The sequence below is a fragment of the Marinobacter sp. S6332 genome (genome assembly GCF_023016045.1).
Lineage (GTDB): Bacteria > Pseudomonadota > Gammaproteobacteria > Pseudomonadales > Oleiphilaceae > Marinobacter.
Genome location: NZ_JALKAP010000004.1, coordinates 115343 through 173013, shown reverse-complemented (window position 1 = coordinate 173013; position 57671 = coordinate 115343). Strand labels below are relative to the sequence as shown.

Here is a 57671-nt window from a genome sequence, read left to right as displayed (position 1 = left end):
GCTGCTGTCGATCTCGATCCAGTCAGACTCCACGCCCAAGAACTCAACCTTGACCTTGGTCTTGAACATGTTGTAGGCAGTGTTGCCATCACCTACCAGGCTGTTAGCCCACTGGTCAGGGTTAACACCGGATACCGCCGGGTCACCGTTGAGCAGGAACTTGGCGAAGTCGCCGGAATTATCCGTGCGAATCCAGTCGTTACCAGAGCCGGTGGTAATATCAGCCACACCATAACCCTGTGTGACGACAGTATCTGCGCCACCGCCAGTGCTCACGTTGACGTTACCCAGGTTCAGGTGATCGTTGAACTGAGACGCGGTGCCGTTTGACCCGATCCCGAGCTGGCCAGCCGTGTCGATGTGGATGGTGTCGTTACCACCTGCTGTGGTGACGTTCAGGGAGAAGTTGGCGTCAGACGCCAGGTTGCCCTGAGACGTGCCGATGGTGAGATCAGGATCAATTTCACCTTCGATGTCGATGTACATAGTCGCATTGGTATCACTGGTGTTGTAGTAGTGATCTTCTGCGTCCAGCAGGTCGACACCGTCTGACGCCGGAGTACCCAGTACCAGATTGGCACCTTCAAATCCGGTGGCATTGAACGTCTGAACGTCTTCCAAGTTGTTGATGCGCAGGCTGCCATCGGCACCGGTGGAGGTCAGCTCGATTTCCTGCAGATCACGAGTACCCTGGGCTTCCGCCAGGCCACCAACGTTCAGGGAGTTGATGGCAGAGGAGCGGTCAACCACCAGGTTGATTTTCTCAACGCCTTCGTTGGAGTTGGACGCACCACCGATGCTTACGTCACCAATGGTAGAACCGCGACCGGCATTGTCCAGAATCAGGTTGGACTCGATCAGGTTGCCAACGATCTCCGGCTCTTCTTCGGAGAAGCGGCCGTACAGGGTAAATTCGGTGGTGTTACCTTCCTGTACAAACTGGGTGCCTTCCAGAGTGCGACCGTTTTCGTCGCGGATCACGATGCTGTCACCGATTTGCGCGGTGGAGCTACCGTCTTCCAGCAGGGCAACGAACGGAGCAGTGTTGAAGCCGTTTTCTTCCAGGCTTACTTCCAGGCCTTCCAGTGATTCATCTTCAGCCGCAGCGGCTGCGATGGCATTCTGGATGGCGGCGAACAGCTCGGCGTAGGTCTTGGCCGCGTCGATCTCTTCGGAAGTGATTTCCTTCTGCACACCGTCGACGGTGAAACGGAAACCGTTCACGTTCAGCTGGCCCAGGGGCGCGTCGGGCTGGAAGGGGTTGTCTTCGGTACCCAGGTCCATCAGGTTGATGCGCAGTTGGGAACCGGTTGCCGCCGGGGCCTGAGCCACCAGAGCTTCAGTATCGAACTGAGCGTGGAAGTCAGAGCTGTGCTCCGCATCCTTGATACCAAAGGTGATGTCCTTGGTGATGGCCAGCTTGTCGCCACGGATGTTGATGTTCTCGATAGTCAGGTCGTCGCTGCTGAAGTCGGACCAGAACTCTTCGACGTCTTCCATGCGGGTGGCGTCGAGGGTCACGTTTTCCAGAGACTCAATGTAGACTTCTTCAACGCTGTTGGTAATCGGACGCGGTGCATTGTTACCACCGATATCAACTTCGTTGTCAAAAATCATGGTCGCTTCAATGGTGTCGCGACCAGTTCCACCGTCGATGCGGTCGCCAGTGGACAGGGCGTTGGAAATCGCACCATCCTGGTTCTGACCAACCAGACCAACAAAGGTGTCGTCGTCGGCAGTACCAGTTACAACGTCGCGACCTTCAGTGAGCATGAAGCTTTCGCCAGGAACTGAAGGATCAGTCGGCTCGGAAGGCTCCTGATCAAGTGCGTCAGTCGCAGACTTGGAAGCGTCGACAGAGGCAGAATCACCATCAACATCTTCAACTGCCGCACGTGCATCGTCACGGAACTCTTCGCCAGTAGCACCAGCATTGTCGGTGTAGTACTGAGCAGCTTCGACTTTGTTAGCCAACACCTGAGCATCGGCTGTACCAGCACCGTTAATTAGAGCCAGAACTAGCTGATCAGCATTTACACTAGCGCCATCGCCATTAACCCAGTATTCGAGGCCGGTAGCGTCCGGAGTCTTCTCGAAAAGATTCTCATACAGCGCTGTCACGATCTCTGTACGGGTTTTGCCAGAGTCGAAGATAGCCTGACCTTCGGGCTGCTCGTTGACGGCATTAGAACGCACTTCCTCAATGGTCATTGCACCGGATTCGATTTCACCAACCCAGTAGTCCAGACCTTCTTTATCCGCAGCGCGACCTAGAAGGCCCACGTAAATCTGCTGAACCTGTTCTTTAACAGTTGCCATAACTATTCATTCTCCATTAGTTAAGTCGAATCGACCAATTTCAGGCTTGGCATTAGCCAATGGCATCCGTCGATGCCTGCCTGACATGCATCTTCTTCTTAGGTCGCCCAAAGAAGCCAGTACATCTCAGATACAGTTTTAAAGACGCCTGATCTTTAAACTGTGAATTCAATCAAGCCTAAGGCCACAATTTTTAACGTTCAAAACTGTAGCAGCTTCTAGGGCTTGCGACAAGGAAATCTCTTTTGATTTCAATTTTGAACCGTTACGCTCATATCAAGCTGCGGCCTTTATATCTCAGTGTCAACGCCCACGTCAATCGAGATACGGTCTAGTTTTGTAAATATTAATATAGCGCAACAAACAGCCCTCCTTCGTACATTACGTTACATTTCCCTTCAGGCAAATACACAGAGAGTTGCTGTGCAGCCAGCCTTAATTTTCAGGACGTTTGCCGCTATGCTTGGTACCACACTCAGCGAGCGCTATCATTCATCCTCATCCCCAACACCAAGGAAACTTTCATGGCTGTCTTTTTGCAGCGGTTGCGCGAACGCGACAAGCAACAACACTTCGCCATATCCTCTGCGCTGGTTCTTTGCGCCTCACCTCTTGGATTAACGGCCGCGCTGGTAGGAACCTTATTGATTGGCCTCGGCAAAGAAGTTTGGGACAGCTTCTATGGCTCCGGCTTCTGCTGGTACGATATGCTCGCCAACACACTCGGCGCACTGGCTGGCGCTAGTTTTATCCTACTGATTAGTTATTAATCCAAAGCGAACGCACCATGTTGAACGTTCGCTTTGCGACCACAGGGTATGCGCGCGCGTCTCGCCAACGAAGCGCTTCTTCTGGGTCTGGCAAGCCACGCCCCAATAGTGCCTGCGACAACCCTTCTTTAATGTAATTAACACTGGTTCCTTTAAAAGTACCTACTGCTGGCGCCACATCAGAAAAGATGGGCAGCGGGGTAACCAGTACCGGCCGACCTGAGGCTATAGCCATCTTGGCAGCACCACTGGAAGACTCGCCCGTATCTTGATAAGGCATCACTACTACTGTGGCATGCTGCAAAAGCCCCATGCTTTGTGCGTCTGGCAAAAACCGATGTTCAGTAATCACAGCGTCCTGCAAACCCAACGCTTCAATTCGCTGATGCAGGCTTTGAATACACTCTGCAGACACCGTTGCCTGATGTTCGGCGTTAAGCAATAGCAGCACTAACTCCGGATGCTGCTTTTGCAGTTGTGCGAAGGCTTCCACCAACTCCTCTAACCCCTTATGAGGCAGCGCGAAGCCATAAGAGGCTATGCAGGCGCGGTCACCAAACGGCCAATCGACAGTATCAACCTCAATATTGGCGACGCCATGGGGAATTAAGGTTACGTTGTTGACTATACCAATATCTGCCAAACGGTTGATATCGGTAACCGTGTGCACCACAACACGATCTGCTAGTTCTAAACCCGCATAGAGGTTGACAAGCGCCTTGCGGGGCTCCGGGTCTGCGGTGGAATGCAAGGTGATTGTCACCACGATGCCATGGTGCTTCAACGTTGCGATCAGATGAATTAGTGCCTCGTAGTCATAAAAGTAGTAATTCATCTGGATAATGACAGCATCCAACTTTGCCGACAAAAGGCGCTTGGTTAAGCCTTCGAGCGTGTCACTATCATCAAGCTCCCAACACCTCTCCACTCTCGCGTTCTTAGCTTCCTCACTCTGGGTTTCGTTGGTATGGGGGGCAAATATAGTTATATTGTCTTCAAGGTTTTGCTCGATCAGGTGTTGCGAATAGGTTGCCAAGCCACAGCGTTGATTAAACGTGCTTACCCACCCAATGTTCAGCGGCCTGTTAAAATCTTCATTTTGCTGGCGCTTTATGATGCTTTCAGTTTGGTTTGCAAGTCGCAACGCTACCTGTTCCCAGCTAAAGTGTTCGCGAAGACGGCTTACTGCCAAAGCGGTCTTTTTTTGCAAGTCGCCGGCATCAGCGCTGAAAACGGCTTGCATTTGGCTGGCCAAATCCTCAGCACTGGGCTTCGCCCATAAAGAGTCGCTTAGTTTAAAGTGCGTATCGGCTGGTTCAAACTCAAACCGGACTAACCAGGCGGTATTATTATCACAAAAATCCATCTGCCCACTCCACCCGGTCGTGATAACAGGCAAGCCGCTGAGCATGGCTTCCGCCAGTGGTAGGCCGAAACCTTCAGCTTTACTTGGGGCTACCAGCGCACGACACTGCTGGTACAAACTTTTCAGTTGGCCATCCGGCAAGTCGTCCTTAATAATGACAACGCGAGGATAATTCGGGTCAGCACTGCGATATTCCGCCAACCGTTGCTCTACGTCATTGTGGGGGTTATCAAAAGTTTTTATAACCAAGGTTACATTCTGGCCCTGACTGAACGCAGCCCCCCAAGCTTGTAACAAAACATCTATACCTTTGCGAGGAAAGCACGAAGACACATGTAGAAAACGGAAGCCTGGCGCTACCGGGAGCGTGTAATCCTGAACATCTAAACGATCCCAGTGATCTACACCGCAACCGCTCACTGCCATCGGCAAACATACGCCGTTGTTTATTAGCACTTCTTTAACGTGCTCCGACAAGCAAGTAAGACCGGTAAGGTGTTGATTGAAATTTGCGACCCATTCCTGCGGAAAGCCAGTTTCTTCCCAAGCGTATAAGTGCAGCAACCTGGTCTCTGCGCCCATATCGTGCACCCTTGGGGGGTAAAGGTTCCGGCTAACGATGTCTGGGTGTAGGCTGCTTTGGTGGCTAAGCGCTTCCATTTGGGCTAAATCAGAGTTTTTAGACAAAAATTCCGCTGAGGGGAGGAAGTCGCCTGGGCCTTCAGTGGAGTGTAAACTGACGGTCTGCCCTATGGCAGCAAGGCCACGCGCAACTTCTCGATTCAGCAGCGCAAGGCTGTAACTGGAATCAAACGGACCCTCAATGCGCCAATGTCGCTTACTTTCCGGCATCCGGTGCTCTAGCGTTAGGTCATTAGAGGCTAAGCAGTTAGCTATTTGCCGCAGTCTTTGATCTTCTAGCTGCCAATTGATGCACAGTTCCGCCAGTCGGGTAATGCGATCGGGCCTGGCTGTCACCTCAGTTGATTGAAATTGTGCAACGGTTTGTTCTACTTGACCCAGCAATTTTTCAGCGGTTTTGCGCCAGCAGAACTTTTTTGCCTGCTTCAAGCCGTGCTCACGCAGCTGCGCGCTGAAGTGCGGTTCCGTTAGCACTCGAGTTATCAGGCTGGCCAGCCGCTTTGTATCGTTGGGGCCGAACATAGCGGCTTCCAAACCTATTACTTCTGGCAGGCTGGTGGTGTTAGCGCAAAGTACAGGGGCGCCGCAGGTCATAGCCTCAAGCACCGGCAGACCGAAACCTTCATGCTTTGAAGGGAATACAAACACGCTGCACTGGTTATAGAGCACGTTTAGTGTTTGTTGCGGTATAAAGCCTGTATAGATTATGTGAGCTGGCATTATGTCGTGCTGCTCAGCAAAATGGTTTAACGTGGCCCTATCGGCATCGCTAAACTTGCCTACCAACACCAAGTCAAGATCTGTCTTAAGAGGTTTTTCCAACTGGCTGAAGGCCCGCAGCAAAGCGTTTAGGTTCTTGCGCTCATCCGCAGCGCCACTATATAAAATGTAGCGCTTAGTTATGCCGAGTTCAGTTAGAGCAAGGCTGTCGCTCTCGCTAAGACTAGCCAAGGGGTGATAGCCCTCGTCGCATGCCGACGATATTGTAACGACCGAGGAATCTCGCTGCGGCAAATGGTCTTCAAACTCTTGCCGAGCACTTTCTGATATGGCAAAAATGACGTCTGCCCGCTGCAAGCTTTTCAGCTTGTGGTAGTACCATTCGTGTATGAGCGGGTCGCCTAAATATTGCACCGGACTGATTAGCGGGATGAGGTCGTAGCCTATTACCCCAACTGAATATTGTCGGGCCTGTGGTATTTCGCATACGTAATTGTCTGTCATCCCCTCGAATAAAGAGCCAATTAGAACGAAATCGGGCTTTAAACGAGCGATAAAGTCTTCACGAAGATACTCACCCACTCGAATAATACCTTGATTCGGGCAACCCGATTCAGCAGTGTCCGGGGGCGCCTGAAATACTCGGATTTGAGCGTTCTCAAGCATCCCCGCCCACTGCTGGCGAATATTGTCGACCAGTTCCGGGTGATATCCATTAAACAGCAATGTGATGTCGTGCGGCTGAGGACGGCTACGGTTAACATCTAGCAGCATTTTAACCAGTGAACTTACGTAATGCCCAATACCACGATAGCGGCTGCTGGTTTGCAAGCACTGAAGGTCTATAAGGAGTTTCATGATTACTTCTGCTGGCTGTCGTTGTTTTGCAGGCTATCTACTGCTGCCACCAACTGGCGGTAGATATCGTGAGAGCGGGGTGTAAGCGTTTCCTGATTGGTGCATTGGGGCGTCGAGGGTGTATGCCTTATTCGATATAGGCGCTTAGCCAACCAGGGCACCCTGTGTATGATCGCGAGCATGAAACCACGCAGTTTAGGGTAGCGGCGGCTGTAGTAGTCGATTGCTTGCGCTCTTAATTTAATGCGATGCTTAATGGCCAACTTAACCGCATCGCGATCGCCTTTACGAACCTGTCTAAACGCAGTAGCTCCCGCTCTCAACGGCGCAGTAATACGCCAAGACCGGCTATTCAATAATACCTGATGCTGGCCAAGCAAAGCTTGATGACTGCTGAGCAATTCGCTGTGGTTAGACTCTGTTACAGCTAATTCGCGTTTCAGTTCACGAATTTGTTCCTCGCTTCGCTCGGCAAGCTGACTGAGATTGTGTATGCGCTGGCGCAGCGTGTCTTCACGGCGATGCGCCGCCTGTAAGTTAGTGTCTGATCTCTCGTGTAAACCTATCAGCTCAATTTTCTGTCTTTTGATCAAATCGCGGTATCGGGCGAGATCTACGCTGCACCCAGGTTGGCCAACAACCTCGCTCCGCTGCGGCGCTGCTCGTTCACGCATCGTTGCTATGCGTGCCAGCATATCTTCTGGTTTTCCTGCCTCAAACCACCACTGATGCACTTTGGCTTCCAGTGCACGAAAATGCTCTTGCTCGGACTGACTAAAAACCGTAGTGGGGCTTTGGCAATCGCTTAAATCTAATCCGCAAACACCTTGAGCTGCAAATTCTTTTACTGTCTGCTCCTGAACATCTGGCTCTGAGCTAAGCTGGTCTATATTGATCAACAAATCCGCGTGTTCTATGGCCTCTTCAAGCCCCAGAAGCCAGAGAGTGTAAAAGGCCAAGTAGGCGTTATCTGGCGTCATCGGGCGGTTCGCAAACCAGTCGAAAGCAACCTCCAAGCTCTCTCCGTGCCGCGGGACGAATCCGATCTGCTCACTTACTTTATCAATCAGCGCTGGGTGTGGATCGGCATTAAAAATAAGCTGCGTGGTCAAGTCAAAATACGAAGATACTTGATATGACCACCACTGGTCCCAGGGGTTGCGCCAGAGGTAAGCGTGAAAACCGCCAAGGTTATTCTGCATCGCCTGAATGCGGCCCGCTGAGCGACACTCCTGAATTACCGGCTGGCTGGTTGCATTTTCGATCAATGCTTTCCAGTAACTCAACCCTTTACAGCTTTCTGAACCTCCAAAATAACCGTCGTAAACATCTTCTTCTTGAAGATGAGGAAGCACCTGTTCTGCCATCTCATGAAGTTCGAAAAAATAGGGTAAGTTAAGCTCGGGGTGGCGGAGCGATTCCGCCTTAGCAGAATCCCGAGCATCGTTCAGCAAATGGCTATCATGCTTAGCTTGTGCGGAAATCTCATGCACTGGCTCCTGAAAACAGGTGTAATCCTTACCAAGTCGACGAAAAGCTTGATATAAGTACGTGCTACCGGTGCGAAACAGAGCGTGCAGAAAAATAGGCTGCTTTTGCCCTGATTTAGTCATAGCGGGTGTTCCTCAATATCAATTTCTGTTGGTACGTTAATCAGCCCGGATTTCACTATCGTGTTGTCATCTGTTCGAACCCGGAATAGAAGAGCATCTAACCGGCGATGCAGAAAAGCCACTTCATCGCTGCGATCATCACGGATACCGCAGTTCACATAGTAGGTACCAGGGGCAAAAGCGTTCTCAATGCTATAACTTAGTGTAACGATTTCATGCTTATGGAAGTTGCGATCGCTGAGCGTTGCATGGTCGCTCGTATCCAGACCAAAAAGGCTGAGCCCTTCGCGGGTTTTTATCATGAACGCAAAAACAGCGTGTTCGACATTCTCGTTGAAACGTACTCGAGTTTTCAGTACGAGCGGCTCTCCGCTACCGAAGAGGTTAACGTTATTACCGCTTCGGTTTTCCAACCATATTTTTTCGATTGTCGCTCTGCCATCGCCATAGCTCACCTCACAATCTGATGTGAGCGTTGTATCTAGCTGGCTTTGGCTTTCAGGTTCTTGCGAAATAGGCAGGTTTGGATCAGCCTCCGAGGCTTCAGGCGTGCTACCTCCGAACAGGTATTTTTCGTATTGATCGCATACGGATTTTGCAGGGCCATAAGATGCCACTCTTCCTTGCTTCAAGAATACTGCGCTTTTGCACAGCTTCTTTACTGCATCAACGTCGTGGGTAACAAACAGCAGGGTAGTACCCTGCTCTAGAAACTCGTTAATTCTTCGAAAACATTTGCGCTGAAATGCGGCATCACCCACTGAAAGCGCTTCATCGATTATAAGAATATCCGGCCGAATAGCTGTAGCCAACGCAAAGGCCAAACGCACTTGCATACCGCTTGAATAGACCCGCACAGGCTGGTCAATATAGTCATCTATGCCAGCAAATCGCTCTATTGCTGGCAATTCACTCGAAATCTGCTGCGGCGTTAGGCCCTGAAGCTGGCCAGCCATAAATACGTTTTGCCGGCCGGTAAAATCCGGGTGGAAGCCCATACCTAACTCTAGCAACGCTGCAATTCTGCCGTTGACACTTATTTCTCCAACGGTGGGGTGTGTAGTGCCAGTGATTAGCTTTAAAAGTGTACTTTTACCAGCTCCATTCACACCGAGTATGCCAACGGCCTCACCTCGTGGCACATCAAACTGGATATCCTGTAAAACCCAATGCAAACTATGGCGCACGCGATTGCCGGGCAATATCCATTCAGCCAGCCGAGACCATTTGCTAAAGTATTGCTTATACGCTTTACCCAACCCGGTTACAGAAATTGCGGTCATTACAACTCATCTACTATTTCGTTTGCATGTTTACGAAGGAAATTAACCGCCAGTAGAAAAAACACAACACCAACACCCAAAGCTGGCAAAATACTTGACCAATCAGGAACTTGAGCTCGAGTGAAGAGGTTCTGGTAAGCGGACATGAGGCCAGTCATGGGGTTTAGGTGAATAATCTGCTGTAGGCGCTCCGGCAGTATATCCAGCGGGTAAACGATCGGGGTAAGCCAGAACCAAAACTGCAGAATCACGGTGTATAGCTGGCCCACGTCGCGGAAAAAGACGTTGAGCACACCCAACATTAAACCCAGACTACCCGCCAGAAAAAGCTGAACAGCCATAACCGGTATCCCCGCTAAAATCACCCAACCGGGAAAGTTGCCTGTTACGACTAGGAATATGACAAATAGCGCAAATATGATTAAAAAGTTCAACCCGGCGCTCGCAATAACCGTTACCGGTAAGCAATACCAAGGGAAGCTGAGCTTTTTCAAGAGATTAGCGTTGTCCAAGAACATGTTTTGAGTGCGGCTAGTTATCTCAGAAAACAGCCCCCAAGTTAAAATTCCTGCACATAAAAAAATGCTATAGGCGTATTGGCTTTCTACGCCCGGTAGCTTAGCACGCATAATTTGCGAGAAGATCAGGGTATAAACCAAAATCATGGAGAGCGGCTGAATGACTGTCCATGCCACGCCCAGCAATGAGTTCATGTATTTACTTTGGAACTCTCGTTTAACACTACCCGTTATGAAATTACGGTAGAGCCATAGCTGTTGGGCGATTCGTATCATAATTAATTTATGCTCGCCCGATTAGCACCGCGCACCTGTTCCATTGTTAGTGTTCCAGCCATCTGGTGGAGTTCAAACTGCAACATGTGATTTTGGTGAACTTCGTTTACCAAATTACGACGGATTCCAGACAGGCGAGTACGGCTATCAAAAACGTCTGACAGGCTGCGAACGCCTCCGCGAAAGCCTTGTTCTGAAGCATCCACGGCTGCAAGTGCCGATTTTTCTGCCGTTGTTAAGGCACGTATGCGGCTGTAACTTCCAAGAAGCGATTCGGTAATTCGGGCAATTTCAACTCTCACGTTGTTTTCTGTATCGCGTAGGCTGTACTCAGCAGCATATTCTTTCTGCCGCGCCTGACGAACACGAGAAGAAGTACCCCCACCCTTGTATAGCGGTAAGCGCAACTGCAGCTCTACACGAGTTTCTTCACGCAAGTTAGTCGCAAACGTGTCGTTATTGGTGTAGCTCGCATTTAAATACAACTCTGGCCAATGTGCTCCTTTTTCCATTTCACGGGCAGCAGATGCCAGCTTCAACTCACCTTTAGCCCGCTGTATTTTCCCGGCCATGCTACGCGCAACGTCTTGCCAATCGGCTTCGAGTATCAAAGGCGTGCGCTCCCACAAGCTGCTCGGCAGAGGGACTAGTTGCTTGTCCAACATGTTTAACCCGGTAACAGCTTCTAGGTTTTTCAAAGCGGCTCTGTGAGTGTGTATCAGCCCAGTCAGTTCTGCTTGCGTTTCATCGAGCATGGCTTTAGCGTCCAAAGCATCTGCCTTGCTGGCAAACCCGCGTTCACGCATGCTTTGTATTTGTTCGAGCCGACGTTCATAGCTAACCAGCTCGTCTTGAACAATTGCTTTTTCAGCATTGATAGACTGCGCCCGTAGAAACGCTTCAATAGCTGCGTAACCAATATCGATGCTCAAAGCGTCTAATTCTTCTTGCGCTAATTCTTCGGCCACTTTGGCACGGGAAATAGCCTCAAAAGCGCGTTCAGAATAAACAACCTGATTCAAACGCACGTCGTAACGTGTGTGCTGATCCCGGTCTGTAATACTACTTTGAAGGTCAAAATCCCGTGTGTACTCAGATGTACCGTAACTGGCAGTGGCCTCGACCTGCGGTAACACACCTGCCCAAGCCTCGCGAACACCCTCTTTTTGCGCCTGATAACTATATTTTTGGCTCTGAAGGCCAAAGTTCTTTTCAAGAGCGCTTTGGTATACATCTGCCAGAGTAACGCCTGCTTGCTCTTGAGCTAGAGCTGTCGTGGCGTTTGAAAAAAGCACACAGCCACACGCCAAGATGGTTAATAACTTCATTCTCACTCCTCCCGGAAGGCACGTTCAACCATGTGCGTGACCGGGTCCAGTAGATACTGAAGAGCGGTGCGCTCTCCAGTTTTGATCATAATGTCAGCTGGCATACCTGGAACCAAGTACATGCCTTGGGCCTGCATGGTTTCCAGTCCTTGCTGAGTTATTTCAATTTTTGCCTCGTAGTAGCGCTCTTCTCCATTCTCCACTTTGAGAGAATCTGCCGAGAGGCCAAGCACTTCCCCTTCAATTATGTCTGCTGTTTGCTGGTTGAAAGCGGACAACCTCACGTCTGCCTTCTGGCCAACTGCAACCCTGTCAATATCTTGGGGCTGCACTCGGGCTTGTATCGTAAACTCCTGATCGCTTGGGACTATTTCCATAAGGGTATCACCCGGCCGCACAATGCCGCCTACCGTATGAACCGCAAGGCCGACCACGGTTCCGGTAACCGGTGACAGTATTGTCGTTCTGTTCAGGGTATCCTGAAGCGCTGTACGCCTTGCACGTAAGTCTGCAACATTTCGTTGTGACTCTCGTAACTGTTCGGACACTTCTTCAGCATAATTTTGCTTGGTCACTAGCGCCTCTGATTCTGTCTCGCCAATCTTGATTTCGAGTTCAGCTAGCCGAGAGTCATTGCCGGATTTCTCACCCTGCAAACGATAGAGTTCACGCTGCATTTCATTGATGCGGTTACGATCCGCAAGCTCTTGATCAAACAACTCCTGCCAATTTGAAAGCTCTTCCTCGTAGCTTGCGACGCGTGAATCAAGGGTGCGATTCATGGCGCGCAAACCGTTTATTTGCTGAGCAAGCGCTTTTATGCGCTGTTTATAAATACTCAACTGGCCTTCTAAAGCTTCGGTTCGCGACTTAAATAGGCCCTCCTGGCCTTCGATGATGTTTCGCGCGGCTGAGCTGTCTTGTTCAGTGAGTTCATCGGGAAAGCTGATTTTTTTTGCTCCAACACGCTCCGCTCGAAGTCTAGCTTCGCGACCAAGCTCTTCACGAAGTTGTGATTCGACTATATTAAGTTCTGCTCGAGGCTTAGTGTCGGACAAAATTACAAGCGGGTCGCCATGACTTACGCGCGAGCCGTCCCGCACCATGAGGCCGTCGATAATACCGCCTTCCAAATGCTGAACAACTCGATTCTGGGACTCAACGATTACTCGCCCGGGCGCTATGGCAGCGCCATCTAAGGGCGCAAAAGCTGCCCACCCACCGGCACCAACAAAAGTAACAAGCAGCACAATAAGACCGACGCGAACGCGACGACTATAGTCTGTTGGAATCTCATTGATACCAGACGAGGCTTTACTATTCTCAGTACGCGTATACTCACCGTGAAGGGTGCGCTCATCGACTTCTTCCCACGCGCCCTCTTGCGGCTGCGCCTCCACTTCACGATGGCCTTGTCGGCCTTTATCGTTTGCCATGTATTATGCTCCGCCGTCTTGGTTCGATTTGCTTGAGCGATCTGCGCTGTTCTGGCCAATTGAAATTTGGCCATCCTTAAGCGCACGCATGACATCGTCCCGTTGACCAAAACCAACCGCTTGACCGTCAGAGAGCACAAGCATTTTATCAACAAGACGGAGTATGGGTTTGCGGTGGGTGATCAGAACAACCGTTACACCTCGATGCTTTAGTGCCTCAAGGGCTGCTAACAAAGCGTTCTCGCCCTGATCATCGAGGTTACTGTTAGGTTCGTCGAGGACAACGAGGCTTGGATTTCCGTAAACAGCCCTTGCCAGACCTATCCGCTGCCGCTGCCCTCCGGAAAGTACGCCGCCGACTACTGCAATGGGAGTGTCGTAACCATTGGGTAACCTGAGAATAAGCTCGTGAACACCTGCTAATTTGGCGGCAGCGACGACTTTTTGCGGGTCCACTTCTCGGAATCGGCAGATGTTCTCACTTATAGTACCTTCGAAGAGCTCGATATCCTGTGGCAAGTACCCTATGTGGGGGCCCAATTCATCTTTGTTCCACTGGTGAACATCCGCGCCATCAAGCCGCACGGTTCCGTTTGCGACTGGCCAAACTCCAAGCAGCGCTCTAGCTAGGCTCGATTTACCTGCTGCACTTGGCCCTACGATTGCAAGCATATCGCCTTTGTCTAATCCAAAACCGATCCCTCTCAGCGCTGGTGCCTGAGCTCCTGGGGGGACTACTACCAAGGATTCAACTGACAAGCTACCTTCCGGCTCGGGAAGGGGCATTGACTGCTTGTCGGAATGGTAGGTTCGGAACAAGTCTTGTAGCCTTCCATAAGCGGACCTGGCACTGGAAAAACCCTTCCAAGACCCAATCATCAAATCCAGCGGCGCAAGCGCGCGCCCCATAAGAATAGATCCTGCGATGACCATTCCAGAGGTAATTTCCTGTTCAATCGCCAAGTACACGCCCAAGCCCAGCATCAGCGACTGAAACAACATACGGAGGGTTTTGGATGCGTTTGTAAGAATACCAGCACGATCGCTGGCAACACCCTGATTGAGCAAAAAATCCGTATGGCGCTTACCCCAGCGTTCTTTGAGGTTGTTCTCCATACCCATGGCGTGTACAACCTCTGCATTGCGCAGGCAGGAGCTGGCATACTGGGTTGATTGGATACTTGCCTTACCGGCATTAGCCAACATTGCCCCCGTCAGCTTTTCATTGGCGTAGGCAAGCGCAATCAATATAAGGGCTGCGATGATTGAAAAAACGCCGTACCAAGTATGAAAAACAAACAGCACAGCAACGAAAATCGGAAGCCACGGCCCGTCAAAAAAAGCTATGGGGCCCTGCCCCGTCAAATACTGCCGCAAAGTTGTCAAGTCTGTAAGCGGCTGTGCGCCTTGCCTCTCCGGGTTATCAATTGCCTGCTTGAACATTGCAGAAAATATTTTTCCGCCCAGCTGTTTATCGATATTGTTGCCAACGCGCACGAGTATGGCTGAACGAACCATTTGCAGCAGCGCCAAGGTGATAAACAGGCCCACCAGAATCACCGTCAGCATGATCAGCGTCGCTTCGCTTCTACTGCCTAACGCACGGTCATATACTTGTAGCATGTAGATAGCAGGTACAAGCATAAGAATATTAATGAACAAGCTGAATACACCTACCGCAATAAAACCGCGCTTGCATTGCTTCAGAGCCAGCTCTAGCTCTGTATCTGCAGCATGCTCAGCGTTCGCTTTTTTTGACATAGAAGCGGTACCATTTTGAATATCGAATTAGAGGACGACTTTGAACCGACCCTTGACTATGTAGCTTTCGAAAGACTCGACGCTCGGGGGGCCAACTTGAGGAAAGGCGCCATTCTATGCAGCGCCCCCAACGGTGTCAACGAGCATCAGGAGACCAATAAAGCAGACAGAAAACTGAGATATAAGCCCAGCAACGAGGCTATATTGTGGTTGGCTCGCAAACTTCAACCCCTACGCGGCGTGTCAGAAAATTAATATGGCCCGGCAGAGAAAATAGGGGCAATTTCGTGTATATTTCGCCACCAAGATATCTCTACTATCTCATCTACTTAACTTAATTGACTGCATCAACGGTGTTGTTATGGATAGCATTACCCTCGACGGGAAGACCTACAAACTGGACAGCCTGCCTGAAGAAGGTCGGCAACTTGCCCATCAGGCATCAATCACAAACACCCACATTAAAAAGTTAGAAGCGCGCCTATCTATCGCAAGAACCGCGCAACATAGCTACTTGGATCGTTTGCGCAACATTGCTGACAAGAAGGCGTAACAAGCGGCAACGATTTATTTAGAAACCATTTTATCGAGATGATTGGAGTTCTCCGATGACTGACACGAAGAAAACAGGTGCTGCCCCGAAACCTCGCAAGGCCGCAAGCACAAAGGCGCCTGCCAGCAAGTCGACTGCGCGCAAACCTGCCACCAAGGCCGCTTCAAAAAAACCAGCGCAGAAAACAGCAAACAAAGAAACGATTACAATAGATGGTAAACAATACGCTCTAGACTCGCTTAACGACAACGCGAAAGCGCAGATTACAAATATTCGGGCAACAGACCGACTGATCGGTGAGCTAGAAAATGAGCTGGCAATTACGAAAACCGCACGTCAACGCTATGGAGAAGCTCTGGAGCAAGAGCTAAAGGCAACGCGGAAATAAGGTTTACCAAGCCTGAAAAGACTCTTCAACTGATGGCTGTTTGTTCATACGGTCATCAGTTGATTAGAGAACGCTAAAATCATTTACCTAGACACACCTTCTTCGACAGCAAGAGTGTCCTGAAAGCCCTGTAACCCAGTCATACAAGGCGCCCACCCCAACATGCCTCGTGCCTTCGAATCATCTAGAACTAGAGACCCCGTCAAACGGTCCATAATCCCTTTTAGTCCTGGCAACGCCCCCGCTAGTCTGAAAACCCAATTCGGTATAGATAAGCTGTAAGCTGAGAGAGCACGTCCGTATGCTTTACGTAGCTCACTCACCACCTGTGCAGTAGAAAGGCCCTGCCCGTCACTCACCAAAAACGTTTGATTGGTAGCCACAGGATGCCGCAATGCCAACTCCGTGAATTGCACCAGATTACCAATATAGATCATGCTTCGTTGGTTTTTTATGCCATCGATAAATATGGGTATTCGACTGTTGGCCCATCGCATCAGTAGCCGAAAATTACCTTTTACACCCGGCCCATAGACTAGCGGCGGGCGGATAATAACGTACTCCATTTCAATTTGGCGGCAAATTTCCGTAAGCTTTTCTTCGGCCTCGCACTTGCTTACAGCATAAGAGCCGCGAGGATTGAGCGGGCTACTTTCGGTAAAGGGGCCACCGGTTTCGCCATGAACTTTAACAGTACTAAAGTACACAAGGCGGGTTACACCCTGAGCTGCTGCCTCTCGCGCCAATCGCTCCGCTCCCAATGCATTTATCTCATGCAGCCTTTGCGCACGTTCTGCGGCACTTCTGCCCTCGGCTGAGTTTGCGGCTGCGCAATGAATGACTATTCGTACGCCTTCCAGAGCCTCGCTCCAGTTCGTCGTTGCACCAAGCTCTCCAATCCTTACCCACTTTAGCTTTGGGTGGCACTCCGGCCCGGGCTCGCGGCAAGCTGCAACCACAAACATCTCAGGCTGCTTTAGCAGTGATTGCACCAAGGCACTACCAACAAAGCCTGTGGCGCCGGTAACCAAAACCTTCATAACTCAACCTGTTGTGTATTAAAGACATTACCCGCTGGGGATAAGAACTCTGGAATAACCCAAATCGTCAAGGCGCTGTTTGAAGGCACGCTTTGCAGAGTCATCACCGTGAACAACACGTATTTCTGTTGGTCTTTTAGGTATGCCTTCAATAAATCGAATCAAATCTAACTGCCCCGCGTGAGCGGAATAACCACCTACTTGATGCACTCCCGCTCGGATATCAAGCCTCTCGCCATCCAACTCTACCCAACCACCTTGAGGGCCATAGGTAAGAATATCCCGCCCCGGGGTGCCCGCTGCCTGATAACCTACAAACAACACATCGTTTCTGGCTTCGCCAAGCATTGCTTTAAGATAGTTGACCACCCTGCCCCCGGCGCACATGCCAGAGCCAGCCAGCACCACGCAGGGGCGATGCGAGCGCGCCAGATATTCAACGGCGTTTAGGTGGTCTTCGTGGCTGTTAATAACCGTTAGCTGCTCAAAGGAAAGAGGGTGCCGGCCTTGGCGAAGCAAATCCGCTGCTTCGGCATTCCAAAATGGCTTAAGTTTGCGATAGATGCTCGTAAACTCTGCCGCTAACGGCGAATCTACCACAATTTCCAAATCCTCCCAGACCACGCCATCCGCAACTGCGTCATGCTGGAATTCGTGTATCAAACCTTCGATTTCATACAGCAGTTCTTGAGTTCGGCCAATACTGAATGCGGGTATCAGCACTGTACCGCCATCCGCCAAAGCGTGCTCCAGAATCGCTTTCAGGCGGTAGCGTCGCGTCTCCCGGCTCTCGTGGTCTTTGTCGCCATAGGTGCTTTCTATCACTAGGCGATCTGCCCGCTCGGGTGATTCGGGCTCTTGCAATAACGGTGCATGAGGGGCGCCTAAATCTCCGCTAAATACCACCCGTTCCCGTTGGTCTCCGGAAACCGCCTCACACTCAACGTAAGCGGAACCCAAAATGTGCCCCGCGCGCTGGAAACGCACCGAGAGTGAGCAGTTTGATTCGGAAAATACTGAGTGCCACTGCCCGTAAGGCACAGGCACCAGCCTTGAACGGATCAGCCCAAGCACCCGGTCTATTAACCGCTTATCCCTCGTAAAGCCAATCTTCAAGGCGTCTTCGAGTATTTCAGGGAGCATTAAGGCCGAAGGCTCGGAGCAGATGATCGGCCCCTCGAAACCCGCTGCCAGTAAATACGGAATTCGCCCAACGTGATCGATGTGCACATGGGTGACAACCAAAGCACGGATATGCGAAATAGGAAAGTCAATGGAGAGGTCCGATGCGCTGGCACCATCGCCCTTTTCTTGACCTTGGAACAGCCCGCAATCAACCAGAATGCCAGCAGTTGTAGAGGTTGAGCTTGGCTCTGCGACAGGCTCGATCCCGAAGCCAAGAGTGAGTTCATGGCAGGAGCCGGTAACCCCAGTGGTTGCACCGTGATGAGCTATATCTATCATTTTCAACAATCCTTGTTGTTCGCTTTAATCAAACAGGAAGGCGATGTATTTTTCCAGTACCTTCTTTTGCAACGATCAAGTCATGCCCACTATTGCACCAGACGAGATCGGCTATATCACCATTCGGCGTAAATCCGGTGGGTGCACTTTTGAGAGTTTCGACAATCTGGGCGCAGTCGAATTCGCGACTCGCTCGCGAAAGCTTGTTTAAAACCAACTCCAGATCCTCCCAATCCATGGAAGCCTCTCTCGCCATCATAATGCGTGGGTGAGATGTGCCTTGGGGGTCGTCACCAATCAACAACTCCTCAAACAACTTTTCACCCGGCCGCAAACCTGTGAAAACGACTTCTATGTCGCCATGTGGCTGTTCGGGCGTTTTTTCCACAAGCCCCATCAGGTGAATCATCTTGCGAGCCAGATCTGCAATTTTAACAGGCTCTCCCATATCCAAAACGAATACGTCACCTCCGGAGCCCATACTTCCGGCTTGCAGTACTAGTTGGCTGGCCTCCGGGATAGTCATGAAATAGCGGATAATGCTGGGGTGTGTAACGGTAACCGGCCCCCCATCGCGAATTTGATCACGGAACAAGGGCACCACTGACCCAGAAGAGCCTAATACATTGCCAAAACGAACCATCGAAAAAATCGTAGCATTCTGGCGTTGCGCCAAGCCTTGCAATACCAATTCGGCCATGCGTTTGCTGGCACCCATTACATTTGTTGGGCGAACGGCTTTGTCTGTTGAGATCAGCACAAACCTTTCTACCCCGGCGGCTATTGCTGCCTCAGCCATGTGCAGGGTTCCGAATACGTTGTTCTGGACGCCTTCGATCACATTCTGTTCTACAAGCGGCACATGTTTGTATGCGGCAGCATGGTAAACCGTTTGGATGCGAAAACTACGCATCACCACCTCGCAGCGTCGACGATGGAGCACTCCCCCAAGAATAGGGTGTATCTCCACATTCAGGCCCTCAACCCGATTGATAGACTGCAACTCTCTCTCTATGGCGTATAAGGAATACTCGGACTGTTCAAATAGTACAAGAGCACTCGGCCTATGGTGAATAATCTGCCGACACAATTCTGAACCGATTGACCCGCCAGCACCGGTCACCATTACTGCCTTCTTATACAGGCTGCCCGCCACTTGCGCGCTATCAGGCCGAACGGGGTTGCGGCCAAGCAAATCCTCAATTTCCAGATCGCGGATATCGTTGATTCGGGCCTGCCCTGCAACCAACTCTGTCATTGAAGGAACTGTTTGAACCGGCAGCTTTAATGATTCTAAACGGCTGAGAAGTTGCTTGCGATCAATCTGTATATCGGCATCTAGCGCCAACAAAAATCGCTTAACACCATGGACACGCATAGCTCCCTCTAGCTGATTCATTGCAAGCACCGGCAGACCGGCGATAAGGGATTTATGCTTGGTTTTTTGTAGGCCAATAAAAACCACGGGGTGATATTCGGTACCCTGTTGTAGAGCCTTCGCTAATTGAGCGCCGGTTTCACCAGCGCCCACAATCGCGATGCATTCTTTGCCACGCGTGAACGTATGCTGCACTAACATGCGCATACTCATCCGGCTTCCGCCTACGAAAATAAACGCTAAAGCGGCGTATATCACTGGAACTGAAGGGGGTACCGAGGCGCGAAGGCTGTATCCCAAAATGACAAAAAACAGGGCAGAAATGCCAACACCTATGATGATGGTAAAAAAAGCGCGATCGCTCATGTATCGAATAACCGCGCGGTAAAGACCAAGGCGAACAAAAACACCAAGAGTTACTAGGACTGTAAGACCTGTAATGAGCAACTGACTCTGATCAGGCAGCCAGAAACCCTGCTCCAAGCGCAAAGCAAACGATGCCCAAAGTGCAAAAGACAATGCTACGGCATCAACGGTTACAGAAATCAGCCGCTTTTGAACACGGGGCAGCTTTAAGAATAATTCAAACATCTCAACATCCTGTCACGCCTGAGGTTAGGAACCTAATCGCCGCTGGGTATTCTATCACCCAAACCTTTACCAGATATTGTCAAAATCATGTATTTAAAGTAATTCGAAATGCTCAGGCTCGCCAGCATCTTTGCATCAGTTTGCGCTAACAATTGGGGCGTAGACATATCGATGCCTTGCACCTGAGCCAAACCGGTGACACCCGGCCGAGCCTTGAACACGCCCAGCCGCTCACGCTCAGCAATCAGCTCTTCTTGGTTGAATAAACAGGGACGTGGGCCCACCAAGCTCATTTCACCTTTTAGAACATTCCACAGTTGTGGCAATTCGTCTAGCTTGGTTCGGCGTAAAAAACGGCCAAGCTTGGTGATGGAGGAGCTGCTTGCTAAATGGCTGGCAACAGAGGCCGTGTCAACCGACATGGTTCGGAACTTCACGAGCGTGAATGGTTTTCTGAACCGCCCCACGCGTTCTTGTCTGAAAATTGGGGCGCCTGTGTCAAACAGCCCGATAATGTAAAGGACCAAAAAAACCGGAAAGCCCAATAGCAAACCGAAGAACGCAAACAAGAAATCCAGAGTGCGAATCAAAATGCCCAAACCAAGGGTATCAACCCAATAGCCACCGCCCCTACCAACGCCGATAAGGGCGCACCTATACGTACATAATCCATAAAGTGATCCCGGCCGCAAACCATCAACAGAGTCAACTTAATTGCTCAAGAGCCGCGCCGACATTCTGATTGCGAAGAATACGAACTATCGTGACGCAGTTTCCATCAGTTCGATAATAAATAGAATGGCTTTTGTATACACAAAGCCTATACTCCGCTTTAACGTGATCTATCGCGGGGTATAGCTGAGGTTGCCGAGCAATCTGCTCAAATTTCGCCTCCAAGCCGTCAGCGTAGGCATCAGCTTGAAGTAAACCGAAATTTAATAGCCCAAACACATAGATAGATTCAAAATCCTCATCGGCTCGCTCACTGAGCCTGTAACTTGCCATCGCTTTGAAGCCTCTCCTTGGCTGCCTGTCGAATCTCCTGAGGAGTACGGTTGCTAAAGCCGCTTTGCTCGCCCTCCAAAAGAGCGGCGCGTAACTGCTCCAACCCAGTATTCCGTTCCTGATCCCTGCGGATCAAATCTCGAAAGTACTCACTGTCGTTTGTAAAATCGCCATGGGCAATGCGCGATTTCACCCAACTATTCTGGGTATCAGTGAGTGTTATTGTTTTACGTATCGTTGTCACAAAGACCTCCACATCAAAGCTCATACTATTGGTGCAGATTAACATACTTTTGTATTCTTCATCCCCTCTCCCCAACCCCTCCCCCGCATGGGGGGGGAGGGGCTAAAGCCAAAAGGAGGGAAACTCCGCCCCTTATTTCCTCTCTCCCTTGCGGGAGAGGGCTAGGAAGAGGGGGCATCAATCAAACCTTAATCCACCCTCTAAAACTCTCTCTAAACGGACATGCGCCGCTGACCCAGGTATATTTTTAAAAATGCCAACCTCCCGCAGCAATAAAATGCGGATTCAAAACATCTTCCTTTCCATACCGTAACGGTTCGCCATCCAGCTTTCGCACATCGCCGCCCGCCGCTACCAATACGGCATGGGCTGCTGCCGTATCCCACTCACTGGTAGGCCCTATGCGCGGATAAAGGTCTGCGTGACCTTCGGCTATGCGGCAGAATTTAAGGGAGCTGCCCGCTTGAATGGTTTTATGGGGGCCGAGTGCTCTTATAAAGTCCCGGGTTTCATCGTTCATGTGGTTTTTGCTGGCGACGACACGCTTGGTTGCGGGCGGCTCTGCCACATAAATTCGGTGAATTCGCCCAGTTCGGTCGCGCTTGTGGGCACCTTCGCCTTTTATTCCCCAAAAAGCTTCTTTTAAAGCAGGAGCTGTCACAACGCCCATTACCGGCTCACCGTCTTCAATCAATGCGATATTCACTGTGAATTCACCGGTACGCTGGGTGAACTCTTTGGTGCCATCAATGGGGTCAACCAACCAGAACCGCCGCCAATGCTTGCGCTCTTCCCAGGGTGATTGTGTACCCTCTTCCGAGATGATTGGAATATCTCTGCTGATATTGCGCAGGCCTTTTAGAATGGTTTCGTGGCTTGCGACATCCGCAGCGGTGATGGGCGATTGATCTTCTTTATAGCTCACTTTGAAATCGGATTGGTATATGTGAAGCACTCTTGTACTGGCTTCATCGGCGATCTTTATGATTTCCGAGAGCATTGAACTAAGGGGCATATATCGAGTCCTGCTTTGCGGGTGTCGGCGCTATGGTATCAAATAATGCAAGCACACCCTTCCAATTTTGACCAAGCTATTTACTGATTATTCACCGGCTTGCCTAACCAGCCTTTTCTAAAGCGACGCTTTCAGGCAATCTGACTAGGCCCGTTTCAGGCGTTTTCCATCCTGACTAGCCAGAAGGCCTTGTGTTATGAAACTTCGCTTCCTCGGCGGAACCGGTACGGTGACCGGTTCGCGCTACCTGTTATCTGACGATAAACACCGCGTATTGATCGACTGCGGTATGTATCAGGGGGTTAAAACCCTACGCAGGAGGAACTGGGCGAAGTTCCCCGTAGACCCGAGCACCATTGATGCTGTGGTGCTCACCCATGCCCACATAGACCACTCGGGCTATCTTCCCGCGCTGGTAAAAAACGGCTTCAAGGGTAAGATTTACTGCACTCAAGGCACTCACGATTTGTGCAAAGTATTGCTTCCGGATGCGGGCTATCTGCAAGAAGAAGATGCCAAATATGCCTTCCGAAAGAAGTTCTCAAGGCACGAGAACCCGGAACCACTGTTTACGGTGAAAGACGCATGGGAATCTCTAAAGCACTTCGAGTCCTATCATTACCACCAAACCTTTGAGCCGGTAAAAGGCTTTGAAGTGACCTTTACCCCCGCCGGACACATTCTTGGCTCCGCTTGCGTGCACGTGCACCACAAAGCCAATGACCGCACCGTGGTATTCAGCGGTGATGTTGGCAGGCAAAACGATCTGATTATGCGGCCGCCTGAGCCGATCAAGAAAGCCAATGTGCTGGTGTGTGAATCTACCTACGGCGATAGACTGCATGAGGATACCGACCCGGAAGCGGAGTTGGCCGAGATTATTACTCGCACCGCTGGCCGAGGCGGCATTGTGCTGATACCGGCTTTTGCCGTGGGTCGAGCCCAGATGCTGCTCTATGTGATTCACAAGATCATGAGAGAGGGGCGCATCCCGAAGCTGCCGGTATTCCTCAACAGCCCCATGGCCATCAAAGCGACAGAGATTTTTTGCACGCATCACAAGGAACACAAACTCAGCGCCAACCAATGCGAGGTTATCGACAGTCACACTGAGTTCGTTCGCACGGTGGATGAGTCCATCAAGCTGGATTCTTTGCGCTACCCTTGCATTATCGTATCTGCCAGTGGCATGGCTAGTGGTGGGAGGGTTCTGCATCATTTAAAAACCCTGCTGCCAAATTACAGAAACAGCGTGGTGTTCGCGGGTTTTCAGGCGCCGGGCACTCGGGGGGACAGGCTGGTTGCAGGGGCAGAATCGATAAAAATTCATGGTGAATACTGGCCCGTAAAAGCCGAGATACACAACATGGGCTCTCTCTCGGCTCACGGCGACTACAATGAACTCCTGCAGTGGCTTGAGCAAGGCGCTCTAGAGCCTGAACAAGTGTATGTTACCCACGGCGAAATGCTAGCCAGTGATATTATGCGCAAACGCATCAATGAAAAATTTGGTTGGAGCACCGAGGTACCGGACTTGTTTGAAGAGGTAGAGATTTGAAGTTAACTGCGCTCTTTTTTGGCTTGGTCTTATTGTTCACTGCGATGGGCACTACTCAAGCCCAGCCCTTTACGCTGCCCGGAATTCCCGGGTTTTCGAGCCAAGCAGAAAAAGAAGAAACAGCTTCACCAGAGGAGTTGGAGGCGTCTCTTGAGGTAACTATTCAGGCTCTGGAGGATGACGAAAACCGACGGGCCTTGGTGCAACAACTGAAGACCATACAGGAGGGATTGCAGGCGGAGTCATCTCAAAGCGGCCAAGGGGCTTCCAACGGAGAGGGTTTGTTAGGTGCTCTTGCCCTTTTGTTTGATCAAACCACTAATGCAGACAGCACTGCCGAAACACCTCTTGGCCAATGGAAAACACATTTCCGTAATGCCTATGGCGCAGCTGAGAAGCTTCTGGCCAGTGCCTCCCATCGCGTACTGGCAGAAACCGCTGCCGGGCTTGTTGTTTGGATAGCGGCACTCTGGGGCCTTTCACGTCTTGCTCGTCTGTTTTTTTCATGGCGCGGCTGGCCACTCACAATGCCAAGGCAACCCCGGCCCTGGATGTTAATCGCCCACTTTGTGCGGCGGATTGTGCCTTGGCTTCTGACTTTTGTTGCTCTTTTGGCCGGGCTGCCAACGTTTGGCATGTCTGAAGAGGCGCAAACCACGATTCTTATTCTGGCTTATGCAGCCTTGAGCGCGCGCGGATTAACATCGCTATTTGATGTGATGATTTCGATTTTCTCCAGCGGCCATCGCTTAGCGGCTGTTCAGATTTTGCGCCGCCGAATGCTCCTACCGCTATTTATTATTGGCGTACTGTTCGCATTGGAGGACGCTCTTGGCACCAATGAACTGACCGAACCATTAGGCAACGAACTGGCCAGCGCGCTCGCGCTGATCTTTAGTGTGATTGCGGCCATACTTAGTTTTTATCTGATTATCCGAAACCGCCGCCCGGTCACACACTTGATTCGCAATCGCCCTTACAAACAGCGCCAAAACCAAGGTGTTTGGCGGGAAGTGACCGCTCTGTTGGCGAGGCTCTGGCATATCCCCATGCTGATGGCCATCAGCGCATCAGTAGTCGCTGTTTTTGCAAACGGCGGCGAAGCAGATGCAGCCTTGGGCAAGGCTATGGTTTGTGCGCTACTGCTTGCGTTGACTCTCGCCCTTCAGGGGCTGATTGGCATTCAAGAGAACCGCCCGCAACATCAAGCGCTTAGCACGTTCAGCCGCAGGCTAGTGCGTTTCGGTTACCGCTTAATACAAACGGCGGCGTGGCTGCTGTTTTTCGAGTTGATACTACAAATATGGGGTCTATCTTTGCTGGGTGTTGGAGAAAAACCTCCAGTCAGCCCCGGGCTCGCGAGCAGTATGATTGGCATCGTTTTTACCGGTCTGATTGCTAACCTAACGTGGATCTTCGTGGATGAGCTTTTAGAAAGAGCCATGCGCGGCGGCGACCGTAAAAAGCGAATCAACCCGGCAAGGGCCCAAACAATTCTGCCTATTGCGCGAAATACGCTGCTCATAACAATTCTGATCATAACCACATTGGTAGGTCTTTCTACCATTGGCGTTGATGTAACCCCTCTGCTGGCTGGTGCGGGTATTATTGGTTTGGCCGTTGGTTTTGGTGCGCAAACACTGGTGCAAGATTTGATTACCGGGCTGTTTATTGTTGTTGAAGATTCCATGTCCGTTGGGGATTTTGTTGAAATCAACGGGTTCATGGGCACAGTGGAAGGTTTCAACATGCGCACCGTGCGCTTGCGAGATCTCGAGGGGGTTGTTCATCACATCACGTTCAGCAAAATCAGCTCTATTCACAATATGTCCCGGCAGTTTGGTATCGCTCTCATCAAAATCCGCATTCCCCGTGAATTACCAATTGATGATGCCATTCTTCTAATGACGGAGACGGCCGAAGAACTGCGCACACTGCCAGATATGCGCTGGCTAATCTGGTCGCCGCTTGAAATGCAGGGTATTCACTCGTTTGAGGAAGGTTGCCCCGTGCTGCGTATGCGGATGCGCACTAAACCGGAGTATCAGTGGGATGTGTCCCGAGCCTTTAACCTGCTACTTAAACGGCGCATGGAGGAGCGGTACATTGATGTTGCAGCACCAAGGATAAGTGTGCAGATGGAGGGCGAAGGTGGTACCCGGTCGCCGCATATAGATAGGCAGGCGCCGGGGGCATAACACGGCTTAACCTATGCCTTATATAAAGCGTCACACCTACTTAATCGCGCATTTTCTAACCAATCATTACATAGCTGACATTTTAATCAAAGGGTACTAAACTGAGAATAATAGTTCTGGCACCCGCGTGTTCAGTGGCTATAAAACCAAGGACGAAGGAGAGAGCAATGCATATAACAAACAGTACAATTTTCAGCTCAAAAGCTGGATTAGCAGTAGTGTTTTCAGCGTTACTAGGTGTTACTGGCTGCGGCGGCTCAAGCAGCTCCGGTGGAGGCGATCCGGCTAACGGAGGTGACAACGGCGGAGGCAACGGTGGCGGCACCGTTAACGAACAACCCGCAAATATTCAATCGGAAGATGATGCCGAACTGGGTGCTAATGCAGCCGTTGAATCTGCTCGTCAGGCTATTCTTCTTGAAGATGTCCCCACCGGAGGCTTCCCTGGTGGTGTAACCATCGCAGAGCAAAGCCAATCAGGCTGGCTTCATACCCACACTCTTGATCTTGTAAAACTCAACCAGCTACCCACAGCTGCCGATGTTGTCGTAATTGAAGGCGATTGCGGCGGTAACGTCACGTTCGACTCCAATGACGGCGGGAACAGCCTTAGATACAATTTTAACAACTACTGCGTATCAGATGGTAGCGGCGGCGATCGCCAAGTAGTTGACGGTACAATGTCTTATTTCGGTTATGAAAATATTGGCACCGAAGGGCGCTGGGGCTACGATTTCAACTACACCATTACATACCGAGGCGAAACTGAACTGGTACAAGGAAGCTACACCTGCAACGGAACCGGTTTCACTGGATGTAGCTACGCCAATAACTACGAAGGGAGAAACGGCAGAAGCTACCGCTCTGAGAATGTCTCCGTTTCAGAATCCAACGGCAACTACGATGTAAGCGCCCGGGTTTATGACGAAGATATCGGCTACGTAGACTATCAGGCCAGCAACCTTGTTCTTTGCGAAGGCGGTTACGGCTTTTCTTCGGGCACCATTACCGTATCGGACGAAGCCAGCAATGAAGTGCTCACCGTTACTTTCTCTGGTTGCTCTTCGTTCACCATGACCTATCAGGGTACTGGTTACACTATCGAGTACTAACAGGCTTAGAACCTCAAGCCTACTGCAAACCCGGTCAGCCAGCTTTGGCTGGCCGGTTCTTGTACCTGCAAACGCCCCCCTCCTGCGCGGTTCACGATTTTGGTGTCACTTTTCCCAAACTGCCAAAAATGACTAAACACCTTAAACTCAACCGGCCCCATAAAAGCGGCAGCCTGAAAACTCGCACCAGGTTTTGAGCCCAAACGGATAGATGGCGAGCCCGCATTAATTTCAGTTAAATCAACCTTTACACTTGCCTCAAGGGTATAAAGCGCCCAACCCTCTAAACACCAAGCATCCACCCAGCCCAGCGCTACGTTTTTGCAAACCGAGCCACCAAGCCCCAACTCCCGCCACCGATACGCTTCGTTAAGTCGCAGAGTATTGCTCGTAGGAAGAATATCCCTCTGCCACTTTCGCAATCCAGCACGCACCATGGGTGTAAAGCGGTAATTGTGAAAACTGATCTCTGGTCTACCCAGCGTTAACTCAAAAAATGTTTGCTCTGTATCTGTGCGTGTTTTTAACGGGCGGCCAGATTGGGTCATCCCACGGTAGCGCACATCGTCAAAAAGCCGGGAGCCGGAGAGTTTTATCCAGCCCAAATCAGAAACATCAAACGCCAGTTCAGCTTGAATACCCGGCAAGGTTCCGCTTTCCTGATTGAACGTGGCTCCGGAGTCAGAGCGCTCCTCATACTCGAAATGCCCAAGCACACCGCCAACTTCAACCCGCGCACCTGCCATGCCGGGTAGGCTGTAGCTCATAAAGAAGAGAACAGTGAAAAGGCGCATTTGTATTGCGTTTCGTGCACCCAATCTGATCCTGAAGCGCCCACCATACATAACTTTAACACCCTGATTTCGGAGTCACTTCAGCTTAGCTGAGTTTCTATAGCTCACAATCTTCGGAAAATGCGCAGAAGCGCTTAGACCATGCTTTATTACCAATTAGTTTGTCAAAATACTAATTATTGATTTTAGATACTATGGGAGAATCGAAAACAAATATGCTGCTTGTACACGCCCACACCGGCGCAATATTGAAGTCATAGTCAAATCCGGATGTAGCAACGCCTTGCGAATATGCATCGCTTGGGCGAAATCATGGTGGGGTTGACCCGAGCCGCACTGAAAAAGCAGCTTGTTCTTACCACCCCACACTGAAACAATTGGCGCGACAATTACCTTCTCATATGGTCCATCATGAAACTATTAGTCCGTAATCTCGCCCGCACAACCACAGAACAGGAAATTCAAGAGCTGTTTTCAGCCCATGGCACGGTTGCTGAGTGTACTTTGGTACTGGATAAAGAAACCGGAAAGTCCAAAGGCTTCGGCTTTGTGGAAATGCCGAATGCTAAGGAAGCCAAGATGGCCAAGGCGCAACTGAACGAAACCCGGGTAGGAACAAACAGAATTCGGGTAAGGATTGCTCAGGAGAAAGAAGGTTAACCTGACACCAAGCGCTAGGGCTTTAGGCTTTAGGCTCGTTGGCGGTGCGCTCTTCTATACACTCGTAGCCGCCCATTTCGAACTCGCGGCAAATAAACGGCCGTTTTTCATATATTGAGCACGACATGGTAGTGCGGTCCAACGCCGCACACCAGCCGTCGTCCAACCGCGCCATGGTTCTGCCGCCCCATTGATCGGTTTCAATAAAGCGCTCTGGCACGCCTGTCTCGGTAATTAGCATTACTTCAAGCCTGCAGCAGCAGGCTTGGCAGTTTGAGCAGCTAATACCGGGATCAGGCATGTTAGATATCAGAGCAGGTCTTTGCGCAATTGCGCTGGGGTTTTGGGTGACAGCAAGCCGGGAGCCACATCAAATACAGATCTGGCACCGGTTTCGCCTGCCTGGGCCATTTTATGAACCGCGCGAGTGTAGGCTACCAGCACACTGGCGGTGAACTCCGGGTTGCTGCCAAGGGCGAGCGAATACTCAATGGTTTGCTTGCTTTGTGTGCCCGTATCGCCACTGCGAATCACAAAGCCGCCGTGGGGCATGGCGCTGTGCTCGGCCGCGAAGGTGGCTTCGTCAATAAAGTTAACCGTGGTGTCGAAGGGCTCGAAATAGTCCGGCATGGTGACAATGCTGTTGCGCACTGTGTCTTCATCGGCACCGTCTTCCAGAACAATGAAGCATTCCCGCACGTGCTTTTCACGGGTACTCAGTTCTGGCTGCTCACCGTTGCGCACACGGGCGATGGCATCCTGAGAGGGCAAGGTGTACTGCACGCCTTTTTTAACACCCTCAACACGGCGTACTGCATCCGAGTGACCCTGGCTCAAACCCTTGCCCCAAAAGGTATAGGTTTCGCCTTCCGGCAAAATGGTTTCACCAAACAGACGGTTCAGTGAAAACAGGCCGGGGTCCCAACCCACTGACATGAGTGCAAGCTTGCCCGCCTTGCGCGCGGGCTCATCCAGCGCCGCGTGGTATTCATTCACTTTGGCATGGGTGTCGAAGCTGTCGACAGTATTAAAGAACTGTGCCAGATAAGGCCCCTGCTCCGGCAGATCGGTTTTCGAGCCACCACAAAGAATCATTACATCCACATCGTTCTGGTACTGCTCAATATCGGCCATGGCATAAACCGGCACTTTGCTGTCCAGAAGTGCAACACTGGCGGGATCGCGGCGGCTGAACACGCCAACCAACTGCATATCCGGATTCTGCGCCAATGCAGATTCCACACCCCTGCCCAGATTGCCGTATCCGGCGATGCCTACTCTAATTTTGTCTGCCATGATAATTATCCTTTAGCGTTTAAAGTTTGCGAGGGCAGCTCGATACCGGCCTTGGCGGCTCGTGCTGCATGGAGCTTTTTGTAGCTGTCGATCAGCCGCAGGTGCCTGTCCAACCCTTCCAACTGCATGTTGGTAGGCGTCAGACCATAGAAGCGCACGCTGCCATCGAGGGAGCCGGTTACGGCGTCCATCACCTCATCCCCGAACATCCGCCGGAAGTTAAACAGGTAATCACTCAGCTCCAGCTCATCGTCCAGCGTGGCTTCCAGCGCGGCGCACATGGCCTGATAAAAAAGACCGCGCTCTACTGTGTTGTCATTGAACTGCAAGAACATTTCTACCCTTTCCAGGGCGTCTTCGTATTGCTTGAGTGCCAGATTGATCAGCAGTTTCAATTCCAGAATGGTGAGCTGGCCCCACACGGTGTTTTCATCAAATTCAATGCCGATAAGGGTAATGATGTCTGTGTAATCGTCTATCTGGCTATCGTCCAGGCGCTCTACCAAAGCAGCAAGCTGTTCATCACTCAGGATGTGCAGGTTAAGAATATCTTCGCGATAATCCAAGGCCCGGTTGGTGTTATCCCAGATCAGATCCTCTACCTGATACACCTCGGAATAGCCCGGCACCAGCATGCGACAAACCGGGGCGCCCAGATCGTCAAAAATAGCAGTGTAAACTTCGTGGCCCATGTCTTCGATGATTCCGAAAAGTGTAGCGGCCTCTTCTTCGGTGGTGCCACTGAAGTCCCACTCCTGAAAATCTATATCCGCCTTGGCACTGAAGAAACGCCAGGACATCACACCGCTGGAATCAATAAAGTGTTCCACGTAATTGTTGGGCTCGGTGATGGCCAGGCTGTTAAACGTGGGCGGAAGAAAATCGTTCAGGCCTTCAAAGCTGCGGCCTTGCATCAATTCGGTAAGGCTGCGCTCCAGCGCAACTTCCATGCTTGGATGGGCACCAAAAGAGGCAAACACACCGCCGGTTTTCGGGTTCATCAGGGTGACGTTGGCTACCGGAAAATGGCCGCCAAGAGAGGCGTCTTTTACCAGTATGGGGAAACCCTGAGCTTCCAGAGCCCGTACCCCCTCAAGAATACTTGGGTACTTTTCCAGAACATGCATAGGCACATCTGGCAGGGCGATTTCTTCCTGAATGATCTGCTTCTTCACAGCCCTTTCGAGGATTTCCGATAAGCACTGAACCTGTGCTTCTGCCAAGGTATTGCCCGCGCTCATGCCATTGCTGAGGAACAGGTTTTCAATAAGGTTGGTCGGGAAGTAAACGGGCACACCGTCGGAGTGACGCACGTAGGGCAACGCACATATTCCGCGATCCACACGGCCGGAGTTGGTGTCGATCAGATTGGAGCCCTGCAGTTCGCCATCCGGGTTATAAATGGCCAGACAGTGATCGTCCAGAATGCCTTCCGGTAATTCATCGTTGGGGCCAGGCTTGAACCAGCGCTCTCTCGGATAATGCACGAACTCGCTGTTGGCGATGTCCTCACCAAAAAACTGGTCGTTGTAGAAGAAGTTGCAGTTCAAGCGCTCAACAAACTCCCCCAGCGCTGAGCACAGTGCACTTTCTTTGGTCGAGCCCTTGCCGTTGGTGAAGCACATGGGTGAGGCTGCATCACGCATGTGCAACGACCAAACGTGAGGGACAATGTTACGCCAGGAGGCAATTTCAATCTTCATACCCAGATCGGCCAGTATGCCGCTCATATTGGCAATGGTTTGCTCCAGCGGCAGGTCTTTACCTTCGATGTAGGTATCCTCACCCCCTTCTGGCTTGATCGTCAGCAGCGCCTGGGCGTCTTCATCGAGGTTATCAACGATTTCAATCTGGAAGTCCGGGCCGGTTTGCACCACTTTTTTGACCGTGCAGCGATCAATAGAACGCACGATACCCTGACGATGCTTTTCGGGCAGATCATCCGGCAGCTCAACCTGAATTTTGAAAATCTGTTTGTAGCGGTTTTCCGGATCAACAATGTTGTTCTGGGACAGGCGGATGTTATCGGTTGGAATATCCCTCGCCAGGCAGTACACCTTCACAAAATAAGCGGCGCACAGGGCGGATGATGCGAGAAAATAGTCAAAGGGGCCAGGTGCCGAGCCATCGCCTTTATAGCGAACGGGCTGGTCGGCAATCACCGAGAAGTCATCAAACTTGGCTTCAACTCGGAGGTTGTCGAGATAATTGACGTTAATTTCCATTGCGAGGGTACTCGGTTTAGAGATTTCGGCGCGCCTTAATTACACAGTGCGGACCATTCAGGGGCGGTCATTATAGACATAACGCCGCGCCACTCCTACCTAGTACCAATCACTACCTCAGCAGCACACTTATTCAGCGGGGCTGGCAGCTGCTGGCCGGAAAACTCGCCATACCCGTTGCAGTTTCTCTTTGGGCAGAATGACCAACAAGTTACCGGCAAGCACCAGGGATACCCCTGCAACCGCCTCAATCGTCCAGATGTAATTTTCAAAAACCGTTGATAGCGCCAGTGCCACGATTGGGAAGAGCACCATGCAGTAGGCTGCACGCTCAGGGCCAATACGTCCAAGTAATGTGAGAAAACTCCCGAAACCAAGTACGGAGCCGATCAAAGCCAGATAAACCAGAGAGCCTGTGTAAGCCCATGTGGTTTCAAAACCAAAGGCTTCGCCCCTACTCCAAGCGATTAACGCAAGTGCAAGTGCGCCATAAGCCATTCCATAGGCGTTGCTTTGCATAACAGGTAGCTGCACCGACTGATTGCGTGCAGATAACATATTGCCAAAGGAGGTAATGAAGGTTCCTGCCAGACTCAGCATCATAGCTCGCAATGTTGTGCCATCAGCATCCAGAGCACGAATTTCCGGCAGGAATACCAGACAAATGCCCACTAGCCCAAACGCTGCCCCAACGATAACGGAACGCGGAACACGGTTACCAAAAAACAGTGCCCCGTTAACGATGTTCATGACGATAATGGTGGAGAACACAACCGCGATAAGACCGCTGGTGATATTGGCTGCAGCCTGATAAACCAGCATGTAATTGAACCCGAATAGCATCAGGCCCTGACCTGCCATCCAGAGGTGTTGGCGGAAATCGAATTTCATCTTCCGTCGGGTAAGGCTGCACCAAAGCATCAGCACCAGTGCAGACAAACCGAACCGGTATGCGATAGATACATCGCCGGGCACTTCACCCAACTGCAAAGGGATTGCGATAAAGGTTGATCCCCAGATCAACACGGTCGATAAATAGAGCACAAAGGTGTTTGTCAGCATAGGTAAAGCGGCCTGCAACCGTGATCAACAACCGGCTACGTTTTTCGCGCTACCGATCTTTCATTTAAAAAAATCATTCTCCTACTTATAGTTATCTTGCTCAATAGTTTTTAGATTAAAACCGGTTCTCTGCTAAATGAAGTGGTACTCTGTGAGCTCCGCGTACTTGGTAAACCGCTCGCCGTCCCAGTGCAACGAGTAGTGGCCAGCTTGCGTGACTGGGCTTGTAGCGGGGGGCCGTAGTAGCGCCACGGCCTCGGCTCCATCAGCCCGTATAGAGCTGTAAAGAATTCCGAATTCTCCGGAGTTTATAAGGTTGGCTGCCACCTGCTGTCCGGGTGAGTAGTTTGTATCGTGCATGTATTGGGGTTGGCCCCGGAGATCCACCAGAGGTTCAACAACCTGCCCGGTGTAACAGCGAACCACTGCCGAATAATCGCTGCCCACACCGAAACCGCGCCATACCTTACCTGAATGATAAATCCATTCTTTGAGTGCTGTTTCCAAACAGTCTCCTGCGTAATAGGCGCCTCGGGAACGGGTATTGAATCGCCCTTCTGACGGGTAACAAAACGACGCCATCACTGCGCCCCATCCAGGGCCAGCCCGATAATCCTTTTCATCAATATAGCGCGGCCAGTGAACAACTCTATCGCTGGTTGCCGACTCCAGTTCACCAAGAAGAATGGAGTCGGGGCTCTCAAAGCAATCTATCGGTGGGTATTTACTGTGAATAATACGGTAATGCTTCCAATGCGGTATTACTCGATCCATCGTTTTATTTCCTAGCCACGCATTGCGTCTAGATTACGACGAATGTAGTAAAGGGCTTCCATGGAGCCCTGTTCCAGCAAATAACTCTTGATGGATAATCCTTGTAGACCCACCAAGTCAACCGGCTTCTGGAACCATTCGTTGGCCATGTTTTCGTGGCCTGACGGAGCTATGAGAGTAAGTGCCTTGTGGATACCAAGTAGTAAACTGATTCGATCCATCACATCTCGAGACACTTCTACTGTTGCTCCGGCATTTACTTTAGCTTGCCACCCAGTCAAAGTGCGACGACTGATACCGCCAAGGAGCGTTCCCAGATCGTCCATGGTCAACCCCCAACGTTCGCGGCGATCAAACAGCCAGCGAAGCCCTGCGGTGCTGTGAGCATCAGTCAGTGTCGGGCCGTCATTTCGAGGTGGCACTGTGTCGACGGGGTAGTGCTCTCGCAAAACCAACATACTCCCCTCCCCTAATGACTTTTACATTGTTTACCCATTTATATGTTGATTATAGTGCTCTCTCAACCGACAGGCAATAATGCTCACACTTTAGGAATTTGCGCAGATTCGCCATCCCTGAACATACTTTCCGGGGCACAGAAAACTGCGCCCCGGTATAAGCTACTCCGGCTTGTAAAAACGCTGGATGCTTGAGAAATCCAGAGTTCCGTTGCCTTGCTCGGCATGGAGTGTGAACAGGTTTCGGGCGAGAGAGCCCATGGGGATGGCGGCCTGATTTTTCACGGCGTTATCGAAGGCCAAACCAAGATCTTTGTTCATCAAGTTGACCAAAAAGCCGCCCTCGTAATCCCGTGATGCGGGTACTCCGTCCATCACGCCCGGCCATGGGTTGTAAACATTCAAGGCCCAGTTGCCGCCGGAGCTCTGCTTCATGACTTCAGATAGAACCGCAGGGTCCAATCCGTTTTTCACGCCTAGAGCTAGGGCTTCACTGGTGCCTGCCATCAAGATGGCCAATAGCATGTTATTGCAGATTTTAGCGACTTGCCCTGCGCCGTGGTCGCCAGCATGGAAGATATTCTTGCCCATGTTTTCCAGAATCGGTTTTGCTTTGTTGAAGGTGTCTTCGTCGCCGCCGCAAATGAAGCTCAGTGTGCCCGCTTTGGCGCCACCGACACCGCCGGAAACCGGCGCATCGAGGAACGGAATGTGCTTTGCCTCTGCCTGCTCCGCCACGCCTCGAGCGGTCTCGGGAGAAATGGTCGATGAGTCAATTACCAGCGTGCCCTCGGGCAGAGCCGTCAGCAAACCATCTTCTCCCAGATACACCGCTTCAACGTGTTTGCCAGCCGGTAACATGGTAATTACGCACTCGGCACCCTTGGTTGCGTCGTGGGCTGTATCTGCTGTTTTTGCACCTTCGGAAACCAGTGCGGCTACGGCGTCTTTTGATAGATCAAACACGGTTACGTCGTGCCCGGCTTTTACAAGGTTGCCAGCCATTGGGCCACCCATGTTGCCCAAGCCGATAAAGGTAATCTTTGCCATATTCATCCCCTTGTTTTTGTATTCGGTTGATTAGGCCGCTTATGTTCAAGCGGCCTGTTTGGCTAGCTCTCGAAAAAGCTGTCGATCCAATCGCTGTCCATTTCTTCCAGCGATGTATAACGCCAGCGGGGTTGCTTATCTTTGTCGATTAAAAGCGCACGCACGCCTTCGGCAAACTCGCCTTTACCAAGGCAGTTTTTGGACAACGTAAGCTCTTTGTCGAGCACCTCACGAAGGCTATCCTGTCGGCAATTGCGCAAGTGCTGCCAGCACAGTGCCAAGGATGTTGGCGAAGCGGCACTCAACGGCTTGGTCGACTTGGCCAGCCAGCCTTCACCGCTAGCCAGCTCCTTCATTTGAGCCACTATGTCGGCCAATGTGTCGGCATCGGTGACGCGGTTGATGGTATCGAAATGCGCCCGCACCGGAGACTCTGGCAAGGCATCGGCGCTTTGGTTTTCGTGCTGCCTGAGCACACTGCTCACTACGGCAAAAGCGTCTGCCCCCTGCCAGTTATGGGCAGTGAGATCAGCCACTACGGCAGCTTTTGTTTCATGCTTGATAAAGCGATCTGCAAGGCCCATGAACAGTGCATCTGCCGCATTCATGCGGGCACCGGTTAGCCCCAAAAACAACCCTGTGCGCCCGGGAGTGCGGTTCAAAAACCAGCCTGCTGCTACATCCGGGTACAGCCCGATACTGCTCTCCGGCATGGCCAGCATGGATGCTTCCGTAACTACCCTATGTGAAGCGCCAGCCATGATGCCAATACCGCCCCCCATAACAATCCCATGCCCCCAACACACCACAGGCTTGGGAAACGAATGGATTAGATAGTCCATTTCGTATTCTTCCGTGAAAAACGCGGTACCCACGCTGGTGCCGCTTCCGCTCTGGGGCTCGGTCATGCTGCGGTATAGCGCAACTATGTCGCCGCCTGCGCAAAACGCCTTGTCACCCTCAGCCTCAATCCAAACGGCACGAACGCGATCATCTTCAGCCCAGCTTTTGAGCTGTGGCGTCAGCATCCGAATCATCTCCAGAGAGAGTGAGTTGAGCGCCTTGGGCGTATTCAGCCGAGCTACGGCAATTAGCGCGCCGTCAGCGGTTTTCCACTCTTCAAATACAATCGGTTGGTTGCTCATAAAAATCCTTAAACCGGTAGGTTTCGGGTTTCAGCGGTTTTTCCATTCCGGTTTACGTTTTTCCAGAAAAGCATTCACGCCTTCTTTCTGGTCCTCGGTGGAGAACAGCTCAACAAACAACTCACGCTCCATGCGCCAGCTATCGGAATGGCTGCGTCCATCACGGGAACTCATAACCAGAGTTTTGCAGCGTGCAACCGAAGACGGGCTCTGTTTGCATGCCATTTCTGCCAGTTCCAGTGCCTTCTCAAGGCTCTTGCCAGTGGGCACAACCTCTTCAACCAGACCAATCTGCAGTGCCTTGTCAGCCTTGACTCGCTCACCGCAAAGAATCATACGCTTGGCCCAACCCTCTCCAACAATCCAGGGCAGGTTCTGGGTGCCGCCAGCACAAGGCAGCAAGCCGACCGTTGCTTCTGGCAGTGCCATCTGGGCATGCTCTTCGGCAATGCGGATGTCACAGGCCAGTGCGCATTCAAGGCCACCGCCCATGGCGTAACCGTTTACCGCGGCGATGGATACGCCCCGGAATGCTGTCAGCGCGGCAAAGGCTGCCCCGAACAGCTGAGCCATTTCGTTAGCACGGGCCTTGTCGCCATCCGCAAAGGTCTTAAGATCAGCCCCGGCAGAAAAGAACTTCTCGCCCTGCCCGGTCAGAACCAGCGCAAAAATGTTTGTGTCTTCGTTAAGCTCACGAACGATTTTTGTCAGTGCATTTAGGGAATCCGCCGTCCATGTATTGGCCGGTGGGTTATTGATCGTCAATACTGCAATGTGTTCGCGTTTTTCGAGTTGAATCAGTTCGCTCATCATGGTTCTCCTGTTATTTTTGTGCGTTATTGGATGGCCTCGGCCACTCCATCATCCAGCAGGCGACGGGCAACAATTAACCGCATGATTTCGTTGGTGCCCTCCAGAATTTGGTGCACACGCAGGTCGCGCAGGTAACGCTCCAGAGGATACTCCCGGATATATCCGTAGCCGCCGTGCAGTTGCAGTGCGTCGTTCACCACATCAAAACAAACATCGGTTGCGAAGCGCTTGGCCATGGCACAGTGCAAAGTGGCTTCGGTATCACCGCTATCGAGTTTGAAGGCACCTAGGCGCACCATCTGCCGGGCTGCCACTAGATTGGTTGCCATGTCTGCCAGTTTGAACTGCAGTGCCTGAAAGGCTGCCAAAGGTTTACCGAATTGTGCCCGCTCATGCATATAGTTGCGGGCTCTGAGCAAGGCAGCTTGTGCGCCGCCTAAAGAGCAGGTAGCGATATTGAGGCGACCGCCATCAAGCCCTTTCATCGCAATGGCGAATCCGTCACCTTCTTCACCAATGCGGCTGGTTGCGGGAACACGAACGTTCTCAAGGCTAATCATGCGGGTGGGCTGGCTATGCCACCCCATTTTCTCTTCATTCTTGCCGTAGGAAATGCCTTCCGCATCCGCAGGAATCACGAATGTGGAAATGCCCTTGGCACCGGAATCCGCCGCACCGGTGCGGGCCATCAATACAAGAATATCGGTTTCGCCAGCGCCGGAGATAAACATTTTACTGCCATTGATGATGTAGCTATCACCCTCTCGAACCGCCTTGGTTCGCAGGCTTGCTGCATCGGAGCCAGCACCGGGCTCCGTAAGGCAATAAGACGCTAACCACTCACCACTGGCCAACTTTGGCACCACATCTTGCTTGAGCGCATCAGACGCAAAGCTTGCCACCATCCAGGTTGCCATATTGTGGATGGTGATAAAGGCAGCCGTTGAGGGGCAGGCTGATGCCAGTTCCTCAACGATGACCGATGTATCAAGCCGCGACAGCCCCATGCCACCCAGTGCTTCCGGGGTGTAAATCCCCATAAACCCCATCTCCCCGGCTTCTTTCAGTACCTCAACCGGAAAGATGTGCTCGTCATCCCATTTGGCCGCATGGGGGGCCATGGATTTTTCAGCAAAGGCACGGGCCGCTTCGCGGAACGCCTGCTGGTCTTCTGTGAGGTTAAAATCCATCGTTTCTCTCCTCATTTACCTGGATCACCAGGCTAAAGAGCTCTTGGTCACGCAGAATTGAAATTGGGCCGGAAACAGGTTCCGGCCCGCACAATCCCACTGCCAACGCAATTAACGTAGCTGGATAGAGAAGTTAGCTTCCGATGATGCAGCCTCACTGGAGAACCAACGGGATGTGACCGTTTTGGTTTCAGTATAGAAGCGCACAGCCTGCTTGCCGTAAGCGTGTTGATCGCCGTAGAAAGATCCTTTCCAACCGGTGAACGAGAAGAACGGCAGGGGCACAGGAATGGGGATGTTCACACCCACCTGCCCTACTTCGATTTCATGCTGGAACTTGCGGGCAGCGCCACCGGAGCTGGTAAAGATGGATACGCCGTTACCGTATGGGCTCTTGTTAATCAGAGCAATGGCATTTTCCAGGCTGTCTTCTTCCATGCAGGCAAGCACCGGGCCGAAAATTTCTTCATTGTAGATATCCATCTCGGTGGTTACACCGGAGAACAAGGTTGGGCCAACCCAGTTGCCGTCAGGCAAACCATCAACCGTACAGCCACGACCGTCGAGAAGCAGGTTTGCACCCTGCGCTTCACCGGTGGCAATCAGCGCTTCAATACGATCTTTAGCCTTGGCTGAAATCACCGGGCCGTAGCTGGCGCCGGAATCGTTCCAGGCACCGGGGCGAACTTTTGCCATAGCCTCTTTCAGTTCCGGAATCCAGGCTTGGGCCTCACCCACAAATACGGCCACCGAAATAGCCATACAACGCTGGCCAGCTGCGCCAACAGACGCACCTACAAGGGCATTAAGAACCTGCTGTTTATCTGCGTCTGGCATGATAACCATGTGGTTCTTAGCACCAGCAAAGCTCTGAACGCGCTTCATATGACGAGTGCCGGTTTCGTAAATATAACGGCCAACCGGCACAGAGCCTACGAAAGAGATAGCCTTGATGGCGGGATCCGTAAGCAGTACATCGACCTGCTCTTTGCCACCGTGAACAACCTGGAGAACGCCCTTGGGTGCACCGGCTTCTTCAAACAGTTCGGCAAGGCGCATCGGAGTCAGCGGGTCCTGCTCGGAAGGCTTCAGAATAAAGGTGTTACCGCAGGCAATGGCCATGGGGAACATCCACAGAGGTATCATGGCCGGGAAGTTGAACGGCGTAATGCCCGCACACACACCCAGTGGCTGAATCCAAGAGTGGGTGTCCACCGAACGCGCTACGTTTCCAACCGTTTCACCCATCATCATGGACGCAACATTGGCTGCATGCTCAACCACTTCAATACCGCGCCAAACATCGCCTTTGGCGTCATCAAAGGTTTTGCCGGTTTCCTGAGACAGGATTTCCGCAATCTCGTCGTGGTGCTCTTTCAGCAGCGCCTGATAACGGAGCATCACGCGGGCACGGTCAGAAACCGGAACTTCTTTCCAGGTTTTGAACATTTCGCCAGCGGTGTCAATGGCTTTACGCATTTCGGCAGCGGTGGCGCAAGGCGTCCGGGCGATAACTTCATTGGTGGCCGGGTTGGTTACATCAATCCATTCGTTGGTCTGGCTCTGAACAAATTCACCTGCTAGGTACAGCGGAACGTTTGTCATCTGGGTATCCCTGTTTGTTGTTGTGCGGAAAACGCGCCAAAAGCACGATGCCTTTGACAATGAGAGTGCAATCTATGTTGAGACCTTAGCACGGCCACTGGCACTTGATGATTGACTAAATTTCGACCTTGATGGACTATCTTTCGATCAACCCACAAAAAACATAAGCATTCAGCATGACACAAACGTCCTTATGGCCAGTACCCAAAGACAGCATTCGCTACGTGGTACCAGCTCCCATTATTAGGCTTTTGTCTGAGCATCCACTCACTCGGGATCTCTATCCACTGGCATTCGGCCACTATCGCAGAGCCACAGGCCACCACATGCATCGGGAGCATCATCGCGACAATCTTTTGATTTACTGCACTGAAGGTAGGGCTTTTCTAAACTTGAAAGGAGAGCCTCATACAATGGAGGCGGGAGACCTTCTTCTACTGCCAGCTGGTGCCAGCCACCGTTACACAGCGGATCCGGAAAACCCCTGGACGATTCACTGGGTGCACTACACCGGGCCACTAGCCAACGAGTTTCACGAATACATGGGGTTTGACGCTTCAACACCCATCCGCCATTTGGGGAGGCAGCCTAGGCTGCTGGTGGATTTTAACGGCCTGCTGTCTGTTCGTCAGACGGGCTTTCGGGCGCGCGGCCTGATTCACGCAGCCAATCGTCTAAGGCAACTATTGGCAGCGGTTCCAATCAGTTTTGATGAAACAAGCCAAGAACGAAAAGCCGAGCTGGACACCATCAACAACTACATGCACGAACATCTCGATGAGCGCATTACTCTTGAGCAGCTTGCCGATCTTGCAGGGCTTTCTCCCGCGCATTTTGCGACCCGCTACCGTGAACAAACGGGCACTTCTCCCATCCAGCATTTCCTTCACCTAAAAGTAGAGCGTGCTTGCCAGATGCTGGACGCCACAAGCCTGAGTTTTACGGAAATAAGCCACCGCCTGGGCTATGACGATGCCTACTACTTCTCTCGGCTGTTCAAAAAGGTTATGGGGCAGTCACCCATGGATTACCGGCACACGCCCCGGCATTAACTAGACACAGACAAAGTTTCGACAAAGCACAACAGGCCAGTTACTCACCTGTCTCCATCTACGACTTTTGTTGCAGAAGCGAAACCGTTAGTCTTGGAGGGAAAGACACAAAAGAAGCATAAAAATGGCTACACATACTTTTGAAATTGACGAAACCTTCGACGTACCGCGCAGCAAGGTGTTTGCGCTATTCGCTGATCACAACAGCTTTGGGAAGCTTCTCGGGGCGCCAGTTAAGAGAATCAAGAACAGCAATCAAGCAGACCCCAACGGCCTTGGCTCTGTGCGCAAACTTGGCATCGGCCCGATTGGGTTGGAGGAAACAGTAACCAGTTTCGAACCGGATATGCTGATTGAATACACCATCACCAGTTTAAGTCCAATCCGCAATCACTTGGGTCGAATTCGCTTTGAAGACACCCCGGAAGGCCATACCCGAGTACGCTACCGTATTACCTTTGACGATGTTGTGCCCTACACAGGGAAACTGGTCAGTGTTGGGCTGGAACACGCCATACGTCGCGGGATCAAGCAGGTTCCCAAACTAGCCTGATTCACAGCTTCGAGCGATACATAACGTTACTTGATGGATATCAGATAATTGACCTGTGGCAATTGTTGCTATCCGTCAATTTTGTACTCTCCGCGCCACTTTCAACTAAAAGGCCTACCGGCCGATCCTCATCACTGCGGAGATCAAAATGGCAAACGAGCCGATCGTCCTGTTTGATAACGGGCACCACAAGTGCCTAATGTTTGACTCTCTGGTTACCGGAGAAGGCGTTCAGTCCAATCAATTTTTGATTGTTGACGGCAAACACGAAGCTTTGATCGATCCCGGCGGCGACCTCACCTACACACCGCTCGCGGTTGCTGCGTCCAAGTACATGAATATAAAGGAGATGGACTTTGTATTTGCGTCGCATCAGGACCCCGACATTATTGGCGCCATTGATCGCTGGATTGTTCATACCAGTGCAAAAATTGTCACATCAAAGCTCTGGGCGCGGTTCCTCCCGCATTTGGTATCGAGCTACGTTACGAATCAACTAAGCGGCAACGTTTACGATCGCATCGTTAGCATTCCGGATGCGGGCGCCAATGTAAAGTTTGGCGAATCTTACCTACAATGTTTGCCTGCTCACTTCATGCACTCTGTGGGCAACTTGCAGTTCTATGATCCTGTCTCAAAAATCCTTTTCTCCGGAGATCTGGGGGCATCGATGGGTGCTGCAGACGACCACCTTCCAGTTCAGGATTTTGACCGCCACATTCCTTACATGATGGGATTCCACCGGCGCTATATTGCCTCAAACAAGGTATGTAGGCTGTGGGCTAACATGATCCGAGAAATGGATGTGGCAATGATTGTGCCCCAGCACGGAAAACGCTTTGAAGGCCCGGTGATGGTTGACCAGTTTTTGAATTGGGTGAGCAGTGTGGAGTGTGGTATCGACCTGATGACGCAGGACAACTATCGCGAGCCGGTTGACTACATCTAAGCTCTTGCGGGACAGGTCAACCAAATAGGCCTGTCCCAAACGAGGATTCTTGCGTAAAATCTTGCCTTTTCACCCGCAAGTAGAAGGCATCGCAAAAATGGGCAGAGCCTACCAGAACCGCAAAGAATCCATGGCCAAAACCGCACAGGCCAAAACCAAGGTTTACAGTAAATACGGGCGCGAAATCTACATGAGCGCCAAGTCCGGCGGAACTGACCCGGATGGAAACCTATCACTACGCGGGCTGATTGACCGTGCAAAAAAAGATCAGGTGCCCTCTCACGTCATTGAGAAAGCCATAGATAAAGCCCGGGGCGGCGCTGGTGAAGACTACTCACCGGCCCGCTACGAAGGCTACGGCCCCGGCAACTGCATGGTGATTGTCGATTGCTTAACCGATAACCCTAACCGCACCTTTGGCGACGTACGCCTGGCCTTTACCAAAACCAAAAGCAAAATCGGCACACCGGGCACTGTTGCCCACATGTTTGACCACAGTGCCATCTTCGTATTCAAAGGCGAAGACGACGAAGCCGTGCTTGAAGCCCTGATGGAAGCCGACGTCGACGTTACCGATATTGAAAACGAAGACGGTCAGATCACGGTATTCACACCAAACACGGAATACGCCAAGGCTCGTCAAGCACTGACAGAAGCCTTTGCCGATATCGACTTCGAGGTAGATGAAATCCAATTCCTACCGAAAACCACAACGCCGGTTGAAGGTGACGACATCCCCATGTTTGAGAAGTTTTGCGACATGCTGAACGAGCTGGACGATGTGCAGAACATTTTTCACAATGCGGAATTGCCAGAACAGTGAGCCAACCTAAGCCGCAAGTGGCTGTTCTTAAAACCGGTAGCACCTACCCGAGCATCAAAGAAGAGTTTGGTGATTTCGATCAGTGGTTCTTGCGTGGCCTATCATCAGAGTTAGACATTACCGTATTTGATGCCGAGGCCGGTGAGCTGCCCGCCAATCCAGCTGACTGGGACGGTGTTGTGGTAACCGGCTCTCCGGCCATGGTAAGCGACCGCGAACCTTGGAGCGAAAGCGCTGCTCAATGGCTGGCTCGTGTGGTTGCTGAAACCATCCCCTTACTCGGGGTGTGTTACGGACACCAGCTTCTGGCACATGCTTTGGGTGGCGAAGTTGGTTACCATCCAGAAGGCCGCGAGAGCGGGACAAAACGCATAAAGCTGCTCGCCAGTGCTCAGGATGACCCATTATTCCGCGACATGCCTGCTAGCTTCAGCGCACAGCTCACTCATAAACAGTCCGTATTGAGCCTGCCTACGAGTGCAGTTTTGCTCGGTCGTAATGAGTTCGAGCCACATCAGGCATTCCGTGTAGGAAAGTGTGCGTGGGGCGTGCAATTCCATCCGGAGTTTTCCAGCGCTGTTATGAAAGCCTACTTGGGTGTGCAGGCGCCAGATTTGGAGCGTGAAGGGTTCGATCCGCAAGCTATGATCAGCTCGGTTACCGATGCTCCGGAAGCTACCGGTCTGCTGAAACGGTTTTCTGATTTGGTTAAAGAAAACCATGCTGGCTAAAACGACACAGAGCCGTTTATGACATTGAAGGTATTGTTCGCAGTTATCGTTCTGGCGTTGGTCGGCGTGGGGATCTATCACAGCTACAAGCCCCTGCCGCCCGGCATCAGTTACAACGGCGGCGCACACCCACTCAGTGATGCAAAGCTGTTGATAGATACCACCATCCACCACAGCGACGGCTCCGAAACCCGCGACCACGAGATATTTGATGAAATCCTGCGCCTCATCGGTCAGGCTCAATCCTTTGTTCTGGTCGATATGTTTCTCTTCAACAGCAGCAGCCCTGAAGGTGTGGAGCACCGCCGCCTTTCGGAGCAACTAACCCAAGCGCTTGTCAATCGGAAAACAGAGCAGCCGGAGTTGGAGATTGTTGTCATCTCTGACCCACTGAATACTCTTTACGGTGGCTCTGTATCGCCATGGTTTCAGGCTCTTCGGCAAGCGGGCATCCCCGTTACAGAAACCAACCTGCGACCGCTTCGGGACAGCAACCCTGCATGGTCTGCAATCTGGCGGGTCTGCTGCCAGTGGTTTGGTAACAATGCTGAAAGTGGCTGGCTGCCAAATGCACTAGGCACAGAGCCCGTTACTATTCGCAGCTACCTTGCCTTACCCAACTTCAAAGCCAACCATCGCAAGGTTCTGGTTGCCGACGACGGAGATACACTGCGCGCCTTGATAACCTCTGCCAACCCGCATGATGGCAGCAGCAGACATAGCAACGTTGCGATTAGTTTTACTGGCCCGGCGGTTATAGATGTTCTGAAAGGTGAGCAGGCGGTTCTGGCTATGTCTCGCCAATCTAACGCGGCACTGAACAAGCTGATCAACCAGAAAATGCCGCCTCAGGCAATCGCCGAGAATGCGGCCGGGACGATTGCAGTGAAAACAGAATCTGCGATTCGGGATACGGCACTAGAGATGATCTCCAGCGCTCAAAACGGGAGCCAGCTTGATCTCGCCTTTTTCTACCTGTCACACCGGGAAATTGTTACTGCTCTGCTTGATGCCCATAAGCGCGGTGCAAAAGTGAGGGTACTGCTTGATGCCAACAACGAAGCATTTGGCCATCAAAAAAGCGGCATACCCAACCGGCAAGTTGCACTGGAGTTGCACAAAGCGGACATCCCCGTGCGTTGGTGCAACACCTCCGGCGAGCAATGCCACAGCAAGCTGTTGATGCTACACCCGTCAACCGGCCCTACTGAGATTTTGCTAGGCTCCGCTAACTTTACTCGGCGCAATCTTGATGACCTGAATCTAGAAACCAATGTGTGGGTCTCCGTTGCATCAGATTCTGTACTAGCCACAAAGGCCAAGAGCTTCTTTGACCGCCAGTGGCAGTCTGGACCCGGCTCTGATCCGATTATGAGCTTACCTTACGAGCATTGGGCCGACGATTCAGCGCTGCGTTACTGGCGGTACAGGTTGATGGAAGCCACTGGGCTTTCGACATTTTGACCCAGCTGAATTACTAATTAGCATCTCATTTTTTTACACGGGCTTGTGAAAAATCGCCACGTCTTTACAGGGCACCGACATAACCCAGCCCATGCGTTCTGCAACAAGCCTCAAGGTTGCTTCACGATAAAACACAACATGAGTGGGGTCTCGGCGGTAATGCCAGTTGTCGAACCGCGCATCGCAGGTTTGAAAACACGTCATTATGCCAAGCCATCCTCCTGGCTTTAACAAGCTATCCAACTGAACAAATACCTTTGCCGGCTGATGCAAATGCTCCACTACCTCCGTGCAGGTGATGAAGTCGTACTGTTGATTTAGAACAGACGGCTCCGGGTAGAAGAAGGGGTCGTACAGCGCCACATCCATTGCAGATTCGCGAAATATTTTCGCAAGCGCCGGGCCGGGGCCGCAACCAAAATCCAGCCCTACCGCTCCCGGCGGGATGCGTTCAATCATCGGCAGCGCTAGCTTTTCCAGAAAGGCTCTATAGCCCGCATCGTCCGGATCATTGTTGTGAAGACCGTACACAGCCCGTTCTTCTTCCGCTGAAAGCCAGTTTTCCTGCGCCATTAAAGTTGCCTCGCAGAGCGGGCAACGTAAGTAGCTTTTGTCACCTACAACTCGAAAGCTAACCAAAGTAGCCTGCTCACACACAGTGCATGCGGCATCCTCACGAACGGCGGAATGTGCGGATCTGTCTACTGTTAGTGTTAGTTTCTTCAAACATCCTCCGGCTATATATGCTTAACCTGACAAATGTTTCATTTGTCATATTCGGCCATCGCGACCATTTCGTGACGGGCTGCCAAATCGACTCGATAGCTTCGTGCCTATACTGCACGCAAATAAAGAAAGTAACCGATTCACGCCCGAACCAGTAGCAAAACACGACGATTTTACGGGCTTCGCTCGTATCAGGGATAGGAATATGGATATTTCAAATCGTATGGCTCTTGAGGTGCCCCTGATCTCTGCACGCTATGCGCGTCGCTTCATCGAATTTATGGAACGCAGGGGTGTAAAACGGGCAGCCCTTCTAAACGACAGCAATATTACTGACGCAATGCTGGATGACCCAGACGCAAGTATCAGCATGCAGGAGATAACCTCCGTGCTGAGAAAAGCAGACTGGCTGATGAAAGACGAGAGAGCGGCCTTCCAGTTCGGGCAACAGCTGGATTTGCCCAGCCACGGTCTGCTTGGGTTTGCCGTACTTGGTCAGGATAACCCGCGACAACTTATCAGCATGATTGTCCAGTACCTGCGTGTTGGCCTGCCCTTGATGGATATGGAGCTTAACTCTACCGGACCAACCTTCAATATTCGCCTGCTCGACACATGGGGGCTTGGTGAGCTCAACCCCTGTATAACCAAAATGTACATGGGCAGTATTCACCGGGTGTCTGCGGAGGTATGCGAGCATTTCGACATCCAATTTGCTTTCCCGGCACGGCGTGATGCCAGCTCATGGCAGTCACTGGCTACGGATTGCGAGTTTCACTTCGACGCGCCCTATAACCAGATAACCATGACATTGAAAGGGCAGCCTAGCCAGAAGGATAACGTAAGCCTTCAGTTTCTTTTGGCCCGCACACGAAAAATAGCCGGACAACAAACCGGACAGGCCGATGAAACACTGATGCAGGTTCGGGAAATGATCATGAGCCAGCCTGGCCGACCTTGCACGACAAGTAATATTGCCCGGCGCCTCGACATAAGTGCTCGCACCCTGCGCCAACACCTTGCCAGTGCAGGTACTTCATTTCGTGAGGTAAGAAACGAAATTCGGGAAAGCTTCGCAACCTTATACTTGAGAGACACCAATGTGCCACTGGAATCCATTGCTGAAAAGCTTGGATTTAGTGATCAGGCAAGCTTCACCAAAGCCTACCGCACATGGACAGGAAAAACCCCCGGCGATGTGCGCAAGCAGTCGCAAAAAAGCCAGTAACTGCTCCAGTCAACTGAACAGCGAAGCAATTTGAAGCCGGTCACGGTTTGGACATTCTCTGCACATTATCGCCGCTTTGAACAAAAACCATGCCGCGAACGGCAATGACCCACGGCGGTCTTCAGGGGCCTAATAGGCCTGCACACTTGCGTATAAACGCGTGGCGAAAGGGTATTTTGCAAGTCCGATTGAATTAGTCGTTTTCGGTGTTGTCTGCGCGCCCTCCTATAATAACGATGCTTTACAGAGGACGAACTCATGAAACTCAGGAACACCAACCCCGGCGGACGCATGCTTGCGCCAGCTCTGGCAGCTGCGGCATTAATGTCTGGTGCCGGAAGCGCCATGGCCGCACCGGTCACTACCAATCTGCAATTCACCTGCCCGTTCCCCCTGATCGGCGATCAGCCTATCAGCGCGGAGATCAGCGCAGATATTCCTACCAGTGCAACGGTTGGCTCGCCTTTGCCTGCGTTCGCTGTAACCGCGATGACACTGGTCAACGAAGACTCGCGTACCGGCCTTAAGCTGGTGGGCTCTGAAACGGTTGAAGGCACCGCGGTAAATACCAACCAGATCATTACTGCTGGCCGAACTGTTGAGCAGACAGTAACGCTAACTATTCCCCCAAGCCCAATCCCATCAGAATCTGGCCCATTCACGGTTCCTGCCAACGGTCAGGCACCAGAATTCACGTTTACCGAGCAGGATATCGGTAATGCAGAAATCCGCGTTGGCGGTCTGACACTGAATCTGGTTGCTCGTACTGCTAACGGCTCCATTGCCCCCGCACCGATTGGTGAAATTACAACCAACTGTACGCTGCTTGCAGGCCAAGATAACTTGCTGCAAACCGTTGCTGTCCAATTCGACACTGTCGAAACACCACGCATTGCGGTAAACCGCGACGAAGTGGCCTTTGGTAACGTGCAAGCTGGCACCACCAAAGATGAGATCGTAACTCTGAGCAACACCGGTAATGCGGCACTTGGTATCAACGGTGTTTCGATTGCTGGCGCGAACGCCAGTGCATTCATGCAAAGCAACAGCTGTGGCACCATCGCCGCTGGCGAAAGCTGTGATGTAAACGTTACTTACATCCCCGATGGCGAAGGCACCCAAAGTGCAACATTAACGGTCAACTCAACGGATGCAGAAAACAGCTCTGTAGATGTTGCCCTGAACGGCCGCAGCGTGCTTGCGCCAATTCCGGAAATTGCTGTAACACCTGCCTCTGTAAACTTGGGCCGAGTTCAACTGGGCCAGAGCAACTCTACTTCGGTCACAATTTCCAACAATGGCAACGACACACTGCTGATCAACGGCATCGAGCTTGCCGGTCCTGATGCAAGCGAGTTCCTGCAGACAAACAACTGCACCACGGTCGCACCCGGCCAGACTTGCGCAGCTGAAGTAAGCTTCACAGCGGCGGCTGCAGGCGTGCGCAACGCACAGCTGGTCATCTCCTCTGACGATCCCGAGAATGCAGAAGTCTCCGTACCAGTAACCGCAGAAGGCTTTGAAGCACCGACTAACGAAATCGAGCTTCTGCTGGGTCTTGCAGGCTCTACCTATATCAACTCGTCGGACAGCACTCTGCCTCTAAACGGCAGCATCGCAACTCTTCTAGAGTTGGCGAGCGGCACCTTCGAAGCCGACCTAAACGTTGAGCCAACTGTTGGTAACTTCTCCATCAAGCTTCTGTTCAGCCGCCTAAACGCTACAGCGAACGTGGAATTCGAGCAGTCAGAAATGACCACCGGCAATCTGGTTAACGGCAAGCTGACCGCTAACTCCCACCTGTATGTGAAGGTTCCCAAAGTTCAACTCAAGCTGTTCGGTATCCCAATCCGTGTTGGTGGTGGTAGCCAGTGCCAGACAATCGAGCCTGTAGATATCACTCTGACCTCGGTTGAAGGCTCTAACTTCTCGCCTGCAACTGGCGGTGACGTGAGCGGCGTTTACAACCTGCCAGCACTCGAGAACTGTGGTCTTCTGACCAGCGTTCTTAACCAGTTCCTGACTGGTTCCGGTAACACCATCGACCTGACGTTGACCCCGGAGCTGTAAGGAAAAGAGGGCTAATTGAATAAGGCCCGTCCGGGCCAGCTGGGATCACACCGGCTGGCCCACATAACAAAAGCAAAAAAGCAAAAAAAGGAATAACTATGAAAAGCCTGAAGAAATCAGTACTGGTGCTGGCCATTTCAAGCCTGTCGTTCGCGGCAAGCGCAGAACTAAAGCCACTTGAAGACACTCATATGGGTAACATCACCGGTCAGGCCGGTGTCACCATTGAGCTGGAAACCAAAGTTAATATCGGTGAGTTTATTTATACGGATGAAGGCTCGCTTTCTGTGAAAGACATCTTCATCGGCGGCGCTAACCGCACCGATATGTTTGCCGAGTTTACAGACCCGACAATCCGAAACTTTTTGTTCGCCGATACAAGCGACCTGATCGATAACATTAAGATCGAAATCGATATTGCGGACGACGGCGACGCTTTGATCAACGTATTCCCACTCGTTGCAGCACCTATCGACTTTGCCGTTAGCACCGGGGAATGGTCATTGCAAGGACACACAGACTCCACTCTGCTGGCCAACAATTTTGCTATGGACGGTATTGTAACGGAGCTAAAAATCCGCATTGATACTGCAACCGACAAGATGAACGTGCAAACCTTGTTCGCCATCGACGATCTGGATGTTGATATCCCATTTTTGGCCCTTGGCATTCGTGACCTGCACCTTACTGGCGCAGACTTCGATCCAAACAACCCGATCATCACCAAGCTAGGCGCCAAAGTGAATATGGACATTTACAACGGCACCAGAGCCAATGGCGGCTCCGCTTTGGCAATCGACTTGAATACCTTCGAGGCTGACATGACTATCGGGCAAGTGCTCGTAGGCGGCACCTCTATCGGCTCTGTTGCTCTGGACAACTTGTCTGTTCAGAACACAGCTATGCGTATCTACGGCCACTAAGGCTGTTGGGGCCTCCGGCATGCCGGGGGCTCTATCTTCCCCCTTCACCCCCCTACCCTTTTATCCCGCTCAAGGGCGCAGAAATAAAATCTGGCTGGTATCATGCCCGAACTCTGATACGCAACCGGGTAACCGATGACCAACAACCAATCTACGCGCCTCAACAAATACATTAGCGAAAGCGGCATGTGTTCACGCCGTGAAGCCGACCGTTACATTGAGCAAGGCAATGTCTTTATCAATGGCAAGCGCGCCTGCGTGGGCGATCAGGTTTTACCCACAGATACCGTTAGGGTAAACGGCCAGATCATCGAGCCCAGAGCGGAAGAAGACTTGGTGTTTATCGCTTTGAATAAACCAGTGGGCATCGTCAGCACCACTGATGATGCGGAAAGACATAACATCCAGCGCTTTGTTGGTCACAGCACTCGCATTTTTCCTATCGGACGCCTCGACAAGGATTCGCAGGGGCTGATCTTCATGACCAGCAACGGCGATCTGGTCAATAAAATCCTTCGAGCTGGCAACAACCACGAAAAAGAATATGTTGTAACCGTCGACAAACCCATCACCAAGTCGTTTATTCAAGGTATGGCCGGAGGCGTTCCCATCCTTGGCACCATGACCAAGAAGTGCAAGGTGGTGCAAGAGAGCCGGTTTGTATTTCGCATAACGCTGGTGCAAGGACTGAACCGCCAAATTCGCAGGATGAGTGAGCATTTCGGGTTTGAGGTTACCCGGCTGGAGCGCGTTCGTATTATGAACGTTAACCTGAAAGGGTTGGCGGTAGGCCAATGGCGGGATCTAACGGAGAAAGAGGTAGCCGGACTTTTTGACGCGATTCGCGATTCATCTTCCGATGGCACCCCAGACAAGCCTAAAGCTGCTAAAAAGCAACCCACTGGAAAACAAAAGCGCTCTCACGGCCACTCACAAAACCACCCATCTAAAGCGCCGAAGTCGGGTAACAAACCGGGGGCTAAAGCTCCCCGAGGCAGGCCTGAAACCAGCAAAAAGCCCAAATCATCAAAACGACCCAAGGCTGGGAAACCGCGTCAGCGCAGCGTTAAGCGATAGAAAATACTCCCATTTCTGGCCCGATAGGCTATTTGCAAAGCCAGCCCCCTTTTGTGACATTTAAGTTGTTTCCTATTTAGAGCATAGTGCGACTATGCTTTCAGGGCCAACTTTCAAGATACGGACAACTCATGTTCTGGATTATCGCTGTCGTAATCGTGGTTATTGTTGCATTGACGCTGCTTATGTTTCGCATGGAGGATTTGTCGCACTTCGATCAAGAACAGTATTCCGTTAGGGGGGCAAGCCCCAGTGCCGAGAACCAAAATGTGCTGGAGCGGTTAAAAGAAATGCGCAGAGCAGGCAAGGGCCTTCGCGGCAAAGCGAGGCTACTTGCTATGCGAAAGCATATGGACAGCCTGAGTGACGGCCTGGATTTGCAATCCGAATTCCGCCAATGCAGCACTCCGAAAGGCGAGTGGGTGATTGCCCCGGGGGCCGACACACGGCGAAGGATTCTCTACATCCACGGCGGTGCCTGGGCTGTCGGTAGCCCCCGCAGCCACAGATCTATCACGGATCGGCTGTCCCGCATTACCAATGCTGCCGTTTTTTCTTTGGATTATCGCCTTATGCCAGAGCACCGATTTATGGACGGTGTGCGTGACTGCCGCAAAGCCTACGCCTGGTTATTGGAAAACGGTCCAGATGGCAAGTCAGAGCCGGAATTTATTCTGATAGCGGGAGATTCTGCCGGCGGAAGCCATACCCTTGGGCTGCTAGCATGGATTCGCGAGAACGGGTTGCGTCAGGCTGACGGTGCCGTGGCGTTTTCACCCTCTACTGACCTCACAATGTCCGCACCCAGTAACCGTAACAATATCTCTACAGACCCTATGCTTGGGCCAATGTTCGGCGGCCTCTCTAAAGTTCCCCGGCCGGTGATCTGGTGGGCGACCTTAGCGGCCTTTCGTATTTCACCCACCAGTCCTATCGCATCACCCCTTCTGGGCAATCTCGCCAATCTGCCGCCCACATTGATTCAGGCCAGTGATTCGGAGATGCTATTGGATAACGCACGGCGGTACGCCGCCAAAGCGAGAGCAGCTGGGTCACATGTAGAACTGCATACATGGCCGGGAATGGTTCATGTATGGCAAATTTTCACGCCCATGCTGCCAGAGGCTGAAGAAGCGTTTGCTGACATAGAGGTGTTTATCAGGGAAATTGAATCCCGCAAAGGCCAGCAAGCCGAAACGGCTTAGATCTGAACCTTGCCACGCAGGGCTTTGGTTTTACCCTTCTGGGTTTTGCGGTCAACGCGTTTACGCCGTGCAGATTTAGAAGGCCGGGTAGCGCGCCGCACCTTTTGCACCTTGACCGCCTCCTGAATCATTTCTTTCAGGCGCTCAAGGGCATCCTCCTTATTTAGCTCCAGCGTACGAAACGATTGCGCCTTAATAATGATAACGCCTTCTTTGCTTATGCGCTGATCCTGCAGCGCCATAAGCCGCGCTTTATAAAATGGCGGCAGAGCGGAATTTTGAATATCGAAGCGCAGGTGCACGGCTGAGGCCACTTTATTAACGTTCTGGCCACCGTTACCCTGAGCTCGAATTTGTGTAATTTCTATTTCCCAGTCCGCGATTTCGACAGTATTGGATAGTTTCAACATGACACTAGGATACCAAATCCTGCAAACCGTAACCTGCTTATAGACTGCCGTTGAACGCAAGATGAAACGCGATAGCCGCCATCATTACACCAATTACGCCATCGATGATTCGCCAGGCCAGAGGGCGCGAAAGAATAGGTGCCAGTGCCGACCCGCTCCAAGCGAGCACGCCAAACCAAAGAACAGATGCACTGCTGGCGCCTGCCACAAAGGTGGTTGCGTTTTCCTGCTGTGCGCCAACCGCCGGAATCAATAAGAGCGTATCGAGATACACCTGCGGGTTCAGCAAGGTGACAGCCAAGGTGGTAAAAAGAACGCCTTTTAAACTGCGACGGGACACCTCCCCGGTTTCAAGTGCCGCCCTGCCCCGACTGGCCCGATAAAAAGCCTGAAGAGCCAGCCACCCGAGAAAGGCCACGCCTAACCAACGCAGAATTTCCAGCGCCTGTGGCATGGCCATCAAAGCCGCACTCACTCCAAACATACCAAGTGTAAAAAGCGTAATATCTGCAGACATGCACAAGCCAGCCGCCCACCAATGGTGCTCTCGTCGGATCGCTTGGCTCAGTACGTAAGCATTCTGCGCTCCAATAGCAACAATGATTCCGCCGCAGACAATCAATCCCGTCAAGTAGCTCTCTAGCGAACCTTCAAGCACCATTTTTACTCCTTTTTTGATGCCGCAAGAATAACCGCATGGCGGTATACTTGAAATTCATATTCATAATGGTGCATCAGTTTTTCTTATGATTGATTATAAATTATTAGAAGCTCTCGCTACGGTTATCGAGACGGGAGGTTTTGAGCGGGCAGGCGCTGTGCTCGGCCTAAGCCAGTCCGCTATTTCGCAACGTATTCGAACATTGGAAGTGCGCATCGGGCAGCCAGTATTGTTTCGCAGCCCGGTTCCCAAAGCCACACCCGCGGGCCAGCAGCTGCTAAACCACGTTCAACAGGTTCAACTGCTTGAACGCGATTTAGCAAAATCACTTCCGACCCTTTCCGAGCCGACCGCACGACTGCGTATTGCCCTAAATGCAGACAGTCTCGCGACCTGGTGGGCAACGGCTGTTGGAGAGTTCTGCCAAAGCGAAATGTTGTTGCTGGATATGGTGGTAGAAGATCAAGACATTGCACTGCGCCGAATGCGCGAAGGTGATGTTGCCGCTTGCCTATGCAGCAACTCACAACCGGTAGCTGGAGCTCGTTGCATTCCACTTGGCGGCATGACCTATCTGCCATTGGCAACGCCTTCCTATAAAACACAGTATTTCAATCAAGGCTTCACTGAACAGAGCTTGCAGACCGCGCCTGCAATCGTATTTGGGCCAAATGATCAGTTGCAGCACCGGTTTTTAGCTCAAAATGGCTATCACGGCGCCTTCCCTTATCATCTATGCCCGTCTTCTGAAGGGTTCGTGAAACTGGCGTTGGCAGGCATGGGTTACGGCATGATTCCGGAGATTCAGGCGCAGCACGAGATCAAGGCGGGGCGTCTCGTCAATATTGCTCCCGGGCAATCTCTTAAAGTTGAGCTGTATTGGCACTTCTGGCGTCATAGCGGAGGGGTTATGGAGAGGCTGACAGCTGCGCTGAAAGCGGCTCGGCCTTAATCTTTTGGTCGTACATTAACGCCAAACCACTCAGGAAACCGGAGCAGGCAGAACAGGGCTATCATGTCGTAAACGCCATGCCAAACCATAACCAAAAGAAGACTGTCGGTTATCGCATAAGCCATACCCAGCACCATCCCAAGGCCGGTTGCGATAACAAAGTAAGTGAAGGAAACGTAGTGTGCGAGGCCGAAAAGCAGAGATGCTGCAAGCACTGCGGCAGTAGACCCCACGTACTCGGCAAGCCAGCCTTGCACCGCTCCCCGGAATAAAAGCTCCTCTCCTACGCCAGCGAAGACCGAGAGTAAAATAAGAACAGGCCACGAGTACCCAGACGCAAATTTGTATAATCCACGCATTTGCCGGTCGAGACCTGCCGGGAACAACCCGGGGATTTGCGAGGCCAGTAGCAACCCAGCATAGGTGCATATAGCTCCCAGAACACCATAGAACACACTTGGCCAAACCCCGGCTCCAAAACCTTGAACCGGGATGCCCGCAACCAGAATAACCAAAAACCCGACAACCCCAATCCCACCCTGAAATATCAGGGCGGCAATTGGAGTAATTTTTGATTTATTCGGGCTCTTCACTGCCATTTATTTTTCAAACAACCCCTTCACAGGAAAGAGGTCATCATACTGAGGCGTTTGCTTCTGGGCTTTCGCTTGGAAGGTTTTCATCATATCAGTCGGGCGGAACATACCTGCTTGCCAGGTAGCCATGTACTTCAGGCTATCCGCTACCGTGTGATCGCGGCTGTAATTGAGCATCTCTTTACAACCCGTAACCGCCAACGGTGAATTGGCTGCAATTTTAGCGGCAATCTCCATTACACCGGCAACCAAAGATTGCTGGTCAGGGTAAACCGCATTCACAAAACCCAACCTATTCGCTTCTTGCGCAGTCAGTTTGCGCCCAGTGTATGCGAGTTCGCGTACAACGCCTTCCGGCATCAGCTTGGGCAGCCTTTGTAACGTGCCCACATCGGCTGTCATGCCAAGCTCGGTTTCCTTGATGGTGAAGTACGCATCTTCCGTGCAGTAGCGGCTATCTGCCGCACACACCAAATCCAATGCACCGCCTATACAGCCTCCATGTATGGCCGCCAGTACTGGCAGACGCACAGTTTCCAACGACGTTAAGGTGTCTTGAAGCTGCATTACAACCCGCCGCAAGTTTTCTGCCATGCGGCCGGGGTCACCACTCATAGGTACCGCTTTGGGGTCTGTAAAGACACCAAGATCCATTCCCGCAGAAAAGTGCTTCCCCGTAGATGACACCACAATTACTCGAGCATCGGTGTTCGCTTCAATATCCTGCATGCAACGGGGCAGCTCAAGCCAAAAAGCTTTGTTCATGGAGTTCAGCGATTCCGGGCGATTGAACTGAACATGGGCAATCTTGCTTTCAACGCTGACGGCAAAACTTTCGTAGGTGGATAACTCAGACAAGACAATACTCCTCTGTTGATTTACGCAATTTCTGAAACGCAGACGCAAACATACCCTATGTTGCTAGAAATGTCGGGTTTATACGTACAAGAAAGTTCTTTGCTTTTCATTAACCAGCAGGTAAAGTGGCCCTCGTTGGAAAGATTTAGCAAAGCACTTCATCAATATGACGCATTCCAGTAGTTGTACGTCCTGTTTTTGATCACGCCCGTTTTTTGTTTCCGCATATCGCTGACCAGCCATCAAAATGATGATCTGGCGGCATTTTAAAAGATTGAATTCAGGATTATATTATGTCTACTGTTACCGGTACTGTTAAGTTTTTCAACGAAGCAAAAGGTTTTGGCTTTATCACTCGTGAAGGCGGCCCCGACGTATTTGTTCACTACAGCGCTATTCAGGGCGGCGGTTTTAAGACTCTGGCTGAAGGCCAGCAAGTTGACTTCACCGTGACTCAGGGCCAGAAAGGTCCTCAGGCTGAGAACGTTGTTGCTGTTTAATTAACAGACAACGTTAGAAAAAGGCAGCTTCGGCTGCCTTTTTGCTATCTGGAGATCAGTGTTTTATTGCTCTAAAACCTCCTCCCGCTCAACCCTATTCCTACCCCCAGCCTTGCTACGGTAAAGCGCCTGATCTGCACGGCGAATAACAGAAGCTATATCGTCACCTTCAAAAAATTCGCTAACGCCCACGCTGATAGTGACATTCATTGCCATTCCATCGATAGCTTTCCAGTCATAACTGCAAAGCGCATCTCGCACTCTTTCCGCGCTGGACAAGGCACTCTCGATACTCGTAGTTGGCAGAATGATCAAAAACTCTTCACCACCCCAGCGAGCTACAAGGTCTTGGGTTCGTAGCTGCGCCGATATTAACTGCGCGATC

At 51.6% G+C, this 57671-nt stretch carries 52 protein-coding genes (2 of these 52 running past the window's edge); 20 read left to right on the top strand and 32 right to left on the bottom strand.

Annotated features, from left to right (window positions below; genetic code table 11):
* A protein-coding gene (locus MWU62_RS07500; RefSeq protein ID WP_247114256.1) for a DUF4214 domain-containing protein crosses the window boundary here: on the bottom strand, nucleotides 1-2319 show its 5' portion. It extends 1944 nt beyond the left edge of the window; only the first 2319 of its 4263 coding nucleotides appear in the window; it begins with the start codon at nucleotides 2317-2319; the stop codon falls past the left edge of the window.
* A gap of 524 nt (nucleotides 2320-2843) precedes the next feature.
* On the opposite strand from MWU62_RS07500, the gene MWU62_RS07495 reads away from it, so the two are divergent.
* Nucleotides 2844-3089, top strand: coding sequence for a hypothetical protein (locus tag MWU62_RS07495; RefSeq protein WP_247114255.1), 246 nt, complete (start codon nucleotides 2844-2846; stop codon nucleotides 3087-3089).
* On the opposite strand, the gene MWU62_RS07490 is transcribed toward MWU62_RS07495, so the two are convergent.
* From MWU62_RS07490 to MWU62_RS07460, 7 genes are read right to left on the bottom strand one after another with little or no spacing between them, the layout of a single operon-like run.
* On the bottom strand, nucleotides 3079-6675 hold the full coding sequence (locus MWU62_RS07490; RefSeq protein WP_247114254.1) for a glycosyltransferase: 3597 nt from the start codon (nucleotides 6673-6675) through the stop codon (nucleotides 3079-3081). The genes MWU62_RS07495 and MWU62_RS07490 overlap by 11 nt on opposite strands.
* Before the next feature lie 2 nt (nucleotides 6676-6677).
* Nucleotides 6678-8288: a hypothetical protein gene (locus MWU62_RS07485; protein WP_247114253.1), complete on the bottom strand. Its 1611-nt coding sequence runs from the start codon at nucleotides 8286-8288 to the stop codon at nucleotides 6678-6680.
* Nucleotides 8285-9571, bottom strand: coding sequence for an ABC transporter ATP-binding protein (locus MWU62_RS07480; protein WP_247114252.1), 1287 nt, complete (start codon nucleotides 9569-9571; stop codon nucleotides 8285-8287). Before MWU62_RS07480 ends, MWU62_RS07485 begins: the two co-directional genes overlap by 4 nt.
* Entirely contained in the window at nucleotides 9571-10368 is a 798-nt protein-coding gene (locus tag MWU62_RS07475; RefSeq protein ID WP_348645634.1) for an ABC transporter permease, read from the bottom strand. The genes MWU62_RS07480 and MWU62_RS07475 overlap by 1 nt, the downstream gene beginning before the upstream one ends.
* Nucleotides 10368-11693 (bottom strand): TolC family protein, encoded by a 1326-nt coding sequence (locus tag MWU62_RS07470; protein ID WP_247114250.1) that lies wholly within the window; start codon nucleotides 11691-11693, stop codon nucleotides 10368-10370. The genes MWU62_RS07475 and MWU62_RS07470 overlap by 1 nt, the downstream gene beginning before the upstream one ends.
* A gap of 2 nt (nucleotides 11694-11695) precedes the next feature.
* Complete coding sequence (locus tag MWU62_RS07465) at nucleotides 11696-13129, bottom strand: HlyD family type I secretion periplasmic adaptor subunit (RefSeq protein WP_247114249.1); 1434 nt, start codon at nucleotides 13127-13129, stop codon at nucleotides 11696-11698.
* A gap of 3 nt (nucleotides 13130-13132) precedes the next feature.
* The gene (locus MWU62_RS07460) at nucleotides 13133-14890 is read right to left on the bottom strand and encodes a type I secretion system permease/ATPase (protein WP_247114248.1); all 1758 of its coding nucleotides are present in this window, start codon (nucleotides 14888-14890) and stop codon (nucleotides 13133-13135) included.
* 361 nt (nucleotides 14891-15251) lie between these two features.
* Between MWU62_RS07460 and MWU62_RS07455 the strand changes: the two genes are divergently transcribed.
* Nucleotides 15252-15443, top strand: a complete 192-nt coding sequence (locus MWU62_RS07455; RefSeq protein ID WP_247114247.1) for a DUF6447 family protein — start codon at nucleotides 15252-15254, stop codon at nucleotides 15441-15443.
* A gap of 55 nt (nucleotides 15444-15498) precedes the next feature.
* On the top strand, nucleotides 15499-15831 hold the full coding sequence (locus MWU62_RS07450) for a DUF6447 family protein (RefSeq protein ID WP_247114246.1): 333 nt from the start codon (nucleotides 15499-15501) through the stop codon (nucleotides 15829-15831).
* A gap of 83 nt (nucleotides 15832-15914) precedes the next feature.
* Here MWU62_RS07450 and MWU62_RS07445 read toward each other — a convergent pair whose 3' ends face one another.
* The 6 genes from MWU62_RS07445 to cysQ all read right to left on the bottom strand — a co-directional run bounded on the left by MWU62_RS07445 (nucleotide 15915) and on the right by cysQ (nucleotide 22568).
* Nucleotides 15915-16871, bottom strand: a complete 957-nt coding sequence (locus tag MWU62_RS07445; protein ID WP_247114245.1) for an NAD-dependent epimerase/dehydratase family protein — start codon at nucleotides 16869-16871, stop codon at nucleotides 15915-15917.
* Nucleotides 16872-16898: 27 nt separating this feature from the next.
* Nucleotides 16899-18335: an MBL fold metallo-hydrolase gene (locus tag MWU62_RS07440; RefSeq protein ID WP_247114244.1), complete on the bottom strand. Its 1437-nt coding sequence runs from the start codon at nucleotides 18333-18335 to the stop codon at nucleotides 16899-16901.
* A 28-nt stretch (nucleotides 18336-18363) separates the two neighbouring features.
* Nucleotides 18364-20304: a nucleoside-diphosphate sugar epimerase/dehydratase gene (locus MWU62_RS07435; RefSeq protein WP_247114243.1), complete on the bottom strand. Its 1941-nt coding sequence runs from the start codon at nucleotides 20302-20304 to the stop codon at nucleotides 18364-18366.
* Between the two features lie 32 nt (nucleotides 20305-20336).
* A complete protein-coding gene (locus tag MWU62_RS07430; protein ID WP_247114458.1) occupies nucleotides 20337-20894 on the bottom strand; it encodes a sugar transferase in 558 nt (185 codons plus the stop codon).
* A gap of 392 nt (nucleotides 20895-21286) precedes the next feature.
* Nucleotides 21287-21553, bottom strand: a complete 267-nt coding sequence (locus tag MWU62_RS07425) for a type II toxin-antitoxin system ParD family antitoxin (RefSeq protein WP_247114242.1) — start codon at nucleotides 21551-21553, stop codon at nucleotides 21287-21289.
* A 247-nt stretch (nucleotides 21554-21800) separates the two neighbouring features.
* The gene (gene cysQ / locus MWU62_RS07420; protein WP_247114241.1) at nucleotides 21801-22568 is read right to left on the bottom strand and encodes a 3'(2'),5'-bisphosphate nucleotidase CysQ; all 768 of its coding nucleotides are present in this window, start codon (nucleotides 22566-22568) and stop codon (nucleotides 21801-21803) included.
* Nucleotides 22569-22764: 196 nt separating this feature from the next.
* Between cysQ and MWU62_RS07415 the strand changes: the two genes are divergently transcribed.
* The 3 genes from MWU62_RS07415 (at nucleotide 22765) to MWU62_RS07405 (ending at nucleotide 27436) form a co-directional block, all read left to right on the top strand.
* On the top strand, nucleotides 22765-24126 hold the full coding sequence (locus MWU62_RS07415) for an MBL fold metallo-hydrolase (RefSeq protein ID WP_247114240.1): 1362 nt from the start codon (nucleotides 22765-22767) through the stop codon (nucleotides 24124-24126).
* Entirely contained in the window at nucleotides 24123-26324 is a 2202-nt protein-coding gene (locus MWU62_RS07410) for a mechanosensitive ion channel domain-containing protein (RefSeq protein WP_247114239.1), read from the top strand. Before MWU62_RS07415 ends, MWU62_RS07410 begins: the two co-directional genes overlap by 4 nt.
* Before the next feature lie 167 nt (nucleotides 26325-26491).
* Nucleotides 26492-27436 (top strand): hypothetical protein, encoded by a 945-nt coding sequence (locus MWU62_RS07405; protein ID WP_247114238.1) that lies wholly within the window; start codon nucleotides 26492-26494, stop codon nucleotides 27434-27436.
* Between the two features lie 5 nt (nucleotides 27437-27441).
* On the opposite strand, the gene MWU62_RS07400 is transcribed toward MWU62_RS07405, so the two are convergent.
* Nucleotides 27442-28230: a hypothetical protein gene (locus tag MWU62_RS07400; RefSeq protein WP_247114237.1), complete on the bottom strand. Its 789-nt coding sequence runs from the start codon at nucleotides 28228-28230 to the stop codon at nucleotides 27442-27444.
* Between the two features lie 411 nt (nucleotides 28231-28641).
* On the opposite strand from MWU62_RS07400, the gene MWU62_RS07395 reads away from it, so the two are divergent.
* Nucleotides 28642-28890, top strand: coding sequence for an RNA-binding protein (locus tag MWU62_RS07395; protein WP_247114236.1), 249 nt, complete (start codon nucleotides 28642-28644; stop codon nucleotides 28888-28890).
* 22 nt (nucleotides 28891-28912) lie between these two features.
* Here the strand turns inward: MWU62_RS07395 and MWU62_RS07390 are convergent, their stop codons facing one another.
* From MWU62_RS07390 to MWU62_RS07340, 11 genes are all read right to left on the bottom strand, one after another.
* The gene (locus MWU62_RS07390; protein WP_247114235.1) at nucleotides 28913-29191 is read right to left on the bottom strand and encodes a YkgJ family cysteine cluster protein; all 279 of its coding nucleotides are present in this window, start codon (nucleotides 29189-29191) and stop codon (nucleotides 28913-28915) included.
* Between the two features lie 8 nt (nucleotides 29192-29199).
* Nucleotides 29200-30186 carry a diaminopimelate dehydrogenase gene (locus MWU62_RS07385; protein WP_247114234.1) on the bottom strand — a complete coding sequence of 329 codons (987 nt, stop codon included), beginning with the start codon at nucleotides 30184-30186 and terminating at the stop codon, nucleotides 29200-29202.
* Nucleotides 30187-30191: 5 nt separating this feature from the next.
* On the bottom strand, nucleotides 30192-32411 hold the full coding sequence (locus MWU62_RS07380) for an OsmC domain/YcaO domain-containing protein (protein ID WP_247114233.1): 2220 nt from the start codon (nucleotides 32409-32411) through the stop codon (nucleotides 30192-30194).
* A gap of 129 nt (nucleotides 32412-32540) precedes the next feature.
* The gene (locus tag MWU62_RS07375; RefSeq protein ID WP_247114232.1) at nucleotides 32541-33473 is read right to left on the bottom strand and encodes an EamA family transporter; all 933 of its coding nucleotides are present in this window, start codon (nucleotides 33471-33473) and stop codon (nucleotides 32541-32543) included.
* A gap of 132 nt (nucleotides 33474-33605) precedes the next feature.
* Nucleotides 33606-34247, bottom strand: a complete 642-nt coding sequence (locus MWU62_RS07370; RefSeq protein WP_247114231.1) for an RES family NAD+ phosphorylase — start codon at nucleotides 34245-34247, stop codon at nucleotides 33606-33608.
* An 11-nt stretch (nucleotides 34248-34258) separates the two neighbouring features.
* On the bottom strand, nucleotides 34259-34705 hold the full coding sequence (locus MWU62_RS07365; RefSeq protein ID WP_247114230.1) for a hypothetical protein: 447 nt from the start codon (nucleotides 34703-34705) through the stop codon (nucleotides 34259-34261).
* A gap of 162 nt (nucleotides 34706-34867) precedes the next feature.
* Nucleotides 34868-35755 (bottom strand): 3-hydroxyisobutyrate dehydrogenase, encoded by an 888-nt coding sequence (mmsB, locus tag MWU62_RS07360; protein WP_247114229.1) that lies wholly within the window; start codon nucleotides 35753-35755, stop codon nucleotides 34868-34870.
* 62 nt (nucleotides 35756-35817) lie between these two features.
* Entirely contained in the window at nucleotides 35818-36900 is a 1083-nt protein-coding gene (locus tag MWU62_RS07355) for an enoyl-CoA hydratase/isomerase family protein (protein ID WP_247114228.1), read from the bottom strand.
* 30 nt (nucleotides 36901-36930) lie between these two features.
* Entirely contained in the window at nucleotides 36931-37710 is a 780-nt protein-coding gene (locus tag MWU62_RS07350; protein WP_247114457.1) for an enoyl-CoA hydratase, read from the bottom strand.
* Between the two features lie 26 nt (nucleotides 37711-37736).
* Nucleotides 37737-38903 carry an acyl-CoA dehydrogenase family protein gene (locus MWU62_RS07345; RefSeq protein ID WP_247114227.1) on the bottom strand — a complete coding sequence of 389 codons (1167 nt, stop codon included), beginning with the start codon at nucleotides 38901-38903 and terminating at the stop codon, nucleotides 37737-37739.
* A gap of 111 nt (nucleotides 38904-39014) precedes the next feature.
* On the bottom strand, nucleotides 39015-40508 hold the full coding sequence (locus MWU62_RS07340) for a CoA-acylating methylmalonate-semialdehyde dehydrogenase (protein ID WP_247114226.1): 1494 nt from the start codon (nucleotides 40506-40508) through the stop codon (nucleotides 39015-39017).
* A 176-nt stretch (nucleotides 40509-40684) separates the two neighbouring features.
* On the opposite strand from MWU62_RS07340, the gene MWU62_RS07335 reads away from it, so the two are divergent.
* The 6 genes from MWU62_RS07335 (at nucleotide 40685) to MWU62_RS07310 (ending at nucleotide 46080) form a co-directional block, all read left to right on the top strand.
* The gene (locus MWU62_RS07335; RefSeq protein ID WP_247114225.1) at nucleotides 40685-41560 is read left to right on the top strand and encodes an AraC family transcriptional regulator; all 876 of its coding nucleotides are present in this window, start codon (nucleotides 40685-40687) and stop codon (nucleotides 41558-41560) included.
* Nucleotides 41561-41684: 124 nt separating this feature from the next.
* Nucleotides 41685-42113, top strand: coding sequence for an SRPBCC family protein (locus MWU62_RS07330; RefSeq protein WP_247114224.1), 429 nt, complete (start codon nucleotides 41685-41687; stop codon nucleotides 42111-42113).
* Between the two features lie 148 nt (nucleotides 42114-42261).
* Complete coding sequence (locus MWU62_RS07325; RefSeq protein ID WP_247114223.1) at nucleotides 42262-43062, top strand: MBL fold metallo-hydrolase; 801 nt, start codon at nucleotides 42262-42264, stop codon at nucleotides 43060-43062.
* Nucleotides 43063-43159: 97 nt separating this feature from the next.
* Nucleotides 43160-43885, top strand: coding sequence for a YebC/PmpR family DNA-binding transcriptional regulator (locus MWU62_RS07320; RefSeq protein ID WP_247114456.1), 726 nt, complete (start codon nucleotides 43160-43162; stop codon nucleotides 43883-43885).
* A complete protein-coding gene (locus MWU62_RS07315) occupies nucleotides 43882-44616 on the top strand; it encodes a glutamine amidotransferase (RefSeq protein WP_247114222.1) in 735 nt (244 codons plus the stop codon). Before MWU62_RS07320 ends, MWU62_RS07315 begins: the two co-directional genes overlap by 4 nt.
* An 18-nt stretch (nucleotides 44617-44634) precedes the next feature.
* Nucleotides 44635-46080 (top strand): phospholipase D family protein, encoded by a 1446-nt coding sequence (locus MWU62_RS07310; RefSeq protein WP_247114221.1) that lies wholly within the window; start codon nucleotides 44635-44637, stop codon nucleotides 46078-46080.
* Nucleotides 46081-46113: 33 nt separating this feature from the next.
* Here MWU62_RS07310 and MWU62_RS07305 read toward each other — a convergent pair whose 3' ends face one another.
* Complete coding sequence (locus MWU62_RS07305) at nucleotides 46114-46806, bottom strand: class I SAM-dependent methyltransferase (protein WP_348645631.1); 693 nt, start codon at nucleotides 46804-46806, stop codon at nucleotides 46114-46116.
* Between the two features lie 205 nt (nucleotides 46807-47011).
* Between MWU62_RS07305 and MWU62_RS07300 the strand changes: the two genes are divergently transcribed.
* The 5 genes from MWU62_RS07300 to MWU62_RS07280 all read left to right on the top strand — a co-directional run bounded on the left by MWU62_RS07300 (nucleotide 47012) and on the right by MWU62_RS07280 (nucleotide 53309).
* Nucleotides 47012-48034, top strand: a complete 1023-nt coding sequence (locus MWU62_RS07300) for an AraC family transcriptional regulator (RefSeq protein ID WP_247114220.1) — start codon at nucleotides 47012-47014, stop codon at nucleotides 48032-48034.
* 258 nt (nucleotides 48035-48292) lie between these two features.
* Nucleotides 48293-50104, top strand: a complete 1812-nt coding sequence (locus MWU62_RS07295) for a choice-of-anchor D domain-containing protein (protein WP_247114219.1) — start codon at nucleotides 48293-48295, stop codon at nucleotides 50102-50104.
* Between the two features lie 98 nt (nucleotides 50105-50202).
* Nucleotides 50203-51027: a DUF6160 family protein gene (locus MWU62_RS07290; protein ID WP_247114218.1), complete on the top strand. Its 825-nt coding sequence runs from the start codon at nucleotides 50203-50205 to the stop codon at nucleotides 51025-51027.
* Between the two features lie 135 nt (nucleotides 51028-51162).
* Nucleotides 51163-52104, top strand: a complete 942-nt coding sequence (gene rluF, locus MWU62_RS07285; RefSeq protein WP_247114217.1) for a 23S rRNA pseudouridine(2604) synthase RluF — start codon at nucleotides 51163-51165, stop codon at nucleotides 52102-52104.
* 131 nt (nucleotides 52105-52235) lie between these two features.
* On the top strand, nucleotides 52236-53309 hold the full coding sequence (locus tag MWU62_RS07280; protein WP_247114216.1) for an alpha/beta hydrolase: 1074 nt from the start codon (nucleotides 52236-52238) through the stop codon (nucleotides 53307-53309).
* Here MWU62_RS07280 and arfB read toward each other — a convergent pair.
* Entirely contained in the window at nucleotides 53306-53719 is a 414-nt protein-coding gene (gene arfB / locus MWU62_RS07275) for an alternative ribosome rescue aminoacyl-tRNA hydrolase ArfB (RefSeq protein WP_247114215.1), read from the bottom strand. The two genes, MWU62_RS07280 and arfB, sit on opposite strands and share 4 nt — an antisense overlap.
* Before the next feature lie 37 nt (nucleotides 53720-53756).
* A complete protein-coding gene (locus MWU62_RS07270) occupies nucleotides 53757-54380 on the bottom strand; it encodes a LysE/ArgO family amino acid transporter (protein ID WP_247114214.1) in 624 nt (207 codons plus the stop codon).
* A gap of 85 nt (nucleotides 54381-54465) precedes the next feature.
* Here MWU62_RS07270 and MWU62_RS07265 point away from each other — a divergent pair, with 85 nt between their 5' ends.
* Nucleotides 54466-55332: a LysR family transcriptional regulator ArgP gene (locus tag MWU62_RS07265; protein WP_247114213.1), complete on the top strand. Its 867-nt coding sequence runs from the start codon at nucleotides 54466-54468 to the stop codon at nucleotides 55330-55332.
* Here MWU62_RS07265 and MWU62_RS07260 read toward each other — a convergent pair.
* Together MWU62_RS07260 and MWU62_RS07255 are read right to left on the bottom strand one after the other, a co-directional pair.
* Nucleotides 55329-55931: a CPBP family intramembrane glutamic endopeptidase gene (locus tag MWU62_RS07260; protein ID WP_247114212.1), complete on the bottom strand. Its 603-nt coding sequence runs from the start codon at nucleotides 55929-55931 to the stop codon at nucleotides 55329-55331. The genes MWU62_RS07265 and MWU62_RS07260 overlap by 4 nt on opposite strands.
* Nucleotides 55932-56786 (bottom strand): crotonase/enoyl-CoA hydratase family protein, encoded by an 855-nt coding sequence (locus tag MWU62_RS07255; RefSeq protein ID WP_247114211.1) that lies wholly within the window; start codon nucleotides 56784-56786, stop codon nucleotides 55932-55934.
* Between the two features lie 293 nt (nucleotides 56787-57079).
* Here MWU62_RS07255 and MWU62_RS07250 point away from each other — a divergent pair, with 293 nt between their 5' ends.
* The gene (locus MWU62_RS07250; RefSeq protein ID WP_071266268.1) at nucleotides 57080-57286 is read left to right on the top strand and encodes a cold-shock protein; all 207 of its coding nucleotides are present in this window, start codon (nucleotides 57080-57082) and stop codon (nucleotides 57284-57286) included.
* A gap of 63 nt (nucleotides 57287-57349) precedes the next feature.
* Here the strand turns inward: MWU62_RS07250 and MWU62_RS07245 are convergent, their stop codons facing one another.
* On the bottom strand, nucleotides 57350-57671 hold the 3' end of the coding sequence (locus tag MWU62_RS07245) for a GGDEF domain-containing protein (protein ID WP_247114210.1). Its footprint extends 749 nt past the window's final position; the window shows 322 of its 1071 coding nt (coding positions 750-1071); its start codon lies off the right edge, out of view — the gene reads right to left on this strand; the stop codon is at nucleotides 57350-57352.

Coding starts and splice junctions, on each gene's coding strand:
- MWU62_RS07320 (WP_247114456.1), top strand. CDS start 43,160: ATGGGCAGAGCCTACCAGAACCGCAAAGAATCCATGGCCAAAACCGCA.
- MWU62_RS07380 (WP_247114233.1), bottom strand. CDS start 32,411: ATGGAAATTAACGTCAATTATCTCGACAACCTCCGAGTTGAAGCCAAG.
- MWU62_RS07465 (WP_247114249.1), bottom strand. CDS start 13,129: ATGGCAAACGATAAAGGCCGACAAGGCCATCGTGAAGTGGAGGCGCAG.
- MWU62_RS07310 (WP_247114221.1), top strand. CDS start 44,635: ATGACATTGAAGGTATTGTTCGCAGTTATCGTTCTGGCGTTGGTCGGC.
- MWU62_RS07435 (WP_247114243.1), bottom strand. CDS start 20,304: ATGTTTGAATTATTCTTAAAGCTGCCCCGTGTTCAAAAGCGGCTGATT.
- MWU62_RS07375 (WP_247114232.1), bottom strand. CDS start 33,473: ATGCTGACAAACACCTTTGTGCTCTATTTATCGACCGTGTTGATCTGG.
- MWU62_RS07350 (WP_247114457.1), bottom strand. CDS start 37,710: ATGAGCGAACTGATTCAACTCGAAAAACGCGAACACATTGCAGTATTG.
- MWU62_RS07460 (WP_247114248.1), bottom strand. CDS start 14,890: ATGTCAAAAAAAGCGAACGCTGAGCATGCTGCAGATACAGAGCTAGAG.
- MWU62_RS07470 (WP_247114250.1), bottom strand. CDS start 11,693: ATGAAGTTATTAACCATCTTGGCGTGTGGCTGTGTGCTTTTTTCAAAC.
- arfB (WP_247114215.1), bottom strand. CDS start 53,719: ATGTTGAAACTATCCAATACTGTCGAAATCGCGGACTGGGAAATAGAA.
- MWU62_RS07265 (WP_247114213.1), top strand. CDS start 54,466: ATGATTGATTATAAATTATTAGAAGCTCTCGCTACGGTTATCGAGACG.
- mmsB (WP_247114229.1), bottom strand. CDS start 35,755: ATGGCAAAGATTACCTTTATCGGCTTGGGCAACATGGGTGGCCCAATG.
- MWU62_RS07280 (WP_247114216.1), top strand. CDS start 52,236: ATGTTCTGGATTATCGCTGTCGTAATCGTGGTTATTGTTGCATTGACG.
- MWU62_RS07250 (WP_071266268.1), top strand. CDS start 57,080: ATGTCTACTGTTACCGGTACTGTTAAGTTTTTCAACGAAGCAAAAGGT.
- MWU62_RS07325 (WP_247114223.1), top strand. CDS start 42,262: ATGGCAAACGAGCCGATCGTCCTGTTTGATAACGGGCACCACAAGTGC.
- MWU62_RS07415 (WP_247114240.1), top strand. CDS start 22,765: ATGAAACTTCGCTTCCTCGGCGGAACCGGTACGGTGACCGGTTCGCGC.
- MWU62_RS07330 (WP_247114224.1), top strand. CDS start 41,685: ATGGCTACACATACTTTTGAAATTGACGAAACCTTCGACGTACCGCGC.
- MWU62_RS07490 (WP_247114254.1), bottom strand. CDS start 6,675: ATGAAACTCCTTATAGACCTTCAGTGCTTGCAAACCAGCAGCCGCTAT.
- MWU62_RS07485 (WP_247114253.1), bottom strand. CDS start 8,288: ATGACTAAATCAGGGCAAAAGCAGCCTATTTTTCTGCACGCTCTGTTT.
- MWU62_RS07340 (WP_247114226.1), bottom strand. CDS start 40,508: ATGACAAACGTTCCGCTGTACCTAGCAGGTGAATTTGTTCAGAGCCAG.
- MWU62_RS07385 (WP_247114234.1), bottom strand. CDS start 30,186: ATGGCAGACAAAATTAGAGTAGGCATCGCCGGATACGGCAATCTGGGC.
- rluF (WP_247114217.1), top strand. CDS start 51,163: ATGACCAACAACCAATCTACGCGCCTCAACAAATACATTAGCGAAAGC.
- MWU62_RS07450 (WP_247114246.1), top strand. CDS start 15,499: ATGACTGACACGAAGAAAACAGGTGCTGCCCCGAAACCTCGCAAGGCC.
- MWU62_RS07400 (WP_247114237.1), bottom strand. CDS start 28,230: ATGCGCCTTTTCACTGTTCTCTTCTTTATGAGCTACAGCCTACCCGGC.
- MWU62_RS07370 (WP_247114231.1), bottom strand. CDS start 34,247: ATGGATCGAGTAATACCGCATTGGAAGCATTACCGTATTATTCACAGT.
- cysQ (WP_247114241.1), bottom strand. CDS start 22,568: ATGCCCCTTAGTTCAATGCTCTCGGAAATCATAAAGATCGCCGATGAA.
- MWU62_RS07270 (WP_247114214.1), bottom strand. CDS start 54,380: ATGGTGCTTGAAGGTTCGCTAGAGAGCTACTTGACGGGATTGATTGTC.
- MWU62_RS07480 (WP_247114252.1), bottom strand. CDS start 9,571: ATGACCGCAATTTCTGTAACCGGGTTGGGTAAAGCGTATAAGCAATAC.
- MWU62_RS07290 (WP_247114218.1), top strand. CDS start 50,203: ATGAAAAGCCTGAAGAAATCAGTACTGGTGCTGGCCATTTCAAGCCTG.
- MWU62_RS07440 (WP_247114244.1), bottom strand. CDS start 18,335: ATGATAGATATAGCTCATCACGGTGCAACCACTGGGGTTACCGGCTCC.
- MWU62_RS07260 (WP_247114212.1), bottom strand. CDS start 55,931: ATGGCAGTGAAGAGCCCGAATAAATCAAAAATTACTCCAATTGCCGCC.
- MWU62_RS07295 (WP_247114219.1), top strand. CDS start 48,293: ATGAAACTCAGGAACACCAACCCCGGCGGACGCATGCTTGCGCCAGCT.
- MWU62_RS07335 (WP_247114225.1), top strand. CDS start 40,685: ATGACACAAACGTCCTTATGGCCAGTACCCAAAGACAGCATTCGCTAC.
- MWU62_RS07495 (WP_247114255.1), top strand. CDS start 2,844: ATGGCTGTCTTTTTGCAGCGGTTGCGCGAACGCGACAAGCAACAACAC.
- MWU62_RS07355 (WP_247114228.1), bottom strand. CDS start 36,900: ATGAGCAACCAACCGATTGTATTTGAAGAGTGGAAAACCGCTGACGGC.
- MWU62_RS07395 (WP_247114236.1), top strand. CDS start 28,642: ATGAAACTATTAGTCCGTAATCTCGCCCGCACAACCACAGAACAGGAA.
- MWU62_RS07390 (WP_247114235.1), bottom strand. CDS start 29,191: ATGCCTGATCCCGGTATTAGCTGCTCAAACTGCCAAGCCTGCTGCTGC.
- MWU62_RS07300 (WP_247114220.1), top strand. CDS start 47,012: ATGGATATTTCAAATCGTATGGCTCTTGAGGTGCCCCTGATCTCTGCA.
- MWU62_RS07345 (WP_247114227.1), bottom strand. CDS start 38,903: ATGGATTTTAACCTCACAGAAGACCAGCAGGCGTTCCGCGAAGCGGCC.
- MWU62_RS07405 (WP_247114238.1), top strand. CDS start 26,492: ATGCATATAACAAACAGTACAATTTTCAGCTCAAAAGCTGGATTAGCA.
- MWU62_RS07365 (WP_247114230.1), bottom strand. CDS start 34,705: ATGTTGGTTTTGCGAGAGCACTACCCCGTCGACACAGTGCCACCTCGA.
- MWU62_RS07445 (WP_247114245.1), bottom strand. CDS start 16,871: ATGAAGGTTTTGGTTACCGGCGCCACAGGCTTTGTTGGTAGTGCCTTG.
- MWU62_RS07455 (WP_247114247.1), top strand. CDS start 15,252: ATGGATAGCATTACCCTCGACGGGAAGACCTACAAACTGGACAGCCTG.